The sequence below is a fragment of the Micromonospora sp. NPDC051227 genome (assembly GCF_044455385.1).
GTDB lineage: Bacteria > Actinomycetota > Actinomycetes > Mycobacteriales > Micromonosporaceae > Micromonospora.
On sequence record NZ_JBITET010000003.1, the window covers coordinates 291,416 to 348,632 of the forward strand.

General features: G+C 71.5%; 54 protein-coding genes and 3 tRNA genes (2 of these 57 cut by a window edge). 31 read left to right on the top strand and 26 right to left on the bottom strand.

The genetic code is table 11. From position 1 onward, the window contains the following. Positions 1-1,025, top strand: partial view of a serine hydrolase domain-containing protein gene (locus tag ACIA47_RS09335; protein ID WP_396706788.1) — the 3' portion only. The gene continues 52 nt to the left of window position 1, outside the view; 1,025 of the gene's 1,077 nt are visible here — the last part of the coding sequence; the start codon falls outside the window, past its left edge; the stop codon is at positions 1,023-1,025. Here ACIA47_RS09335 and ACIA47_RS09340 read toward each other — a convergent pair whose 3' ends face one another. Then, complete coding sequence (locus tag ACIA47_RS09340; protein WP_396706790.1) at positions 1,026-2,351, bottom strand: cryptochrome/photolyase family protein; 1,326 nt, start codon at positions 2,349-2,351, stop codon at positions 1,026-1,028. Next, positions 2,348-3,271, bottom strand: a complete 924-nt coding sequence (locus ACIA47_RS09345) for a phytoene/squalene synthase family protein (protein WP_203121971.1) — start codon at positions 3,269-3,271, stop codon at positions 2,348-2,350. The genes ACIA47_RS09340 and ACIA47_RS09345 overlap by 4 nt, the downstream gene beginning before the upstream one ends. 65 nt (positions 3,272-3,336) lie before the next feature. Between ACIA47_RS09345 and ACIA47_RS09350 the strand changes: the two genes are divergently transcribed. The 8 genes from ACIA47_RS09350 (at position 3,337) to ACIA47_RS09385 (ending at position 8,935) form a co-directional block, all read left to right on the top strand. Continuing rightward, complete coding sequence (locus ACIA47_RS09350; protein ID WP_396706792.1) at positions 3,337-4,479, top strand: polyprenyl synthetase family protein; 1,143 nt, start codon at positions 3,337-3,339, stop codon at positions 4,477-4,479. A 28-nt stretch (positions 4,480-4,507) separates the two neighbouring features. Continuing rightward, entirely contained in the window at positions 4,508-5,989 is a 1,482-nt protein-coding gene (gene crtI, locus ACIA47_RS09355) for a phytoene desaturase family protein (RefSeq protein WP_396706794.1), read from the top strand. After that, positions 5,986-6,606 carry an isopentenyl-diphosphate Delta-isomerase gene (idi, locus tag ACIA47_RS09360; protein WP_203121973.1) on the top strand — a complete coding sequence of 207 codons (621 nt, stop codon included), beginning with the start codon at positions 5,986-5,988 and terminating at the stop codon, positions 6,604-6,606. Before crtI ends, idi begins: the two co-directional genes overlap by 4 nt. Next, the gene (locus ACIA47_RS09365) at positions 6,596-7,546 is read left to right on the top strand and encodes a MerR family transcriptional regulator (protein ID WP_203121977.1); all 951 of its coding nucleotides are present in this window, start codon (positions 6,596-6,598) and stop codon (positions 7,544-7,546) included. Before idi ends, ACIA47_RS09365 begins: the two co-directional genes overlap by 11 nt. A gap of 75 nt (positions 7,547-7,621) precedes the next feature. Then, complete coding sequence (locus ACIA47_RS09370; protein WP_203121975.1) at positions 7,622-8,404, top strand: polysaccharide deacetylase family protein; 783 nt, start codon at positions 7,622-7,624, stop codon at positions 8,402-8,404. Between the two features lie 154 nt (positions 8,405-8,558). Then, a tRNA-Glu gene (locus ACIA47_RS09375) sits at positions 8,559-8,631 on the top strand. Between the two features lie 57 nt (positions 8,632-8,688). Then, positions 8,689-8,762 (top strand) — tRNA-Asp (locus ACIA47_RS09380). 99 nt (positions 8,763-8,861) lie between these two features. After that, positions 8,862-8,935: transfer RNA gene (locus tag ACIA47_RS09385), tRNA-Phe, on the top strand. A gap of 252 nt (positions 8,936-9,187) precedes the next feature. Here ACIA47_RS09385 and ACIA47_RS09390 read toward each other — a convergent pair. Beyond that, positions 9,188-10,444 carry a hypothetical protein gene (locus ACIA47_RS09390; RefSeq protein WP_396706797.1) on the bottom strand — a complete coding sequence of 419 codons (1,257 nt, stop codon included), beginning with the start codon at positions 10,442-10,444 and terminating at the stop codon, positions 9,188-9,190. 165 nt (positions 10,445-10,609) lie between these two features. On the opposite strand from ACIA47_RS09390, the gene ACIA47_RS09395 reads away from it, so the two are divergent. After that, entirely contained in the window at positions 10,610-11,137 is a 528-nt protein-coding gene (locus ACIA47_RS09395) for an SRPBCC family protein (protein WP_396706799.1), read from the top strand. Between the two features lie 12 nt (positions 11,138-11,149). On the opposite strand, the gene ACIA47_RS09400 is transcribed toward ACIA47_RS09395, so the two are convergent. After that, positions 11,150-11,854, bottom strand: coding sequence for a DUF2786 domain-containing protein (locus ACIA47_RS09400; RefSeq protein ID WP_396706801.1), 705 nt, complete (start codon positions 11,852-11,854; stop codon positions 11,150-11,152). A 131-nt stretch (positions 11,855-11,985) separates the two neighbouring features. On the opposite strand from ACIA47_RS09400, the gene ACIA47_RS09405 reads away from it, so the two are divergent. Continuing rightward, the gene (locus ACIA47_RS09405) at positions 11,986-12,426 is read left to right on the top strand and encodes a hypothetical protein (RefSeq protein WP_396706803.1); all 441 of its coding nucleotides are present in this window, start codon (positions 11,986-11,988) and stop codon (positions 12,424-12,426) included. Between the two features lie 57 nt (positions 12,427-12,483). Here the strand turns inward: ACIA47_RS09405 and ACIA47_RS09410 are convergent, their stop codons facing one another. Continuing rightward, positions 12,484-12,873, bottom strand: coding sequence for a hypothetical protein (locus tag ACIA47_RS09410; RefSeq protein WP_396706805.1), 390 nt, complete (start codon positions 12,871-12,873; stop codon positions 12,484-12,486). Between the two features lie 155 nt (positions 12,874-13,028). On the opposite strand from ACIA47_RS09410, the gene ACIA47_RS09415 reads away from it, so the two are divergent. Further along, positions 13,029-14,372, top strand: coding sequence for an ABC transporter substrate-binding protein (locus tag ACIA47_RS09415; RefSeq protein ID WP_396706807.1), 1,344 nt, complete (start codon positions 13,029-13,031; stop codon positions 14,370-14,372). A gap of 67 nt (positions 14,373-14,439) precedes the next feature. Here ACIA47_RS09415 and ACIA47_RS09420 read toward each other — a convergent pair whose 3' ends face one another. Then, the gene (locus ACIA47_RS09420; protein ID WP_396706809.1) at positions 14,440-15,183 is read right to left on the bottom strand and encodes an enoyl-CoA hydratase/isomerase family protein; all 744 of its coding nucleotides are present in this window, start codon (positions 15,181-15,183) and stop codon (positions 14,440-14,442) included. Next, on the bottom strand, positions 15,180-16,037 hold the full coding sequence (locus ACIA47_RS09425) for a 3-hydroxyacyl-CoA dehydrogenase family protein (protein WP_203123387.1): 858 nt from the start codon (positions 16,035-16,037) through the stop codon (positions 15,180-15,182). The genes ACIA47_RS09420 and ACIA47_RS09425 overlap by 4 nt, the downstream gene beginning before the upstream one ends. 177 nt (positions 16,038-16,214) lie before the next feature. Between ACIA47_RS09425 and ACIA47_RS09430 the strand changes: the two genes are divergently transcribed. Beyond that, positions 16,215-16,502: a hypothetical protein gene (locus tag ACIA47_RS09430; RefSeq protein WP_091396025.1), complete on the top strand. Its 288-nt coding sequence runs from the start codon at positions 16,215-16,217 to the stop codon at positions 16,500-16,502. 52 nt (positions 16,503-16,554) lie between these two features. Here ACIA47_RS09430 and ACIA47_RS09435 read toward each other — a convergent pair whose 3' ends face one another. Further along, on the bottom strand, positions 16,555-17,334 hold the full coding sequence (locus tag ACIA47_RS09435; protein ID WP_396706811.1) for a class I SAM-dependent methyltransferase: 780 nt from the start codon (positions 17,332-17,334) through the stop codon (positions 16,555-16,557). Positions 17,335-17,388: 54 nt separating this feature from the next. Here ACIA47_RS09435 and ACIA47_RS09440 point away from each other — a divergent pair, with 54 nt between their 5' ends. Next, complete coding sequence (locus ACIA47_RS09440; RefSeq protein WP_396706813.1) at positions 17,389-17,778, top strand: PPOX class F420-dependent oxidoreductase; 390 nt, start codon at positions 17,389-17,391, stop codon at positions 17,776-17,778. Positions 17,779-17,848: 70 nt separating this feature from the next. Here the strand turns inward: ACIA47_RS09440 and ACIA47_RS09445 are convergent, their stop codons facing one another. Together ACIA47_RS09445 and ACIA47_RS09450 are read right to left on the bottom strand one after the other, a co-directional pair. Further along, entirely contained in the window at positions 17,849-18,058 is a 210-nt protein-coding gene (locus ACIA47_RS09445; RefSeq protein WP_007073996.1) for a BldC family transcriptional regulator, read from the bottom strand. A 250-nt stretch (positions 18,059-18,308) separates the two neighbouring features. Beyond that, entirely contained in the window at positions 18,309-19,148 is an 840-nt protein-coding gene (locus tag ACIA47_RS09450) for a hypothetical protein (RefSeq protein ID WP_396707341.1), read from the bottom strand. 192 nt (positions 19,149-19,340) lie between these two features. Between ACIA47_RS09450 and ACIA47_RS09455 the strand changes: the two genes are divergently transcribed. Together ACIA47_RS09455 and ACIA47_RS09460 are read left to right on the top strand one after the other, a co-directional pair. Further along, complete coding sequence (locus ACIA47_RS09455; RefSeq protein WP_203123394.1) at positions 19,341-20,423, top strand: Glu/Leu/Phe/Val dehydrogenase; 1,083 nt, start codon at positions 19,341-19,343, stop codon at positions 20,421-20,423. A 301-nt stretch (positions 20,424-20,724) separates the two neighbouring features. Beyond that, a complete protein-coding gene (locus ACIA47_RS09460) occupies positions 20,725-20,940 on the top strand; it encodes a DUF3073 domain-containing protein (RefSeq protein WP_030332207.1) in 216 nt (71 codons plus the stop codon). Between the two features lie 135 nt (positions 20,941-21,075). Here the strand turns inward: ACIA47_RS09460 and amcA are convergent, their stop codons facing one another. The 5 genes from amcA to ACIA47_RS09485 all read right to left on the bottom strand — a co-directional run bounded on the left by amcA (position 21,076) and on the right by ACIA47_RS09485 (position 25,778). Continuing rightward, positions 21,076-21,303: a multiple cyclophane-containing RiPP AmcA gene (amcA, locus tag ACIA47_RS09465; protein ID WP_124853502.1), complete on the bottom strand. Its 228-nt coding sequence runs from the start codon at positions 21,301-21,303 to the stop codon at positions 21,076-21,078. Then, complete coding sequence (gene amcB / locus ACIA47_RS09470; protein ID WP_396707343.1) at positions 21,272-22,375, bottom strand: cyclophane-forming radical SAM peptide maturase AmcB; 1,104 nt, start codon at positions 22,373-22,375, stop codon at positions 21,272-21,274. The genes amcA and amcB overlap by 32 nt, the downstream gene beginning before the upstream one ends. 130 nt (positions 22,376-22,505) lie before the next feature. After that, a complete protein-coding gene (gene purM, locus ACIA47_RS09475; RefSeq protein WP_091396042.1) occupies positions 22,506-23,660 on the bottom strand; it encodes a phosphoribosylformylglycinamidine cyclo-ligase in 1,155 nt (384 codons plus the stop codon). A 57-nt stretch (positions 23,661-23,717) separates the two neighbouring features. Then, positions 23,718-25,256, bottom strand: coding sequence for an amidophosphoribosyltransferase (gene purF / locus ACIA47_RS09480; protein WP_203123406.1), 1,539 nt, complete (start codon positions 25,254-25,256; stop codon positions 23,718-23,720). 168 nt (positions 25,257-25,424) lie between these two features. After that, positions 25,425-25,778, bottom strand: coding sequence for a sterol carrier family protein (locus tag ACIA47_RS09485; RefSeq protein WP_030332202.1), 354 nt, complete (start codon positions 25,776-25,778; stop codon positions 25,425-25,427). A 161-nt stretch (positions 25,779-25,939) separates the two neighbouring features. Here ACIA47_RS09485 and ACIA47_RS09490 point away from each other — a divergent pair, with 161 nt between their 5' ends. After that, positions 25,940-27,940, top strand: a complete 2,001-nt coding sequence (locus ACIA47_RS09490; RefSeq protein ID WP_396706817.1) for a hypothetical protein — start codon at positions 25,940-25,942, stop codon at positions 27,938-27,940. Positions 27,941-28,154: 214 nt separating this feature from the next. Here ACIA47_RS09490 and ACIA47_RS09495 read toward each other — a convergent pair whose 3' ends face one another. From ACIA47_RS09495 to purS, 4 genes are all read right to left on the bottom strand, one after another. Continuing rightward, on the bottom strand, positions 28,155-28,910 hold the full coding sequence (locus tag ACIA47_RS09495; protein WP_396707345.1) for a 2-phosphosulfolactate phosphatase: 756 nt from the start codon (positions 28,908-28,910) through the stop codon (positions 28,155-28,157). Between the two features lie 4 nt (positions 28,911-28,914). After that, the gene (gene purL / locus ACIA47_RS09500; protein WP_396706819.1) at positions 28,915-31,584 is read right to left on the bottom strand and encodes a phosphoribosylformylglycinamidine synthase subunit PurL; all 2,670 of its coding nucleotides are present in this window, start codon (positions 31,582-31,584) and stop codon (positions 28,915-28,917) included. A gap of 67 nt (positions 31,585-31,651) precedes the next feature. Further along, positions 31,652-32,335, bottom strand: a complete 684-nt coding sequence (purQ, locus tag ACIA47_RS09505; protein WP_396706821.1) for a phosphoribosylformylglycinamidine synthase subunit PurQ — start codon at positions 32,333-32,335, stop codon at positions 31,652-31,654. Beyond that, positions 32,332-32,595 (bottom strand): phosphoribosylformylglycinamidine synthase subunit PurS, encoded by a 264-nt coding sequence (gene purS / locus ACIA47_RS09510; protein WP_030491392.1) that lies wholly within the window; start codon positions 32,593-32,595, stop codon positions 32,332-32,334. Before purS ends, purQ begins: the two co-directional genes overlap by 4 nt. Positions 32,596-32,954: 359 nt before the next feature. Between purS and ACIA47_RS09515 the strand changes: the two genes are divergently transcribed. After that, on the top strand, positions 32,955-33,647 hold the full coding sequence (locus ACIA47_RS09515; protein WP_203126307.1) for a trypsin-like serine protease: 693 nt from the start codon (positions 32,955-32,957) through the stop codon (positions 33,645-33,647). A 128-nt stretch (positions 33,648-33,775) separates the two neighbouring features. Next, complete coding sequence (locus tag ACIA47_RS09520) at positions 33,776-34,234, top strand: YbjQ family protein (RefSeq protein ID WP_396706824.1); 459 nt, start codon at positions 33,776-33,778, stop codon at positions 34,232-34,234. A gap of 101 nt (positions 34,235-34,335) precedes the next feature. On the opposite strand, the gene purB is transcribed toward ACIA47_RS09520, so the two are convergent. Then, the gene (gene purB / locus ACIA47_RS09525) at positions 34,336-35,760 is read right to left on the bottom strand and encodes an adenylosuccinate lyase (RefSeq protein ID WP_396706826.1); all 1,425 of its coding nucleotides are present in this window, start codon (positions 35,758-35,760) and stop codon (positions 34,336-34,338) included. Positions 35,761-35,935: 175 nt separating this feature from the next. On the opposite strand from purB, the gene ACIA47_RS09530 reads away from it, so the two are divergent. Further along, a complete protein-coding gene (locus tag ACIA47_RS09530; protein WP_396706828.1) occupies positions 35,936-38,254 on the top strand; it encodes a right-handed parallel beta-helix repeat-containing protein in 2,319 nt (772 codons plus the stop codon). Between the two features lie 67 nt (positions 38,255-38,321). On the opposite strand, the gene ACIA47_RS09535 is transcribed toward ACIA47_RS09530, so the two are convergent. Then, positions 38,322-40,664, bottom strand: a complete 2,343-nt coding sequence (locus ACIA47_RS09535) for a hypothetical protein (RefSeq protein ID WP_396706830.1) — start codon at positions 40,662-40,664, stop codon at positions 38,322-38,324. Next, a complete protein-coding gene (locus tag ACIA47_RS09540; RefSeq protein ID WP_396706832.1) occupies positions 40,657-41,634 on the bottom strand; it encodes a glycosyltransferase family 2 protein in 978 nt (325 codons plus the stop codon). The genes ACIA47_RS09535 and ACIA47_RS09540 overlap by 8 nt, the downstream gene beginning before the upstream one ends. Before the next feature lie 274 nt (positions 41,635-41,908). Between ACIA47_RS09540 and ACIA47_RS09545 the strand changes: the two genes are divergently transcribed. Then, positions 41,909-44,233, top strand: a complete 2,325-nt coding sequence (locus ACIA47_RS09545) for a PKD domain-containing protein (RefSeq protein WP_396706834.1) — start codon at positions 41,909-41,911, stop codon at positions 44,231-44,233. 67 nt (positions 44,234-44,300) lie between these two features. Here ACIA47_RS09545 and ACIA47_RS09550 read toward each other — a convergent pair whose 3' ends face one another. Beyond that, positions 44,301-45,593, bottom strand: a complete 1,293-nt coding sequence (locus ACIA47_RS09550) for an acetyl-CoA C-acetyltransferase (RefSeq protein WP_396706836.1) — start codon at positions 45,591-45,593, stop codon at positions 44,301-44,303. Between the two features lie 55 nt (positions 45,594-45,648). Between ACIA47_RS09550 and ACIA47_RS09555 the strand changes: the two genes are divergently transcribed. From ACIA47_RS09555 to ACIA47_RS09585, 7 genes are all read left to right on the top strand, one after another. After that, the gene (locus tag ACIA47_RS09555) at positions 45,649-47,019 is read left to right on the top strand and encodes a 3-oxoacyl-ACP reductase (RefSeq protein ID WP_396706838.1); all 1,371 of its coding nucleotides are present in this window, start codon (positions 45,649-45,651) and stop codon (positions 47,017-47,019) included. After that, a complete protein-coding gene (locus ACIA47_RS09560; protein WP_396707347.1) occupies positions 47,019-47,885 on the top strand; it encodes a MaoC/PaaZ C-terminal domain-containing protein in 867 nt (288 codons plus the stop codon). Before ACIA47_RS09555 ends, ACIA47_RS09560 begins: the two co-directional genes overlap by 1 nt. A gap of 182 nt (positions 47,886-48,067) precedes the next feature. Continuing rightward, positions 48,068-48,820: an NUDIX hydrolase gene (locus tag ACIA47_RS09565; RefSeq protein WP_396706840.1), complete on the top strand. Its 753-nt coding sequence runs from the start codon at positions 48,068-48,070 to the stop codon at positions 48,818-48,820. Further along, positions 48,817-49,785: a serine/threonine protein kinase gene (locus ACIA47_RS09570; protein WP_203125851.1), complete on the top strand. Its 969-nt coding sequence runs from the start codon at positions 48,817-48,819 to the stop codon at positions 49,783-49,785. The genes ACIA47_RS09565 and ACIA47_RS09570 overlap by 4 nt, the downstream gene beginning before the upstream one ends. A 9-nt stretch (positions 49,786-49,794) precedes the next feature. After that, positions 49,795-50,754: a hypothetical protein gene (locus ACIA47_RS09575; protein ID WP_396706842.1), complete on the top strand. Its 960-nt coding sequence runs from the start codon at positions 49,795-49,797 to the stop codon at positions 50,752-50,754. Next, positions 50,751-52,013, top strand: coding sequence for an adenylosuccinate synthetase (locus tag ACIA47_RS09580; protein WP_396706844.1), 1,263 nt, complete (start codon positions 50,751-50,753; stop codon positions 52,011-52,013). Before ACIA47_RS09575 ends, ACIA47_RS09580 begins: the two co-directional genes overlap by 4 nt. A gap of 166 nt (positions 52,014-52,179) precedes the next feature. Next, a complete protein-coding gene (locus tag ACIA47_RS09585; protein WP_396706846.1) occupies positions 52,180-52,812 on the top strand; it encodes a DedA family protein in 633 nt (210 codons plus the stop codon). A gap of 6 nt (positions 52,813-52,818) precedes the next feature. On the opposite strand, the gene ACIA47_RS09590 is transcribed toward ACIA47_RS09585, so the two are convergent. Both ACIA47_RS09590 and ACIA47_RS09595 read right to left on the bottom strand, forming a co-directional pair. After that, a complete protein-coding gene (locus tag ACIA47_RS09590; RefSeq protein ID WP_396706848.1) occupies positions 52,819-53,460 on the bottom strand; it encodes a response regulator in 642 nt (213 codons plus the stop codon). Continuing rightward, the gene (locus ACIA47_RS09595) at positions 53,457-54,608 is read right to left on the bottom strand and encodes a sensor histidine kinase (protein ID WP_396706850.1); all 1,152 of its coding nucleotides are present in this window, start codon (positions 54,606-54,608) and stop codon (positions 53,457-53,459) included. The genes ACIA47_RS09590 and ACIA47_RS09595 overlap by 4 nt, the downstream gene beginning before the upstream one ends. Before the next feature lie 170 nt (positions 54,609-54,778). Between ACIA47_RS09595 and ACIA47_RS09600 the strand changes: the two genes are divergently transcribed. Then, the gene (locus tag ACIA47_RS09600; RefSeq protein ID WP_396706852.1) at positions 54,779-55,444 is read left to right on the top strand and encodes a DedA family protein; all 666 of its coding nucleotides are present in this window, start codon (positions 54,779-54,781) and stop codon (positions 55,442-55,444) included. Here the strand turns inward: ACIA47_RS09600 and ACIA47_RS09605 are convergent. After that, the gene (locus ACIA47_RS09605; protein WP_396706854.1) at positions 55,419-56,057 is read right to left on the bottom strand and encodes a TetR/AcrR family transcriptional regulator; all 639 of its coding nucleotides are present in this window, start codon (positions 56,055-56,057) and stop codon (positions 55,419-55,421) included. The genes ACIA47_RS09600 and ACIA47_RS09605 overlap by 26 nt on opposite strands. 67 nt (positions 56,058-56,124) lie before the next feature. Here ACIA47_RS09605 and ACIA47_RS09610 point away from each other — a divergent pair, with 67 nt between their 5' ends. Together ACIA47_RS09610 and ACIA47_RS09615 are read left to right on the top strand one after the other, a co-directional pair. Then, positions 56,125-56,577: an SCP2 sterol-binding domain-containing protein gene (locus ACIA47_RS09610; protein WP_196920508.1), complete on the top strand. Its 453-nt coding sequence runs from the start codon at positions 56,125-56,127 to the stop codon at positions 56,575-56,577. 1 nt (position 56,578) lies between these two features. Next, positions 56,579-57,217 carry the 5' portion of an acyl-CoA dehydrogenase family protein gene (locus ACIA47_RS09615; protein WP_396706857.1) on the top strand. The gene runs 576 nt beyond the window's last position, so the window shows 639 of its 1,215 coding nt (coding positions 1-639); it begins with the start codon at positions 56,579-56,581; its stop codon lies beyond the right edge, outside the window.

Below are 57,217 nucleotides of genomic sequence, written 5' to 3' on the forward strand. Positions count from 1 at the left end.
CCGGCCGGGAAACCGGCGCAGCCCTGACCATCTGGTACGACGGGCAGCCGGTCGTCGACCTGGTCGGCGGCTCCCGGACCGGTGACGGGCCGGGCGGTGAGCCGTGGGGGCCGGACACGCTGGTCAACGTCTACTCGGTCGGCAAGCCGGTGGCCGCGCTCTGCCTGCTGATGCTCGTCGACCGGGACAAGGTCGATCTCGACGCGCCGGTGGACCGGTACTGGCCGGAGTTCCGCACTTCCGCCACCGTGCGTCAGGTGTTGTCGCACACCGCCGGGCTTCCCGCTTTCCCGGTGCCCCGGCCGGCCACCGCGGTCGCCGACTGGGCGCTGCTCACCGGCGACCTGGCCGCCGCCGACCCCGAGTGGTCGCCGGGCTCGGTCGCCGGGGAACACGCCTGGACGTACGGGCATCTGGTGGGCGAGCTGGTCCGCCGCGTCGACGGACGGTCGGTGGGTCGGTTCCTGGCCGAAGAGATCGCCGACCGGTGGCAGCTCGACCTCGGCTTTGGGTTGACCGAGGCGGACCAGTTGCGCTGCGCAGACCTGCGCTACGGCGACCCGCAGTGGCCGAGTCGGAAGCTCGGCGAGCCGGGCTCGCTGCGGGCGCGCGCGATGGGCAACCCGGCCGGCGGGCTGGACCTGGCCGTGCTGAACAGCCCACTGTGGCGGGGCGCCGAGATGCCCGCCGTCAACCTGCACGCCACCGCGTCCAGCCTGGCCCGGCTCTACGCCGGTCTGCTGGCCGGTGGTGTCCTGGACGGCGTCCGGCTGGTCAGCCCGGACCTGGTCGCGGAGGCGACCGGGGTCCAGTACGACGGGCCCGACCTGGTGCTGGACCGCCCGGTCCAGTGGACGCTGGGCATGCAACGGGAGCCGGATGGCAGCTGGGGCATGGGCGGCATCGGCGGCAGCAGCGCGTGGGCCGACCCCGAGCGCGGCTACGCCTTCGCGTACGCCACGGCGCACCTCGCCGAGCACGACCGGGTGGACGAGCTGGTCGAGGCGTTGCACTCGGTGCTCTGATCAGCGCAGCCAGACGGGGTCGGTGCCCGGTACCGAGAGGGGCGGCGGGTAGTTGAGCGTCTGGCGCAGGGCCTCGGGCAGCCGCCACGGTTGGTGGATGGCCTTGCCCTGCACTGTCGCCAGCTCCGGAACCCACCGGCGCACGTAGTCGCCGGCCGGGTCGTACCGTTCGGCCTGCCGGACCGGGTTGAACCCCCGGTAGGGCTTCGTGTCGTTGCCGGTGCCGGCGACCCACTGCCAGTTGCCGGAGTTGTTCGCCACGTCCCCGTCGAGCAGCCAGCGGAAGAACACCGCCACCCCGGACCGCCAGTCCTGCCCGAGGTGCTTGGTCAGGTAGCCGGCGGTGATCAGCCGGGCCCGGTTGTGCATCCAGCCCTGTGCCAGCATCTGCCGCATTCCGGCGTCGACGATCGGCGTCCCGGTGCGCCCCTCGGTCCAGGCCGCCAACGCGTCGTCGTCGTAGCGCCACTGCTCGGTGGCACCCCGCCGGTACGCCGCTGTCGAGATCTCCGGGAAGGCGGCGGTGACCTGGTAGTAGAAGTCCCGCCAGCAGAGCTGCCGGACGAACGGGCCGGGTCGGTCGCCGGCGCGGTTCGCCACCGCCAGCGGCGACACGCAGCCGAAGCGCAGGTACGGGCTGAGCCGGGAGGTGTCGTCGCCGGCCATGTCGTCGTGCTGATCGCCGTACCGGGTCAGGTCGGGCAGCCAGTCGGCGAGCCGCGCCTGGGCGATCCGCTCGCCGCCGATGGCCGCTTCCGGCGAGTCACCGGGCGGCAGCGCCGGTAGCCGGCCCACACTCACCCCGTCGGGCAGCGCGATCCGGCGCGGCGCGGCCAACTCCTCGCGCCACCGGTTGGCGGCCCAGGCCCGGTGGTACGGGCTGAACACCCGGTAGTGGTCGCCGCCGCCACCGGGCCGCAACGCGCCCGGCTCGACCACTGTCAACCCGGGAAACAGTCGCAGGTGCAACCGGTGCCGCTCGCACTCGGCGCGTAGTCGCCGCTCCCGGCGGCCGGCGTAGTGGCTGACGTCGGCCGAGAGCGCGACGGCGGCTGCCCCGACCTCGTCGGCCAGCCGGATCGTCTCGGCCACCGGGTCGCCGTGCCGGACCACCAGGTCGCCACCACGCTCACGGAGTTGGTCGCGCAGGTCGGCGAGGGCCTGGTGCAGGAAGCGGGTGCGGTTGGCGGAGAGGTCGGCCAGCGCCGGGTCGAGCACGTACAGCGGCACCACCTGGTCGAAGGCCGCACAGGTGGTGGCCAGCGCCGGGTGGTCGTGCACCCGCAGGTCGCGGGTGAGGAGCACGATCGCCGTGCTCGCGGTCACCGGCTCTCCGGCTCGATCGTCGGCCCGGGGATGACGACCGGCGTACCGGTCGAGCTGAGCAGTGCCCGCGCGGCCACCGCCATCCGTCGCCGCTGCGGCACCACGGCCCGCCGGACGAAGACGTCGTAGTCCTGCGCGGCCACCTCGTCGAGGATGCCGCCGTAGAGGGCGTACGCGGTGCGCATGCACGCCTGCGAGGCGGGCGCCAGCATGGTGATGCCCGGCGCGGCTGCGGCGTAGTGGGCCTGGGCGCGGGTCACCTCGTACTCGATCAACTCGCGGATCCGAGGGGTGACGCGGCCCCGGGCGCGGGCCTCGGCCAACTCCTCGCGGGTGACCCCGAACTTCGTCATGTCCTCGTCCGGCAGATAGGTGCGGCCCCGGTCGAGGTCCTCGGCGACGTCCCGGATGAAGTTGGTGAGCTGAAAGGCGAAGCCGAGCTGCCGGGCCGGCTCCCGGGCCGCCGCCGGGTCGGAGCTGCCCAGGATCGGCAGCATCATCGTGCCGATGACCGCCGCCGAGCCCTCCATGTAGTCGAGCAGGTGGTCGTAGGTCGGGTACGCGGTGACGGTCAGGTCCATCGCCATGCTCTTCAGAAACGACGCAAAGTCGTCCCGGTCCAGATCGAAGACGGCGATGGTGTGCAGCACGGCCGGCAACAGTGGGTCGTCGACCGGCGCGCCGTGCAGACCGGCCACGAACTGGCTGGCCCAGCGGTCCAGCAGGGCAGCTCGCTCGGCCGGCGGCAGGTCCTCGGTGCGGTCGACGATCTCGTCCGCGTACCGCGTGAACCCGTAGAGGGCGTGCACATGTCGTCGTTTCCAAGCGGGGAGCAGGCGGGTGGCGAGATAGTAGGTGCGGCCGTGGCGTTTGTGCAGCTCACGACATTGGTCATAGGCAGCGGTGAGATCGGTTTCCACCGGCCCTCCTCCATTTATCGACGCACCAATCGACGCAACTCGTAGCCTAGGGTACGCTCAGCCGCATGGCCAACGACGCAGTTACGGGCAACGTGACCCGCGTGGCGCCGACAGGGCCGGGTGACGGGGACGATCCGGTCCGCGCCGTTCTGGCCGCGTACACCCACGAATTGGTCACGGCGGTTGACCAGACCCTGTCCACTTTCCTCACCGACGAGGTCGAAACCCTCAACGACATCGACCCATCGATGGGCGCCTTCGCCGCCACCGCGCGGGAAATCGTCCTCACCGGCGGCAAGCGGATCCGGTCCACGTTCGCCTACTGGGGGTGGCGCGGGGCCGTCGGAGGCACCGCGGCGCTGCCACCCGTGCTGCCCGCGCTGGCCGCGCTGGAACTGCTGCACACCTTCGCGCTGGTGCACGACGACGTGATGGACGCGTCCACCACCCGCCGCGGCCGGCCCACCGCGCACGTCGCGCTCGCCGAACAGCACGTCGCCGCCGGTTACCGAGGTGATCCCGGCCGGTTCGGTGAGGCCGTCGCCGTGCTCATCGGCGACCTCTGCATGGTCTGGGCCGACCAACTGCTGGCCCACGCCTCGGTGCCGTCGACGCGCCTCTTCGAGGTGCGCCGCTGTTACGACCAGATGCGGGTCGAGACGGTCGCCGGGCAGTATCTGGACGTGCTCGGCGAGAACGACCCGGCCAGCTGGTCGGTCGACCGGGCACTACGGGTGGCCCGCTACAAGACCGCCAGCTACACCGTCCAGCGACCGCTGCTCTTCGGTGCCTGCCTGGCCGGGGTGCCCGCCGACGACCCACTGGTCTCCGCATACACCCGCTATGGCCTGGCTGTCGGCGAAGCGTTCCAGCTCCGCGACGACCTGCTCGGCGTCTACGGCGACCCGGCGGCCACCGGCAAGCCGGCCGGGGACGACCTCCGCACCGGCAAGCCGACCACGCTGCTCATGCTGGCCCGTGAGCTGGCCACGCCGGCCCAGCTCGCGGCGTTGGAGCGGGCCTCCGACGGATCGGTCGACACGCTCGCCGAGCTGGTCGTCGAGACCGGCGCGGTGACCCGGGTGGAGCAGATGATCGCCGAGCGGGTCAGCGACGCGCTGGCCGCGCTCGACGCCGCACCCGTGGACCAGACGGCGCGGACCGGGTTGACCGGTCTGGCCACCGCCGCTGCCAACCGGCGGGCCTGATGAGCGACTTGAGCAAGGAGGTGGTCACGTGCGGACGGTGACAGGACGGACGGACCGGGTGGTGGTCGTCGGGGCCGGGCTGGGCGGGCTCGCCTGCGCACTGCACCTGGCCGGCAGCGGTCGACAGGTGACGGTGCTGGAGCGCGAGCCGGTGCCCGGCGGGCGAGCCGGACGCCTCGGCGTGGACGGCTACGAGTTCGACACCGGCCCGACCGTGCTCACCATGCCCGACCTGATCGCCGAGGCGCTCGGCGCGGTCGGCGAGGAGCTGCACGACTGGCTGGACCTCACCCCGCTCGACCCCGCCTACCGGGCGTACTACCCGGACGGCTCGACCCTCGACGTGCTCACCGACACCACCCGGATGGCGGCCGAGATCTCCCGGGTCTGCGGTCCCCGGGAGGCCGACGGCTACCTGCGGTTCGTCGAGTACGCGCGAGAGCTGTGGCGGTTGGAGCGCACCGACTTCATCGAGCGCAACCTGGACGCGCCGACCGACCTGATCACCGGCAACCTACTCAAGCTGCTCAGCGGCGGGGCCTTCCGGCGCCTCCAGACGAAGATCAACCAGTTCTTCCGGGACCCGCGTACCCAGCGGATCTTCTCCTTCCAGGCGATGTACGCCGGCCTCGCGCCACACGACGCGCTGGCCATCTACGCGGTCATCGCGTACCTCGACTCGGTCGCCGGGGTCTACTTCCCGCGCGGCGGCATCCACGCGGTCTCCAGGGCGATGGCCGGCGCGGCCGAGAAGCACGGCGTGCAGATCCGGTACGACACCACGGTGACCCGGGTGGAGACCGTGAACGGCCGTGCCACCGGCGTGCTCACCGCCGACGGCGACCTGGTGCCGGCGGACGTGGTGGTGCTCAACCCCGACCTGCCGGTCGCCTACCGGGACCTGCTCCCCGCCGCGCCGCAGCGCCGGCTCACCTACTCGCCGTCCTGCGTCGTTCTGCACGTCGGCTCCCGACAGGCCTATGCGAAGATCGCCCATCACAACATCCATTTCGGACGCGCGTGGAAGGGCACCTTCGATGAGGTCATCCGACGGGGTGAGCTGATGACCGATCCGTCGCTGCTGGTGACCAACCCGAGCCGGACCGACCCCGCGGTGGCCCCGCCGGACCGACACACCTACTACGTGCTCGCCCCGGTGCCCAACCTGCACCGGGCGCCCTTCGAGTGGCGCGGCGACCTGACCCAGCGCTACACCGACCAGCTGATCGGCACCCTGGAGGAGCGCGGCTACGTCGGCTTCGGCGCCGGGGTTGAGGTGCTCCAGGCGATCACCCCCGCCGAGTGGGAGGAGCAGGGGATGGCCGCCGGCACCCCGTTCGCGGCCGCGCACACCCTCTTCCAGACCGGGCCGTTCCGCCCGTCCAACCTGCACCGCGACCTGTCGAACGTGGTCTTCGTCGGGTCCGGGACCCAACCCGGCGTCGGCGTACCGATGGTGCTCATCTCCGGCAAGCTCGCCGCCGGCCGGATCACCGGGGAAGGCCGATGAGCAGTCGTGAGAAGCACCTCGTCGAGCTCGTCGACGAGACCGGAAAGGCCCACGGCGAGACGACCGTCGCGGCGGCGCACCAACCACCGGGGCAGCTGCACCGGGCCTTCTCTGTGTTGCTGGTGGACCCGGACGGCCAGGTGCTGCTCCAGCGCCGGGCCGCCGTCAAGACCCGGTTCCCGCTGCGCTGGGCCAACTCCTGCTGCGGCCACCCCCAGCCTGGAGAGTCGCTCGCCGAGGCGGCCAACCGACGGCTGAGCGAGGAGTTGGGCGCGGGCCCGGTCGAGCTGACCGAGGTCGGCATCTACGTCTACTACGCCGAGGACCCGGCGACCGGTCGAATCGAGTTCGAGTACGACCACGTACTGCGAGGCGAGTTCCTGCCCGGCGCTCCGCTACTGCCCGACCCGGACGAGGTGGCCGAGCTGCGGTGGGCCGACCCCGCCGCGCTGGAGGCCGAGTTGAAGCGCGACCCCCGGTCGTACGCGCCCTGGCTGGGCGGGGTGGTGAACCGGCTGCTACGCCCCGCGGAGTCCCGGTCGGGCGCAACCGGCCCGGCCATGACGCCGCCCGGATCGTTGGCGGATGACACGGCGGAGCGGTCGGGTGGTCGATGAGGCGCTGAGCGCGGGCGCTGTCGCACGTCGGTTGGGGGTCGCGGTGACGACCCTCCGCACCTGGCACCAGCGCTACGGGCTCGGGCCCAGCGAACACATCCCCGGTCACCACCGCCGGTACACACCCAGCGATCTGGCCCGTCTCGAGATCATGCGACGGCTCACCGCCGAGGGGGTGAGCCCCGCCGAGGCGGCCCGCTGGGCCCGCCAGGCACCGGAGCCGATGCCCAACGGCAGCGGCACCGTCGCCCCCGCCCGGATCCACCCGACCGGCCGTGACGGTGGGGGCTCCATCCCGGTCGGTCGTGCCGGCCCAGCGGCCCGTGGCTTGGCCCGGGCCGCCATACGACTGGACGCGGCGGCGATCAGCGAGACGATCGCGCACGCCCTGGCCGCCAGCGGGGTCGTCGCCACCTGGGAGGGTCTGCTGCGCCCGGTGCTCGCCGGCATCGGCGAACGGCACGCCGCCACCGCCGGCCTGATCGAGGTGGAACACCTGATGTCCCGCTGCGTCTCGGAGGCGCTCGCGGCGGCCAGTCGGGCCAACGTGCCCACCGGGCCCGCCCGGATCCTGCTCTCCTGCGCCGACGAGGAACAGCACACCCTGCCGCTGGAGGCGTTGGCCGCGGCGCTCGCGGAGGCCGGGGTCAGCTACCGGATGCTCGGCGCCCGGGTGCCGGTGGCCGCTCTCGTCGAGGCGGTCAACCGGACCGGACCGGCCGCCGTGGTGCTCTGGTCGCACACCCGGGCCACCGCCGACCCGACCCAACTCAGCGCGCTGCTCGCCGCGCCCCGACGCCCGTTGCTGGTACTCGCCGCCGGCCCCGGCTGGCGAGCCGACACGCTGCCCGCCGGGGTGGTGCGGCCGGTCGACCTGGCCGAGGCGGTCTCGCTCTCCGCCGCCGTCCGCGACTCCCTGGGCCAGTCGAAGCGTGATTGAACGCACTGTCGCCGGATCGCGGCGTGAACTACCGTCGGGCGGGTCCGCCTACCCCGACCCTCCGGGAGCGAGCAGATGCAAGCCCGCGCCATCATGGCGTCCGTCCTCGCCGTGGCGCTGGTCCTTTCCGGCTGTGCGCAGCCGGAGCGCACCATCGCACCCGCCGGCGCTCCACGGCCGGTGGAATCGACCACGCCGCCCACCCCGACACCGCACCCCAGTGTCACCAAACCGGCCAAGCCGCCACTGCGCCCGCTGCCGGCCAAGCTCCCCTCCGGTCTGGGACGCAACACCGGGGTACGCCCGGTGGCCCTGACGTTCGACGACGGGCCCAGCCCGGCCTGGACACCCAAGGTGCTCGACCAGCTGAAGGCTGCCAAGGTGACGGCGACCTTCTGCGTCGTCGGTCGCGAGGTGCAGCGTCACCCGGAGTTGGTCCGGCGGATCGTCCGGGAGGGACACCAGCTCTGCAACCACAGCTGGCGTCACGACCTCGATCTTGCCCGTCGACCTGTCGGCGAGATCCGGGCCGACCTGGACCGCACCAACAAGGCCATCCACAAGGCCGCTCCCGGGGCGAAGGTGTCGTTCTACCGGCAGCCCGGCGGCCGGTGGACGTCGGAGGTGCTCGGGGTGGCCAAGGACCTCGGCATGCGTCCGCTGCACTGGTCCGTCGACCCGCAGGACTGGGACAAGCCGACCGCAGCCACTATCGGCAAGCGAGTCCACGCCGCCACGCGGCCCGGTGGGATCGTGCTTCTGCACGACGGGGGCGGTAATCGGTCCGCGACACTCGCCGCATGCCCGAAGTTGATCGCCGACCTGAAGAAGCGCTTCGGCATCACCCGACTCCGCTAGAACCGCTCTGACCTGCGGTTATGACCCGTCCCAAGCCCTTGCCGATACCGATTTTGTCGACCGACGGAGCATCACGTATGCTTTCGAAGCCTCCGGCGGGGCCGGATGGGAGCAAGTCCGCTTGAAGTTGCGAATGTGCAATGATGGCGGGGCCGCCCTCATCGTCTAGCGGCCCAGGACGCCGCCCTTTCAAGGCGGTAGCACGGGTTCGAATCCCGTTGGGGGCACGACCGGCGCAAGCCGGAGCAAGGTAAGGCCGGCGCAAGCCGGAGCAACACAAGCTAGGTCCTGTGGAGCAGTTGGAGTGCTCGCCGCCCTGTCAAGGCGGAGGTCGCGGGTTCAAGTCCCGTCAGGACCGCAGCGCCGACGCCGCGCCCCGCGCGGCGTTCTGCGTATCGGAGCAGGTCGCCTTGCCGCCGGTTCGTCCGGTTGCCGGGTAACATGAGCCGAGCGACACGGCCAGGTAGCTCAGTTGGTACGAGCGTCCGACTGAAAATCGGAAGGTCGGCGGTTCGACCCCGCCCCTGGCCACATAGCCTTTCGCCGGGCTACAGAGGTCCCCACCAGCGGAAACGCAGGTGGGGATCTTGCTTTGGCGGTCGCTTTCGACCCGGCCAGCCTGCGTGATCAACACGACTTTCTTGAAGTCGCGGTGTCCCAGCAGGCGCGATACCGCGACTTCAAGGAAACCGAGTCGATCATGCCCGGGGTCGCCTCCGCATCGGGGCAGCACGCCGGACGTGACGCACGACCGCGCGGCGGACGCGACGCACGACCGCGGCGTCAGTGGTCGCGGCGACCTTGCGGGCGATGCTGGGCCACACTGCCCTGGATTGCCTCCCACACGCTACGTCCGGCCTCTCGCAGCGTCTCCCCCGCCTGCTCGGCGAACTGGGCTGCGCTCTGCGCCGCGGTCTGCGCAGCGCCCGGCAGACCACCGCCGCCATCCCCGGACGGGCTCGGACCGGACGCAGCCGACTGGCCGGACTTGTTGCCGGTCTCCCCGGCCGCCGGCCCCGCCGATCCCTCGGGGCGCTGCTGATCCCGGCCCGCCGCCGAGCGCTCTCCGTCACCCGAGCCTTCGGGCCGCTCTCCAGCGGCGTGACGTGACCCCTCGGGCCGCCGGCCTTCCGGGCGGTTGCCACCTGGCGCGCCGCCCTCCGGCTCACGGCCCTCCGGCCGCCGTCCATCTGGCTGCCGTCCCTGAGGATGCTGGCCCTGCGCATGCGGCCCCTCAGGACGCTGGCCCTGAGGATGCTGACCCTGCCCGTGCGGATCCTCCGGACGCCGACCCTGCGGCTGCTGGCCCCGCGGCTGCTGGCCCTCCGGATGCTGGCCCTGCGTATGCGCCTGATCGGCCGGCCCTGGGCCGCCGGCTCGCGGCCCAGGGCCGCCGGCACCCGGTCCCGAGCCGACCGGCCCCGCCCCGGACCCACCCGCATCCGACCCACCCGCATCCGGCCGATCAGAACCCAGACGACCAGGGCCGAGCTGATCGGGACCCGGCCGGCCAGAACCCGATGGCCGACCCGGACCCGGCCGGTCGGAACCCAGTCGGTCGCGGTCGGCCACCGGGCTGGCAGCGCCGACCTGCTGGCCCGGCTCGTCGCGTACGTCGTCCGAGCGTCGACTCGACGCCTTGATCTCCGCTGCGCCCGCGGCCAACTGCTGGGCGCTGCGGTTCACGTCGTCGACGGCGGTGCCGGCCGTGCGCGCGAGCGCCTCGATGATGTGTGGGTTGTGGTCGAGCGTGTCGAGCGCGCGGCCCAGGATTCTGGTCAGCTGCTCCAGCCGCACCCGCAGCTGCGCCTCGGCGTTGACCCCGTCGATGTTCAACTCGCCGCCGTTGAGGTGCACCCGTACGCCGGCGTCGACCTGGAGCAGGTTGGCCACCCGGGCCCGCAGCGACAAATCGGCCTCGAGACCGTCGACCGCCAGTCGGATGGAGTCGACGGAGATCTTCGGAATGTCGAGCAGGACGTCCGGGTTCGCGCTGTCGACGTTCCGGTCCGGCTCCCGCTGCTGCCCGCTCTCGCTCATGCTCTCCCGCCCACCTGCACACCGGCCCGGTCGTCCGAGCCGTTGGGCGCGGTTACCCGCTTTCCGGCGGGCCATCCCGTCCGTGACGACTCGACGACCGTCTGTCTGGAACCGGGCACCGCGTGAAGCTGCACACCGAGGCATCAGCCGGTATGGTCCGGGCCTATGGGACAGGAATTGACTGATCCGGCCGACATCCGGCAGGACGCCGGCCAGTTCTCTCTCCGGTGCAGCCTTCTCGTCCCGGGCTCCGCCGAGCACGCGTTCACGGTCTTCACCGACGAGCTGACCGACTGGTGGGTCACCGAATACACCTGGTCCGGCCCGGACGCGCTGGCCGAGCTGGGCATGGAGCCTCGGGGCGGCGGCATGCTCTACGAGATCGGCCCGTACGGTTTTCGCGCCGACTGGGGCCGTGTGCTCACCTGGGATCCGCCTCGCCGGCTGGTCTTCGTCTGGCAGATCGGCCCCGACCGGGCGCCGGTGCCGGACCCGGCCCGCGCGAGCGAGGTCGAGGTGCTGTTCCAAGCCGAGGGACCGGAGCGCACCCGGGTCGAGCTGGAGCACCGGCACTTCGACCGGCACGGCGAGGCTGCCGAGGGTTACCGCAAGGCGCTCACGGCCGGTTGGCACGAGCTGCTCACCCGCTACGTCGCCACGGTGTCGCGCCACCGCCCCAGCACGACGGCCTGACGACCCACCGGGTCACCGGCCGAGCCGCCGACCGGCAGCGGCGCCGCCGAGGTCCCGACCGCCAAGGTTCGCGCGTTGGCCGGCCTCCGCCCCCGAACCGAAGCCGGTGCCGCCCAACCGACGTGGCGGTGCGGTGCGCAGCCGTGGGTACTCCTCAATGAGCCGGCGCTGCACCCGGTCGGACCGGTCGGCCAGCACCAGCGCCACCGACGGGGTGCCCGACTCGCTGGCCGCCGCCGACTCCGCCGCCCAGAGTCGACCTCCGACCACCTCCGCGAAGCCGGCCAGCCAGGAGCGGCGGAAGGCGGCGGGGTGGTCGTCCGCGGGCACCTCGGTGGCGGCCAGGCCGTGCGCCGCCTGCACGAGCAGTGAGGTGAAGAGCAGGTCGACCCGTTCCAGGTCACTGGCGAAGCCGAAGAGGTGCAGGGCGAAGCCGTTGTCCTGCCGACGGCGTACGCAGCGGCAGCGCAGCGGCTCGGCCACCGCGGCGAGCAGGCCGACCTTGTCGCGGGCGTACGGGGCGACGACGTCCAGCACTCGATCGCCGACCGGGTCGGTGGTCGGGTCCCGGGCGGCGAGCAGCGCCCTGTCGACGCCGTAGCGGGCGATCAGCTCGGTCGCCTTGGCGGTGAACGCGGCGGACTCGGCCGGCGTGCAGGCCGGGTCCTCGGCCTGGGCCAGCAGCTTGCGCACCTTGCTGAGCATGGCCTCGGACATGCCTACAGAGCTACCACACGGACCGGACATCGTCGGGGCCACGGGGAAATCAATCGATACGTATCATCGTCACGGTCAGATGATCAGTCCTATACGGACGGTCAGTTAACTGTCTCCGGAGGGACGAACGAATGCCATCCCCGACCGCTCGCCTGCTCGCCGTCGCCACGGCCACCGCACTACTCTCCGCCGGCACACCAGCGCGGGCGGAGCCGACATCACCGACCACACCGGTCAGTTCCGGGCCGAACGCGTTCGCCCCGCTCGCCACCTGTTACGGCGGGGCGGTCCGGTCGTACTTCGAGACCGGCCGCTACGGCGGCTCCGCCGGCCAGTACCGCACCACGACGCGCTGTCGCGACATCAACGTCCGCAACGCGAGCGTGTACGCCACCGAAGCGTGCGTGATCTTCGTCGACAAGACGAGCGCCTGTAACTACTGGACCTACCTGCCGGCCAACTCGGGCTGGATCACGGTGGCGACCAACGTCAAGGACGGCGTCAACTTCCGGGTCCGCTTCGAGAACCTGCGGTACGAGTACGAACCGCTGATCGCGTACCACGCGTTCTGACCGACCCGCACGGTCGCGGCGTCCGCCCCCCGACGGACGCCGCGACCCGGCGGCGCGTCACCCGGCGCGGCTGCGCAGGGTGGCGATCGTCGAGCCGGCGAGTGTGAGCAGGCAGTCGGGGAGCAGCCCGTCGGCGGCCGCCGCGCCGAACAGCGCCTCCCCGGTCGGCTCGTCCCGATTCGCGTACGCACTGACGAAGCGGGCCACCCAGCGGGTGTCGTACCCGGCCTGATCGATTCCCGGAAAGTCGAGCGCCGCCCCGCTGGCCGTCGGCGCGTCACCGAGCATGGTCGCGGCCAGGCACCACGCGACGCCGTACGCGCCGTCCAGGCCGGCCCGGTCGACGACCGCGTCGAACGCTCCCACCACCGCGTCTCCATCGCCGGTGAGCGCCGAACGGAGCACGGCGGCCGCGTCATCGAACGTCTGCTGTGGTAGGTCGGTCACGCAGCGCACAGTAGGACGGGTGGTCAAGCCTCCCCGCAACCGTCACTGTCCGTGTTCAATGCGAGCTACCTGCGCATTACGCCACCTCCACGGTCCCGCCGCCGGCCTCGGCACGCTAATGTGCGCAGCGGACCTTCGCCGGAGGAAGGACGACCATGTTCGAATCACGCCGCTCGTGGGTAGCCACACTGGCTGCCTGCGCGACGATCCTGCTCGCCACAAGCGCTTGCGGGGATGACAAGCCCGAGGAGGCAAGCGCCCAACAGGTGCGCCTCTACGGCACGGACGGCAACATGCTCAACTCCTATCCCGCGGAGTTGAAGGAACGGGCGAGTCTCGTCGACGGGATGAAGGGCACCACGCCACTCACCCCGCTGCCAGACGACTTCAAGGGCCGACTGCGAGCCGTCAATCCGGCGCTGACGGACTACCTCTACTCCGCCGAGACGTACGACGCGGTGGTGATCGCCGTACTCGCCGCCCAGTTGGCCGGCAACACCAACCCCGCCGACATCGCGAAGCAGATCGTCGGTGTGACAAACGACGGGCAGCGCTGCGAGGACCCCGCCAGCTGTCTCGCGCTGGCCCGCAACGGGCAGGACATCGAGTACCGCAGCGTGTCGCTGACCCGGGCCGGCTTCACCGACAAGGGTGAGCCGGCCACCGCGAGCTACGCCACGCTGACCTTCGACGGGCAGCAGATCAACGACGGCAAGACCGAGTTCGTCGGCGCGGGCATCGAGTCGGCGGCGAGCACCAAGACGCCACCGAAGCCGAAGAAGCAGCGCCCCGGTTCGAACTCCGACCAGGAACCGCTGATCCTCGGCGGTCTGCTGCCGAAGACCGGTGACCTCGCGATCGCCTACCCGCCGATGGCCGCCGGCGCGGCGCTGGCGATCAGGGAGATCAACGCCGCTGGCGGCGCGCTGGGCAAGCCGGTGACGTGGCTGGACGGCGACGACGGCACCAGCCCGACGGTGGCCAAGGCGACGGTGGCCAAGCATGTCACCGACGGCGTCAGCGTGATCATCGGCGCCGGCGGTTCGGGCATCTCCCGAGAGGTACTGCCGGACGTGGTGCAGGCCGGGAAGATTCTCTTCTCCCCGTCCAACACCGACAGCAGCCTGACCGACGTGGAGGACAAGGGCCTCTACTTCCGCACCGCCCCGCCGGACAGTCTCCAGGGCCGAGCGCTGGCCGACGTGATCCTCCGCGACGGGTCACAGAAGATCGTCATCGTCGCCCGCAAGGACTCCTACGGTGAGGGCCTTCAGGGCACGGTCCGCGACGAGCTGGAGAAGGCCGGTATCGCCAACGACCGGCTCAAGCTGATGACGTACGAGCCGCCGGCCGACGCGAAGGCACCGCCGGTCGACTTCAGCGGCGGCGCGAAGGAGATCAAGGCGTTCGGCGCGGACGCCGTACTGATCATCGGTTTCGGTGAGTCCGCCCAGGTGATCCGCGGCCTGGCCGACGCCGGGGTGCAGATCCGGCAATAAGCAGGACCCGAGGCCCACGACGGCCGCACCGGCTTCCCGCCGGTGCGGCCGTTTCTGGTACGCGGGATCAGCGCGGCCGGCGGCGTTCCAGGAACTCGGTCATCCGGCGGTGCTTCTCGTCGTCCTCGAAGAGCACCGCCTGGCTGACCAGGTCGAGATGCGGGTGCGCGGCGGCGGGCGCGTCCACCGCCAGCTTGGTCAGCCGCACCGCCAACGGTGAGCCCAGGGCGATCTCGTCCAGCAACGCGTGCGCCACCGTCAGCAGCTCGCCGGGCTCGTCCACCACCCGGTTCACCAGGCCGATCCGCAGCGCCTCGGTGGCGTCCACCCGCCGGCCGGTGAAGAGTAGCTCCTTGGCCCGGCCCTCGCCGATCAACGCGGGCAGTCGGTGGGTCGCGCCGGCGCCGGCCAGGATGCCCAACCGCACCTCCGGCTGACCGAAGACCGCCCGCGCCGTGCACACCCGCAGATCGCAGGCGTACGCCAGCTCCGCGCCACCGCCCAACGCCGGGCCGTCGACGGCCGCCACGGTCGGCATCGGCAGCGCCCGGATGCGGGCGAAGGCGGCCGAGTTGATCGCGGCGAGGGCGTCCGTGCGACCCCGTTCGCGCAGCTGGCCGATGTCGGCGCCACCGGCGAAGATGCCCGACGCGCCGCCGGTGAGCAGCAGCAGGCGCGGGCGCGCCTCCAACTCGGCGCAGACCTGGTGCAGCTCGGCGATCAGGTCAGCGTCGATGGCGTTGCGCTTCTCCGGCCGGTCCAGGGTGACCACCAGCCGGTCCGGCCGCTCCTCGATCCGCAACCCGCTCACTGCTTGACACCGCCTTCCCAGCGGTAGAAGCCCTGCCCGGATTTCTTACCCAGCCGCCCCGCGGCCACCATCTCCACCAGCAGCGGGGGCGGCGCGAAGCGGTCCCCGTACGCGGCCTGGAGGGTGCGGGCGATGTCCAGCCGCACGTCGAGGCCGACCAGGTCGGTGAGTTCCAACGGCCCGATCGGGTGCCGGTAGCCGAGCACCATGGCCTTGTCGATGTCCGCCGGGCTGGCCACCTCGTCGGCGACCATCCGGATCGCCTCCAGCCCGAGGGTGACCCCGAGCCGTGAGGTGGCGAAGCCGGGCATGTCGCGTACGACGACGGGGTCCTTGCCGAGCCGGCCGGCGAGCGCGACGGCGGCGGCGGTGGTCTCCTCGGCGGTGGCCGGGCCGACCACGATCTCCAGCAGCGCCATCGCCCAGACCGGGTTGAAGAAGTGCAGGCCGAGGAAGCGCTCGGGCGCGTCCAGCTCGGCGGCCAGCGCCCCGATGGCGATGCTGGAGGTGTTGCTGCCCAGCAGTGCCGGGCGCAGCGCGACGGCGTCCCGGAGCACCGCACGCTTCTCCTCGAGGCGCTCCGGCACCGCCTCCACGATCACCTGGGGGGCGGGCGCGACCTCGGCGAGGGTCGGGCGCAGCGTCACCCGCTGCCGGTTCGTGGCGGCTTCGTCGGCGCTCAGCTTCCCGCGCTGCACCGCCCGCTCCCACAGCTCGGCGAGCCGGTTCAGGGCGGCCGCACCCCGCTCGGGGTCCACCTCGACCAACTCGACGGCGTGCCCGGCACCGGCCGCCACGTACGCGATGCCAAGCCCCATCGTGCCGGCACCGACGACCACGAAACGATCGCTCATCACGCCTCCCTGTCCCGCCCGCCGACGCGCGGGGTCCCCGCTGCACCGGCCCGGGTGTCCCGCCCGCTCCGCTCGCTCATGGTGCGACAGTAGACAGCGCGACGGCCCGGCCCATGCTTGGGGGACAGCCGGATCGGGTAATGACGGCCCGTCAACCGAGGGAAGGACCGCATCGACATGAGCCAGGCACCGGAGAGCGTCACCGACGGGGAGATCGTGGAGACCCGAGGCGACGAGCGGGTCGAACTGCTGCGCGCCGACACCAACAACGACGGCAAGACCGACGTGTGGGTGGTGGACACCGACGGCGACGGCAAGGCGGACCTGTTCCAGTTCGACACCGACGGTGACGGCAAGGTGGACATCACCATGGTCGACATCGACGAGGACGGCCAACCGGACGAGGTGGTCGACGGCGACGGCGGCCTTCCGCCCGAGCAGCTCCCCCCGACCGTCCAGGTCTGAGACGTACGACGGCCCCCGCTCTCCGCCGGGCGGAGAGCGGGGGCCGTCCTGCTCAGTCGCCGAGGCGCAGGGTGGCCAGGTAGTAGGGGGCGTCGCGGTCGTCCACATCGGTGAGCCGCCAACCGGTGCCGTGGATCAGGCTGGCGAACTCGTCCGCCGAGCAGACCAGGTAGTCGAACCATTCGGTGCTCAACTCGCGGTAGCGCAGCCTCAGCCGTAGCTGGCCACCGAGCCGGCCGCGCCGACGGTTGCGTTCGTGGTAGCCGGTGTGCAGCGGGTCGCGGGTGCCGTACGGGTCGGTGCCCTGCGCGATGATCTGCGCCCCCGGTCGGGCCAGCGCGGCGAGCGCGGCCAGCAACTCGGGAGCGCGCTCCCGCCCCTCGAACAGCCCGAGGTTGTTGCCGAGCAGCAGGAACGTGTCGTACCGCGACCCGTCGGCGACGTGCGTGTCGACGGTGCCGTGCACCAGCCGCCGGACGCCGCGACGCCGGCTCACCTCCAGCGCGCCCGCGGAGGTGTCCAGCCCGGTGACCGGTACGCCGCGCTCCTGGAGCAGCAGCGCGATCCGGCCGGCTCCGGTGCCGATGTCCAGCGTCTCGCCGTGCGCCCGGTCCACCGCGCGGTGGTCGTACGGCTGCCACTCCGCCGGCCCGTCCAGGTAGTGCGCGGACGGGGCGCCGTTGATCAGACCGTCGTCCCGTTCGATGATCTCGATGACCGGTCGCGGCAGTCGACCACCGACCAGGGGTCGGGGGCCTACCCCGGTGGCCACGGCGAGCGTGTCTCGCAGCAGTTCGCCGATCACGTCACCGATTAGAGGCTCAACCGTCACGACGTTCACGCTATCCGGCCACTCAGTGGCCCGCGCCGGCCGTATCCTGGCGGCGTGACCATGCTGGACCGGCTGTCGGCCGAGAAATACATCCTGCTCACGACCTTCCGCAAGGACGGTCGGGCGGTGCCGACCCCGGTCTGGGCGGTACGCGACGGGGAGGCGTTGGCGGTCTGGACGCGGGCCGACTCGGGCAAGGTGAAGCGGATCCGCCGCAACGGCGAGGTGACCGTCGCACCGTGCGACGTGCGGGGTCGACCACACGGGGCGGAGGTGCAAGCTCACGCGACGATCTACGGGAGCGGTGACACCGGTCGGGTCCGCGACCTGCTCAAGCACAAGTACCGCCTGATCGGTCGACTGAGCCTGCTGGGCAGCCGGTTGCGTCGTGGCGAGGGCGGCACGGTCGGCATCCGGGTGACGTTGGCCGAGCGACGGCGCTGACCCGCGGCCGGGCATATGAAAGGGGCGGCGGATCGAGATCCACCGCCCCTGACGAAGAACTGTTGCCTGCTCAGTCGCCCTGCCGCTGCTGCGGGATCTGGCCCTGCAGCAGCGCCCTGACCTCCGACTCACGGTACCGACGGTGGCCACCCAGGGTGCGGATGGCACTGAGCTTGCCAGCCTTGGCCCATCGGGTCACCGTCTTCGGGTCGACCCGGAACATCGACGCCACCTCGGCCGGCGTGAGTAGCGGCTCTGGTTCGTGCGTTCGCGATGCCATCGGTCACTCCTCCACATGTATAGACATCGGCCGGGGTCCCGCCGGCCGACGCGTCTCCCATGGTCCGGCTAGTCCCCGATGTCCGACATGGGCCGAACGGATGAAGGTCCCTAGACGGACGGATGAACCATGCCCGATTTTTACGACTTTTACATGGCAGAAAGTACCTTATTCGGACTCATGATCACGGTTCGTGATGCGTCAACTACGAGCACAACTCACCTTGGGAGCGCTCCTAGGGTGATATGCCCTAGTTGCACCGCTCCAACAGCTGCACCGCGCGCCACCGCGCGACCAACTTGTCGTAGGCGGCCGACGCCTCCTCGGCCTCACCGCGCGACAGCCCCGCGAGGCCGCCGGCAACCAGCTCGGGCGAGTCGTCCGCGGCGAGCGTCTCGTCGGAGAGCAGGTCGACCAGACCGCCGTAGTCCAGCTCGACCACGGCCCGCGGATGGAACTCCTCCAGCCAGCGGGCCGCCTCCTCCACCGCCTCGGTGATCGGCGCCTCGCCCACCGACTTGCGCAGCACCGACAGCGCCCGCGACGAGCGGCGTCGAGCCTTGGAGATCTCGGTGCGGTAGCGCAACGCCCGCCGGCCCGGCTGGGTGACCAGGTCCCGCTCCGCCGGGTCGAAGAGCACGAACCACCGCAGGGGTACGCCCCAGGTGGCGATCTGCTCGTGCACCCGGGGCACCCCGTGCTCCAGCACCCGGGCGCCACTGCGCCAGTCGTCCACCACCGCCCTGGCCTGCCCGGCGAGCACCGGCGGCACGAAGGCGTCGGCGAGCACCGAGGGCACCCCGTCCCGGGCGCTGAGCGCCGCCTCAGCGACCCGGATGCGCAGGTTCCACGGGCAGACCAGCAGGCCGTCGTCCGTCTCCAGGACGTACGCCTCCTCCGGCAGGTCCGGCAGCCGGGTCCAGCCAGCACCCAGCGCCTCGATCACCGCCGTCCGCTGCCGACCGGGCCCCTCGACCGGGGCTATCGCGCGCCCCTCCGAGACATAGCGGCGCCAGTAGCTCTGCCGGTCTCGATCGAAGGCGGCCAGCGGTTCGTACACGCGCAGGTAAGAAGCGAAGAGCGACGGCACCGCGCGATCCTCCCACGAACCACGCCCGTACGCGGTCAGCGGCCGGAGCACGCGCGCCGCACCGTGGGACGGCGGCGGCGCGTCGAGCGCCCGTCCGGCGGCCGATACTAGGCTCGATCACACCGGCAGCATCCCCGCCGGGTCCACCAGGTCCGCGTCCCACAAGGACGCACACCACAGTAGGAGCCAACCATGGGCGTTTTCGCGAGCACCGACGACCCGATATCGACCGGTCACGAACAGGTCGTGTTCTGCCAGGACAAGCAGAGCGGCCTGAAGGCGATCATCGGGATCTACTCCACCGCGCTGGGCCCGGCGCTCGGCGGCACCCGCTTCTACCCGTACGCGAGCGAGGACGACGCCCTCGCCGACGTGCTGGACCTGTCCCGTGGGATGGCGTACAAGAACGCGCTCGCCGGGCTGGACCTGGGCGGCGGCAAGGCCGTCATCTGGGGCGACCCGGAGCAGATCAAGAGCGAGGCGCTGCTGCGCGCGTACGGCCGCTTCGTGGAGTCGCTGGGCGGCCGCTACTACACCGCCTGTGACGTCGGCACGTACGTCGCGGACATGGACGTCGTGGCCCGGGAGACCCGCTACGTGACCGGGCGCAGCGTGGAGCACGGCGGCGCCGGGGACTCGTCGATCCTCACCGCCTGGGGTGTCTTCCAGGGCATGCGGGCCGCGGCCGAGCACGTCTGGGGCACCCCGAGCCTGCGCGGCCGGCGGATCGGCGTGGCCGGGCTGGGCAAGGTCGGCAAGTACCTCACCGGGCACCTGCTGGAGGATGGCGCCGAGGTGGTCGCCACCGACGTCAACCCGAAGGCGCTGGCGTGGGTGCGCAGCAACCACCCGCAGGTCACCCTCGTCGACGACGCCAGCGCGCTGGTCGCCGCGGACATCGACGTGTACGCGCCGTGCGCGCTGGGCGGCGCCCTGAACGACGACACCGTGCCGGCGTTGCGCGCCAAGGTGGTCACCGGGGCGGCGAACAATCAGCTCGCCCACCCGGGCATCGAGAAGCTGCTGGCCGACCGGGGCATCCTCTACACCCCGGACTACGTGGTCAACGCGGGCGGCGTGATCCAGGTGGCCGACGAGATCGAGGGCTTCAACTTCGACCGGGCGAAGCTGCGGGCGACCCGGATCTACGACACCACCCGCGAGATCCTGCACCTGGCCGACGCGGAGGGCGTGCCGCCGGCGGTGGCCGCCGACCGGCTGGCGGAGCGGCGGATGGCGGACGTCGGCCGGCTGCGCGCGATCCACCTGCGCTGAGCGTTTCCCGGAGGCGGATCGACGAGATCCGCCTCCGGGCCCCCGTGCCGGGCGTCGCTGGGTAAGCTGAGCCGGGGTCAAGTTTGATGCGGTTTGTCCGGTGTCACGGGTGCTAACCGTTCCGCTCCTTACCCGGTACACTGGGTGACGGCCGGATCGACGCGACGCGCAGAGCCGGCTGACGGTAACCCGAGGTGCCGAACGATGGCATCCCCATGTACCGTAAGAGCCACGAGAGATGCCTGACGTCATCGGGGCCCGCCTTCGGGCTGCCCCGCATTCTGTGCGAGGGGGTCGAGCCATGGGGCGCGGCCGTGCTAAGGCCAAGCAGACTAAGGTGGCGCGGGAGTTGAAGTACCACTCCCCGAACACCGACCTCACCGCTTTGCAGCGCGAACTGGCGGGTGCTGGTAAGTCTGAGCACCACTTCGACGACGACTCTAAAGAGTTCGTCGACGACGATGATGAGGATCACGCGGACGACGATCCGGATCCCTGGGTCCGTCCGACCCGCTGACCTCTCGACGCAGCTGAGCACGCGGTAACCCCCGCGTGCTCACGCGCGTCCCGTGCGGGTGCAGTCGCCGACGATCAGGGGCCTGGCCCGACCGGATCACTCCGGCCGCTCGACAGGCCCCTGACAACGGCTTCCTCAGCGCGGGCGATTGTTCCAGTTGTAGAACGTCGGGATGTTCTCGAAGTGGTTCCAGGCGCAGACCGCGCTGGAGCCCTCTCCGCCCGACACCTCCGAACGCAGCCGCCGCGCGTCCTCGGCCTCCTGGAGCAGTGCGACGAGCGCGGGAGCCGCGTCCCGCACCCGTTCGGTGACTCCGTCGTCCGCTTCGCGCTCAGGCCGCCGGTGACTGGTGGTCTCGGGCATGCTCCAACACTCCCTCCAATAGGCGGATCTTGCTGTTGCGGCAGTGCTCGGTCTCCGTACCGTCAAAACGCCCCAGTTCGAAGTAACGGTTGGCGGCATGGCCACCACCGCAGAAGCCGAAGTACGGGCAGGACGCCCGACACGCCTCCACCCCGGCCAGGAACTCCTTGACCCACGGCGTCGTCGCCGCGTTGCCGAGGATCTGCGCCAACGGGGTGGTCAGCACGTTGCCGCTGCTGAAGTCGCCGTAGCGGGGGTCGGTGAAGCCGGCCAGCTCCGGGGAGAGCACGATCACCGAGCCGTCGTGACCGATCGTCGGGATCGGGTCCAGGTGGCGGGGCAGCACCCCGTCCGCCGAGTTGTCGAGCACCGCGGCGGCGTAGCGCAACGACCACTCGATCTCGCGGAGGTGGATCCGCGGCTCCCGGCGCCACGCCCCGACCAACTCCGCCCAGAACGCGGACACCGCCGCCGGGTCGTGGCGGTTGTCGCGGGTGTTGACGCCCTCGGTCTCCTCGATGTTGATGCCCAGCACGTCGCAGCCCAGCTCGAGGAAGTAGTCGTACAACTCGGTGGCGAGCCCCGGTTCGGGCCGGGACACCACGGCCAGCGCGGAGAAGGGCAGACCGCGCCGGCGCAGCACCGAGATCCCGTGCAGGATCCGGTCGTACGCCGGCTGACCGCCCCGGTTGACCCGGTCGCCGTTGCGCGCCCGGGGCCCGTCGACGCTCACGCTCACCCGCATCTCGTGCCGGGCGAAAAAATCGCACCAGTCGTCGTCGATGAGGGTGGCGTTGGTCTGCACATGGTGCTCGACCTCTGGCCCGAACGGGGCGATGAGATCGGCCAGGTGCTCTCGACCGGCGGCCAGAGGCTCGCCGCCATGCCACACCACGGAGAACCGACCGTTCGCCGCCCAGGAATTGACCGCAGCCGCGACCGCCTCGGCCACCCCCACCGGCATCCGGCGGTCGGCGGCGCGAAACGGCAGATAGCAGTACGCGCAGTCGAGGTTGCAGAGGGTGCTGGGCTGCATCACGACGTACGACGGGACGGCGGCCAGACCGCGCATCCCGCTGAACGACTGTCCCCGAGCAGCCATCGCCCTCCTCCGCCTAGCCTGAGGGTGCCCTTCAGGCTAGGCGGCATTGGCCACTCGGGTGAAGCCCTGATCAGGTGCCCGTACGATCACCAGAAAGTGATCATCCTCGGGTGTGCTGACCGACCATCTGCACGTTGCCGGTGCCCTCGATGATCTCGCCGGCCTGCCACGCCTCGACGCCACGGCCGGTCAGGGTGGCCAGCGCCCGGTCGGCGTCCTCGGCCGAGACGATCGCGAACATGCCGACGCCCATGTTGAAGGTCGACTCCATGTCGTGGTCGTCGATCCGACCCTTCGTCTGGATCAGGTCGAAGATCGGCTGCGGCTTCCAGGTGGACCGGTTGACCACCGCGTCGACGTGCTCGGGCAGCACCCGGACCAGGTTGCCGGGGATGCCGCCACCGGTGATGTGGGACAACGCCCGCACCTCGGCCTCGGCGATCAGCTTGAGGCAGTCCTTGGCGTAGATCTTGGTCGGCGTGAGCAGCTCCTCGCCGAGGGTCCGCTGCCGACCGAAGTCGTCGATCACGATGTCCAGACGCATCCGGGCCGCGCCCAGCAGCACGTGCCGGACCAGCGAGTACCCGTTGGAGTGCAGGCCGGAGGAGCGCATGGCGATCACCACGTCGCCCACCTCGACCCGGTCGGGGCTCAGAATGTCGGCTTCCTCGACCACGCCCACGCCGGTCGCGGAGATGTCGTACTCGTCCGGACGCAGCACGCCGGGGTGCTCGGCAGTCTCCCCGCCCAGCAGCGCGCAGCCGGCGTAGCGGCAGCCGTCGGCGATGCCCGCGCCGATCTCGGCGACCTTGTCCGGCACGACCTCGCCGGTGGCGATGTAGTCGAGCAGGAACAGCGGCTCGGCGCCGCAGGCCACCAGGTCGTCGACGACCATGGCGACCAGGTCGATGCCGACCGTGTCATGAATGTCCATCTGCTGGGCGATCACCAGCTTGGTGCCCACCCCGTCGGTCGAGGACGCCAGGATCGGGCTCTTGTACTTCTTCGTGTCCAGCCGGAACAGGCCGGCGAAGCCACCGAGGTCACCGAGCACCTCGGGACGGCGGGTCTGCCGCACCTTCGACTTGAGCAGCTCCACCGCGCGGTCACCCGCGTCGATGGAGACACCGGCGTCGGCGTACGAGACCGAGCGTTTGCGCGCCTGGCGGCCAGCACCGCCCGTCCACGGCTGGCGGTCGCCGCCGGCGCCGGTCGGGCTGCTTCCTGCGCCGCTGCGCTCGGACACGTGCGTCACGGTTCTCCCCTTTGGTTCTCGGTGCCGCCGGCGGTAGCCGGGCCGCGCCGGTTGGTGCTACGGGCGGTTTGCGGTAACGCCACCCGGAGTGGCGACGGACGAGCCGTTGGTGTGCGGGGCCTCCGGCGCCGAGTTGGCGACGCGTCGGCCCACCCCTTCGAGCACGTGCTTGCCGATCAGGTTGCCGGCTGGCAACTCGATCGGGTACTCCCCATCGAAACACGCCCGACACAGCCTGGTCTTCGGCTGCTCGGTCGCGGCGATCAGGCCGGGAAGGGAAACGAAGCCCAGCGTGTCGGCGCCGATGGAGCGCCGGATGCCGTCGGTGTCCAACCCGTTGGCCAGCAGCTCCGCCCGGGTGGCGAAGTCGATGCCGTAGAAGCACGGCCAGCTGACCGGCGGGGAGGAGATCCGGACGTGCACCTCCAGCGCCCCTGCCTCACGCAGCATCCGCACGATGGCGCGCTGGGTGTTGCCGCGCACGATCGAGTCGTCCACGACCACCAACCGCTTGCCGCGGACATTTTCCCGCAGCGGGTTGAGCTTGAGCCGGATGCCGAGCTGACGCAGGGTCTGCGACGGCTGGATGAAGGTGCGACCCACGTACGGGTTCTTCATCAGGCCGGCGCCGTACGTGATGCCGGACGCCTCCGCGTACCCGATGGCGGCCGGAGTGCCCGACTCGGGCACCGGGATCACCAGGTCGGCTTCGACCGGGTGCTCCTTGGCCAACTGCCGGCCGATCTGCACCCGCGCCGAGTGGACGTTGCGCCCGGCGATCGTGGCATCCGGGCGGGCGATGTAGACGTACTCGAAGAGGCAGCCCTTCGGCTCCGGCGCGGCGAACCGGGTGGAGCGCAGCCCGTTCTCGTCGATCGCGATCAGCTCGCCCGGCTCGACCTCGCGCACCACGCTGGCGCCGACGATGTCCAGGGCGGCCGTCTCGCTGGCCACGACCCAGCCGCGCTCCAGGCGGCCGAGCACCAGCGGGCGGACGCCGTGCGGATCGCGGGCCGCGTAGAGGGTCGACTCGTCCATGAAGACGAAGCTGAACGCACCGCGCAGCTGCGGCAGCACCTCCAGCGCGGCCGCCTCGACCGACAGGTCCGGTCGGCTGGCGAGCAGCATCGTCACCAGGGAGGTGTCGTTTGTCGAACCGTCCGCGATGAGGCCGCGCTCGGCGACCTCCTTCTCCAGCTCGGCCGTGTTGACCAGATTGCCGTTGTGGGCCAGCGCGATGGTCGTGCCGGACGTGGTAGACCGGATCGTCGGCTGGGCGTTCTCCCAGTTGGATGCGCCGGTGGTGGAGTATCGGGCGTGCCCGATCGCCAGGTGACCGCGCAGGCTCGCCAGGGTGGGCTCGTCGAAGACCTGCGCCACCAGGCCAAGGTCCTTGTAGACCACCACGCCGGAGCCATCGCTCACCGCGATGCCCGCCGCCTCCTGGCCGCGGTGCTGTAGGGCGTAGAGGCCGAAGTAGGTCAGATTGGCAACCTCTTCGCCGGGGGCCCAGACGCCGAAGACGCCGCAGGCATCCTGGGGGCCAGGTCGTTGGGGGTCAAGGTCGTGGCTCAGCCGGCCGTCGCCTCGGGGCACCTACCGCTCCCTCATGCTGGTCTGGACCGGCCGGGCGGGGATCACGGGCGGATCCACTCTCCTCTGCCGGGACCACTGTCGTCGCCTGACAGTGTACGCGAATCGACGTCAATACAGAAAGTCACGATTCCCATGCCCACCGTCACGCTGAGTGGGACAACGGGATGGCTAGAGGGGCAGATAGGCCGAGAGGTCCGCCCGGTTGCCACTCATCTGGACGCGACCGTCGGTGACCGCCTCGGCCCAGCCGACCCTGCCGGTTGCCAGCTCCAACCAGGTGTTCGGGGCCATCTCGACCACGTTTGGTGGATTTCCCCTGGTGTGTCGAGGCCCCGGTACGCACTGGATCGCCCCGTATGGTGGAACGCGCACCTCCACCGATCGGCCGGGGGCGCGCTCCGCGAGGACGGCCAACAGCGACCGGACCGCCTCTCGGAACACCGGCCGTTCGGGTGTACGCCCCTCGTCGAGCGCCGACAACGCGGCCGTAACGGCAGCGGACTTACTGTGCGGAGAGGACACGACGGGACGATACGACCCCCAGGCCAGACACGCGACGCTGGCCCTGGGTCGCGCTCATGCAGTCGGACAAGGCATAGTTGCCGACGGCGTATTCGTACCGTGATGATCCCCGGCCCGGCGCCCCGCCGGTCAGAGGGAAGTCAGCCCGGAAGGCGGTGGACGTGTCAACACACCGACGTGCCTGGAAGCAGCGGGCCGGTGTGGTCGTAGCGCTGGTTGCCGGCGCTCTGCTCGCCGTCCCCGCCACACCAGCCATGGCCGCTCCCAACGTTACAGACGTCTCGGCCTCGCCGAGCAGCGTCGAGGCCGGCAAGACCACGAAGATCAGCTACCGACTCGCCTTCGAAGACGACGCAGGGCCTGCTGACATCAGTTTCAGCTCGAGCAACTCGAAGTTGACCTGCGTTGACGGGTGTTCCCGCGGTCGGGTGACATCCGGCGGCACCTTCGACGCCACCTTCAAGGCTGCGGACGATGCAGCCAACGGCAGCGCCACGATCACCGTCAAGGCGACGGACTCCACCGGGGTCGTGAAGCAGAGCGAAGAGGCGTCGACGACTGTCACGTTGGTCGCCAAGGCAGCGCCGCCGCCGCAGAACCAGACCGTGCGGTCGGTCTCCGGCAAGGTGGTCTCGCAAGCCGACGGCAAGGCCGTGCCGAACGCGTTCGTGGTTCTCCAGGACACCGCCGGTCACCGCTACGACGCGACGAGCGACGGTAGCGGCAACTTCCGGTTCACCGGCACCACCCAGAACCCGATCGCGCCCGGACGGATCGACCTGGGCGCGTCGTTCGACAACATCAAGGCGTTCAAGACCCTGAACGCCAACGCCGGGCAGGCCATCACCGGGCAGCGGCTCAGCCTTGCCATCAAGGTCGAGGTGACGCCCAGCGCCACCCCGTCCGCCACCCCCGAGGCCACGCCCACCGACGAGGCCACCACCGAGGAGGGCACCGAGGAGGAGCCCACCGAGGAGGCCAGCCAGGGTGCGCCGGCGAACGCCGCGAACACCGAGGACAGCGGCGGCATCGGGTCGTACCTGATCATCCTGCTCGGTGGTCTTCTGGTCGCCGCCGGTGTCGGCACGATCGTGCTGCTCTGGATGAAGCGCAGGGAGAACGGCGACGACGACGACGCTCCGGCGGCTGCCGGCGGCGGCGGTGTGGTGCCGCCCTCGCGGGGCGGGTTCCGCGGTCCCGACGACCAGACCCGGGTGGTCGGCGGTCGTCCCGGCGGTGGCGCAGATCCGACCATGGTCGGCGGCGCGGCGCTGAGCGATGCACCGACGATGATGCACCGCCCGGTGGTCGACGACGTTCCGCCGGACCCGTACGGCGCGCCTGCGCAGGCGTACGGCGGCGCGGGTCAGCAGGGCTGGGGCGGCGCCGGATACGGCGAGGAGCCAGCGCCCGCTGGGTACGGTGCCGGCGGTTACGGCAACGCGCCCGCTTCGGGTGGCGGCTACGGCGCTCCGGCGGGCCCAGAGGGCGGCTACGACGCGGCCGGTGACGGCTACGGTGCCGCGCCTGGTTCCGGTGCCGGCTACGGCGGCGCGCCAGCGTCCGCTGGTGGCTACGGCAATGCTCCGGCCTCCGGTGGCGGCTACGGCAGCCGTGATTACGACGCCCCAGGCGGCACCGCCGCCTACCCGCCGGCTCCCGCTGGCGGCGCGGCCTACGGCGAGCGGTTCGACGAGCCGACCGGCCGGTACACCGGCGACAGCACCCAGTACCCGGCCCCGGCCGACCCCTACGCCACCGGCGTCTACCAGCCGGAGCAGGAGCAGGGGTACGGCCAGCCCGATGCCGCCCCGTACGGCGGTCGCGCTGCCGAGCCGACCGCAGGGTACGGCGGCCCGGAGGCTGGCGGGTACGACCAGGGCGGCTACGGTCAACCGGCCGGCGGATACGACCAGGGCGGCACCTACGGCCAAGAGCCTGCGCAGCAGCGCGGCGGCTACGACGACCGGGGCTACGACCAGGGCGGCTACGGCCAGCCGGCCGGCGGATACGACCAGGGCGGCACCTACGGCCAAGAGCCTCCGCAGCAGCGCGGCGGCTACGACCAGGGCGGCTACGGCCAGCCCGCCGGGCGGAACCGACCGGAGACCCCGCCGCCGACCGAGCGCGGCGGTCGGCGCCTCGACTGGCTGGACGACTGACCCCACCACAGCACATGGAAACGGCCACCCGGAGATCCGGGTGGCCGTTTCGCTGCAAGAACGACTCGGCTTTCAGGAAGTCGGACCATCCCGCAGCCCTGGACACCCCGACTTCCTGAAAGCCGAGTTGATCACGCGCTGCGGCCAGGCGGCCAGGCACGGTCGGGCGCGGTCGGGCGCGGACTTGGCGCGGCCGGGCGCGGGCCCGGCGCGGTCAGGCGGCGGAGAAGACGCCCTGGTGGAGCACCGGTACGACGTCGGACACGTCGATCCGAACGGCGACGTCCACGTCCGCGGCGAAGCCGTTCTCGGTCAACTCCCGCCCGGAGACGCTGCCGCGCACTGCGGCGGGCACATCCGGGGTGCTCGCCAGCGCGGCGAGCGCCATGGCCGCCTCCACCGAGAGCCCACCCGGCACGCCGGAGAGGGCATCCAGCACCGAGGCGGCGCCGAGTTGGTCCTCCACCGACGGTCGCAGCGACCCGTCCGGCCACCGCTCTCCCGAGGCGATCACGCCGATCGGGGAGTCCAGCGTGCCGTACCCCTGACGGCGCAGCCAATGCCCGACGGCGCGCGCGTTGCGCAGGCACGCCGCGACCACCGGCAGGCCGGTGGCGCTGGCGGCGGCGCTGATGGCCGAGCCGTTCGGGGAGGGCAGCACGAGGTCCGCCACCACGGGTGCGCTGCTCAGCGCGGCGGGCGAGAGGGACCACGGATATTCCGCCGTCGTCTGCCGCCGCCCGACCGCAGCGGTCGCACCGACCCGGACGGCGTACTCGGCGGCCTGCTCACCCCAGGGGAACGGGTGCACCCGCATGCCCCGGGCCACCGCCACCTCCACGGCGGTGGTGAACGAGAGGACGTCCACCACCACCAGCGCCGCGCAGACCCGGCCGAGTTCCGCCGCCCCGGTCAGCCCCCAGTCGAACCGGGCACCCGATCCGGGTTGGCCGTAGACGGCGGCCGTCAACGCCTCAGCGCTCGTCAGGCGACGGCTCGATGACACCGGAGTCAGACTCGGACGCCCCGCCGGGCTGCTCCGACCCGATCGGCTCGACCGCGCCGGTCTCGGGCGAAGGCCCCGAAGAGGCGATCGGCTCGGAGACCACCTCGGCCGGGTCGATCGGCTCGGCCGGCTCGCCCGGCAGCGGCACGGCCTCAACCGCACCCGCCACATCGGCGGCCGGAGCGGGCACCTCGACGGCCGCCGAGCCCCCGAAGAGGCGCGGCAACGTCTCGGTGTGCGCGGTGCGCAGCTCGTCCAGGCCGATCCGGAACTGGCCGTGCACCTCGAGCGCCCCGCCGGACGGGTCGGTGACGCCGATCAGCTCGAACGGCACACCCCGCTCGGCGCAGAGCGCCGCGAACGCCTTGTCGTGGCCGCGCGGCACCGAGACCAGCGCCCGCGTGGCGGACTCGCTGAACAGGTAGACGAACGGCATCGAGCCCTCGGTGAACTGCTCCGGCACCGCGACCCGGGCACCGACGCCGCGACGCAGGCAGGACTCGACCAGGCTCTGGGCGAGACCGCCGTCGGAGAGGTCGTGCGCGGAGGCCAGGTGGCCGACCCGGGCCGCCTCTGCCAGCAGCTCGGCCAGCGCCTTCTCGCGGAGAAGGTCGACCTGTGGCGGGATGCCACCAAGGTGCTCGTGCGTCACCCAGGCCCACTCCGAGCCGGACAGCTCCACGTTCGTCTCGCCGAGCAGGTAGAGCTGGTCGTGGTCGCCACCGGCGCGCGGCACGAAGCCCATCGGCACCCGGTCGGCGACGTTGTCCAGCACGCCCAGCACGCCGACCACCGGGGTCGGGTGGATGGCCGCCGCACCGGTCTGGTTGTAGAAGCTGACGTTGCCGCCGGTCACCGGGATGCCCAGCTCCAGGCAGCCGTCCGCCAGGCCGCGCACGGCCTCGGCGAACTGCCACATCACGCCCGGGTCCTCCGGGGAGCCGAAGTTGAGGCAGTTGGTCACGGCGATCGGCTTCGCGCCGGTCACCGCCACGTTCCGGTACGCCTCGGCCAGGGCCAGCTTGGTGCCGTTGTACGGGTCCAGTCGGGTGTACCGGCCGTTGCCGTCCACCGACAGCGCCACACCGAGGCCGGTCCGCTCGTCGATCCGGATCACACCGCCGTCCTCCGGCTGGGCGAGCACCGTGTTGCCCAGCACGTAGCGGTCGTACTGCTCGGTGACCCAGGTCTTGTCGGCCAGGTTGGGCGACGCGATCATGCGCAGCACGGTCTCCCGCAGCGCCTCCGGGTCGGCCGGGCGGGGCAGCGTCTCGGCCCGGTCGGCCTGGAGCAGGATCAGGTCGGCCGGCTCACGCATCGGCCGGGCGTAGACCGGGCCGTCGTCGACCAGCGAACCCGGCGGCACGTCGACGACCAGGTGGTCCTGCCAGGTGATCAGCAGTCGACCCGGGCGGCCGTCCGGCTCCGGTGCGGTGACCTCGCCGATCGCGGTGGCGAGGACGCCCCACTTCTCGCAGGTCTTGAGCACCGCGTCGAGCTTGTCCGGCTCGACGACCAGCAGCATCCGCTCCTGCGACTCGCTGGCCAGGATCTCGTGCGGGTCCATCGAGGGCTCGCGCAGTGGAACCCGCTCCAGCCAGACCCGCATGCCGGTGCCGGCGGCGGCTGCGGTCTCGGTGAGCGCGCAGGTCAGGCCGGCGCCGCCGAGATCCTGGATGCCGACCACCAGTTGGCCGTCGTACAGCTCGAGGCACGCCTCGATCAGCAGCTTCTCGGTGAACGGGTCGCCGACCTGCACGGCCGGTCGACGCGCTTCGCTGCCCTCGTCGAAGGTCGCGCTGGCCAGCACCGACACGCCGCCGATGCCGTCCCGGCCGGTCTTGGCGCCCATCAGCACGACAACGTTGCCCGGGCCGGCGGCGGCCTTGTTCTGCAGCCGGGTGACCGGCAGCACGCCCAGGCAGAGCGCGTTGAGCAGCGGGTTGCCCTGGTAGGAGGGGTCGAAGACCAGCTCGCCACCGATGTTGGGCAGGCCCAGGCAGTTGCCGTAGCCGCCCACTCCGGCGACCACGCCGGTGAGCACCCGGGCGGTGTCCGGGTGGTCCGCGGCACCGAAGCGCAGCGGGTCCATCACCGCGACCGGGCGGGCACCCATGGCGAGGATGTCCCGGACGATGCCGCCAACGCCGGTCGCCGCGCCCTGGTACGGCTCGACGAAGCTCGGGTGGTTGTGCGACTCGACCTTGAAGGTCACCGCCAGCTCGTCGGAGATCTGCACGACACCGGCGTTTTCACCGATGCCGGCGAGCAGCCGGTCGCTGTGCGGGGCCTTCTCGCCGAACTGGCGCAGGTGCACCTTGCTCGACTTGTACGAGCAGTGCTCGCTCCACATGATCGAATACATGGCCAGCTCGGACTGCGTGGGCCGGCGGCCGAGGATCTGCCGGATCCGGTCGTACTCGTCGTCACGCAGGCCCAGCTCGGTGTACGGCTGAAGCTCGCCCGGGGTGCCACCGGCGCGCGGCACGGTGTCCACGCCCTCGGTCCAGACGGCGGCGGCCGGCTGGGCGGGAGCGGTCGCCGGTGCGACCGGCTGCGCCGCGCTCGGCTCGACCGGCTGCGCCGGGGCGGAGTACGCCTCCGGTGTGTCCCGTACCGGGTCCGGATGGGTGGTCATGACCTCTCCTCGCTGCGCTCGTGCCCGCCAGGCCGGCGGTTGAGCTGACCGATGATCGTGCCGCCGGTCATGCCGGCGCCCCCACCAGGTGCTTGAGGACCGACGTGAAGAAGCCGAGGCCGTCCAGCGAAGGGCCGGTGAGCGCCTCCACCGCGTGCTCGGGGTGCGGCATGATGCCGACCACGTTGCCGGCGGTGTTGGTGATCGCGGCGATGTCGCGCTGGGACCCGTTGGGGTTGCCGCCGACGTAGCGGGCGACCACCCGACCCTCGGCTTCGAGCTGGTCCAGCGTCGCGGTGTCCGCGACGTAGCAGCCCTCGCCGTTCTTGACCGGGATGAGCACCTCCTGGCCGGGCTGGAACGCGTTGGTCCACGCCGTCCCGGCCGAATCGATGCGCAGGACCTGGTCCCGGTTGCGGAAGTGCAGGTGCTGGTTGCGGGTGAGCGCGCCGGGCAGCAGGTGCGCCTCGCAGAGGATCTGGAAGCCGTTGCAGATGCCGAGCACCGGCAGACCAGCCCGGGCGGCGTCCACGATCGTCTCCATCACCGGGGCGAACCGGGCGATGGCGCCGCACCGCAGGTAGTCACCGTAGGAGAAACCGCCGGGCAGGACGACCGCGTCGACACCGTGCAGCTCCGGGTCGCCGTGCCAGAGCCGGACCGGCTCAGCGCCGGCGATCCGGACGGCCCGGGCCGCGTCCCCGTCGTCGAGCGAGCCGGGGAAGGTGACCACACCGACCCGGGCGGTCACGAGCGGGCGTCCGCAGTCTCGTCGGCCTCGACCAGGCGGACGGTGAAGTCCTCGATGACCGGGTTGGCGAGCAGTTTGTCGGCAATCTCCCGAGCGCGGTCCAGGTCCGGTTCACCGGTGAACTCGATCTCGATCCGCCTGCCGATCCGAACCGAGGCGACGTCACCGACGCCGAGCCGGGGCAGCGCGTTTGCGACGGCCTGGCCCTGCGGATCAAGGATCTCGGGCTTGAGCATGACGTCGACGACGACGCGAGGCACTGGGCACTCCTGACTGTGTACGCAGTTGGGTGCCGACCCACAATGGGCGAGCGCAGCCAGCGTACCTGGCAGATATCGCCGCGGACGCACCGGCCGGGTGCAGTTCAGGCAGTGATCGACATTACTGACGCTCAGTCTGACCTGTCAGGCACGACAGGTGGCCCTAGCAGGACATATACGGCGCAGCGGGTGGCCGAATCGTTACATTGGGCAACGTCGATCAGCTCCTTGATAACGATCGCGTCGCGTCCTACTCTACATCGACGCAAGTCGATTTCGCCGGCTCCGGGAACCCCCCGCCGCCCGGCACCATCCGCACCCCGGCGACCCCGGGCCCGCCCCTCCAAGGAGTCCACCCGATGCGCATCCGCCCCCTGCTCGCCGTACTCAGCACCGCGCTGGTCGGCGCCCTCGGCGTCACGTCCGCCGCGTCCGCCGCCCCCGTTGCCCCCGCCGGCCCACAACCCATCATCGGCGGCGGCACCGTCTCGTCCGCGCCCTGGGCCGCCGCAGTGCTGAGCAACGGCTCGTTCACCTGCTCCGGCAGCGTCATCGCCGCGCAGTGGGTGCTCACCGCTCGGCACTGCATCAGCGGCACCATGTCGGTGCGCGTCGGAAGCGTGAACCGCACCTCCGGTGGGGTCACCCGCACGGTCAGCGCCACCTACACCCGCAACGACCTCGCCCTCATGCGGCTCTCCAGCGCCGTCAGCACCTCCGCGGTGAGCCTGGCCAGCAGCAACCCGCCGATCAACTCGACGAACTCGATCTACGGCTGGGGCATGACCTGCTACAGCGGCTGCTCGGCATCCACCCAGCTGAAGACCGCCACCGTCCGAGTGACCAGCAACAGCGCCACCGACGCGTACGGCGGCCAGGCGATCCGCAGCACCCGGATCAACGGCAACGCCTGGCGCGGTGACTCCGGCGGCCCGCAGTTCTACAACGGTCAGCAGGTCGGCGTCGCCTCCACCGCCGACGGGTCGAGCATCCAGAATTACGGCAGCGTTGCGTACAACCGGGCCTGGATCACCTCGGTGGCCGGTGTCTGACGGTTAGCGCCTCGCTCGGCGCGGATGGCCGGCCGCGTGCCGGTCGTCCGCGCCGCGTCGTTTTGCAGCATCCGATCAGGTGAACAATGCACACGATCGGGTCGCGCCACTCCTGACAGCATCGGAACGTGCTGGTCGTGACGACAGAGCAACTGCCCGGCTACGAGATCCGCCAGATTCTCGGTGAGGTGGTGTCATCGATGGCCAGGACGCGCAACCCGTACCGCGAGGGTGTGAAGAACCTGCGCGGTGGCGCGTACGACCCGATGGCCCCGGACAACCTGACCCGGTGGCGCACCGACTCGGTGGCCCGCCTCGGCGAGGAGGCCCTGCGGCTCGGCGCGAACGCGGTCATCGGCATGCGGTTCGACAGCCGAGACTGTGGCGAGATGTGGATGGAAATCTGCGCGTACGGGACGGCCGTGGTCGCCGTACCCAAGATGCCCGAGGTCATGCCGGCCGACCAGCCGGCGGTCGCCGCGGAGACCGCGGAGCCCGCGGGCTTCGCCGAGGCGCTTGGCGGCATCGCCGAACCGGCCAGCGCCCCCAACCTCAGAACCGCCGCCGAAACCCCAACCGGCGAATAACCCCACCGGGCCCGCCACCCCTGTTGATCAAGAGGTTTCGGTCATCAGGGAGATCGAAGATGACGCGAAGCTCTTGATCACCCGGAGGGGCGGGGTTAGAGCTAGAGGATGGGGGGTGGGCTGTAGGTGGCGGCGTGGGGGTGGGCTTCCACCACGGCCGTGATGCGGCTGGTTACCGCTGCCACCTGGGCTTGGGCGGCGCCCACGAAGGCGTTGCGGTCGGCGACCAGGGTGTCGATGTCGGCGCGGGACAGGCCGAGTCGGCCGTCCGCCGCCAGGCGGTCGAAGAGGTCGTTCTCCGGTGAGCCCTTCTCGCGCATCGCCAGGGCCACCGCCACCGCGTGCTCCTTGATCACCTCGTGGGCGACCTCCCGGCCGACGCCCCGCCGGACCGCCGCGACCAGGATCTTCGTGGTGGCCAGGAACGGCAGGAAACGCTCCAGCTCCCGGTTGATCACTGCCGGGTACGAGCCGAACTCGTCGAGCACTGTGAGGAACGTCTGGAACAGCCCGTCGGCGGCGAAGAACGCGTCCGGCAGTGCCACCCGGCGGACCACCGAGCAGGACACGTCCCCCTCGTTCCACTGGTCACCGGCCAGCTCGCCGACCATCGACAGGTAACCCCGGATGATCACGGCGAAGCCGTTCACCCGCTCCGAGGAGCGGGTGTTCATCTTGTGCGGCATCGCGCTGGAACCGACCTGACCCGGCTTGAAGCCCTCGGTCGCCAGCTCCTGACCCACCATCAACCGGATCGTGGTGGCCAGCGACGACGGCGCGGCGGCCGTCTGGGCCAGCGCGGCCAGCACGTCGAAGTCCAGCGAGCGCGGGTAGACCTGCCCGACGCTGTCCAGCACCCGGGAGAAGCCCAGGTGCTCGGCGACCCGTCGCTCCAGCTCGGCCACCTTGTCGGCGTCGCCGTCGAAGAGGTCGAGCTGGTCGGCGGCCGTGCCGACCGGTCCCTTGATCCCCCGCAGCGGGTAGCGGGCGATCAGCTCCTCCAGCCGCTCGTACGCGATCAGCAGCTCCTCCGCCGCCGACGCGAAGCGCTTGCCCAACGTGGTGGCCTGCGCCGCCACGTTGTGCGATCGGCCGGTCATGACCAGTTCGGAGTGCTCGTGGGCCAGCCAGGCCAACCGGGCCAGGGTGGCCACCACCCGGTCCCGGATCAGCTCCAGCGAGGCGCGCACCTGGAGCTGCTCGACGTTCTCGGTGAGGTCCCGGGAGGTCATCCCCTTGTGCACGTGCTCGTGCCCGGCGAGCGCGCTGAACTCCTCGATCCGGGCCTTCACGTCGTGCCGGGTGACCCGCTCCCGCTCGGCGATCGAGGCGAGGTCGACCTGGTCGAGCACCCGCTCGTACGCCTCGACCACGCCGTCCGGCACCGGCACGCCCAGATCGCGCTGAGCGCGGAGAACGGCGAGCCAGAGCCGCCGCTCCATTCGGACCTTCTCCTCCGGGGACCAGAGGGCGACCAGTTCGGGCGAGGCGTACCGGTTGGCCAGCACGTTGGGGATCGTCGTCACGTGCCTCATTCTCTCCTACCCGGCGGCCGGTGCGGCCGGCAGGCCAGGGCGGGTGCCGGTGGGGCCAGTGGCCGTTTTGTCGCCCGGGGCGGCACAGCTACCAGCCGGTATCGGATCATAATCTCCATCTGATCTCCGGCGAAGCCGAATCTCTTTTTCACGACAAAGGGCATGCATGCGTAGAAGATCCCTCGCCGGCCTCACCGCGATCGCGGTGACCGGCGGCAGTCTGCTGGCCACCGGCGCACCCGCCCAGGCAGACGACCCTGTGATGATGCTGTACGTCAAGCAGGCCGACGCGAACTGCTCCGACCAGGGGCCCGGCTCCGACGACACGCCGTTCTGCACGATCGGTGCCGCAGCCGCCGTGGTGACCGCCCCCGGGGCGGTCCTTATCGAAGGCGGCACCTACGCCGAGCGCGTCACCGTCACCAGCTCTGGCGTACCAGAGGCGCGGATCGCCTTCACGGCCTGGAACGCCCGCACACCGGTGACGCTTGTCGGCCCGAACGCGGGCCTGGTCATCGACGGCCAGCACGACATCCAGATTGAGAACATCAATGTCAGCGGGTCAACCGACGTACCCGCCCTCGATCTGCGTAACGCCTCGAACATCATGATCGCGGGCGGCACATTCACGATGGCGAACGTCGCGACCGCGCCCGCCATCCGACTCGCCAATGTGAGGGTGGCGGCGCTGGAACAGCTCACCGTCAGCGGGACGGCGCTGGCCGGCGGCCTGACCATGGATGCGTCCACCAGCGAGGTGCTCGTCGAGGACGCACTGGTGGCGACCGACCCGAAACACGTCGCGGCCGATGGCGGCGTGGGCATTCGAGTCGACGGGCCACAGAACACGATCATCGACGGCGACGTCGCCGGCTTCTCCGGAGCTGCCATCTCGGTGGGCCCTGCCGCCGCCGGGACGGTGATCGCCAACAACCGGATCGGGGGCGGGATCGGGTACGGCATCCACAACCGTGGAGCCGTGGGCACGGCCATCGCCAACAACGAGATCCAGGACCGCTGCCTGGGCGGCATCCGGGTCGACGGGGCGTCGTCCCAGGTTTCGGTGCAGAACAACGTGCTCCGCAACAACGCCGCCTTCACCCAGGGCTATTGCGACCCGCAGGCGCCCGAGGGCGCTGAGATCGCGGTCCACGACGCCGCGCTGAGCGGCACGGTGATCGATTACAACAACACCTGGCACCAGTCCGCGTCCGCGACCGGCTACTCGTGGAACGGAACCAGGATGGGTCTCACCCAGTTCCGCACCGTCTCCGGGCAGGCCGCACACGACCGGTACACGTCGGATGTCCGGGAGAATGTCGACTCGGCGAACTCGACGGCACCCGGCTACCAGGAGCTTGACACCAACGGCAAGCCACGCCGGGACGATCCGGCCGTGCCGAACACCGGCGCCGGCCCGATCGCGTACGCCGACCGTGGCACCACGGAGTCCATCAAACACCCGGTGTCGTCCTTCGACGCCACAGTGGACCTCGCCACGAGCACGGTCAGGGTGGACGCCTCCGCCTCGACACCGGGCTTCGTCCCGATCCGTGATTACGACGTCAGCTGGGGCGACGGAACCTCCACCCGCCACTCCAGTCCGATCGCCACGCACAAGTACGCCAAGCCGGCCACCTACAACGTCACCGTCAGCCCCATCGGAACCGACGGCCTGAGCGGCAGCAGCACCGAGCAGGTCAGCGTGCTGCGGCGGACCGCTTCCGTGGGCCTGCTCGCGATGTCGAACCGTCGCTACGTGGCCACGTCCGCGTCGGTTCTCCTGCCGAACCAGGCCGGGTTGACCGCTGCCGCGCAGTACGACCTGGGGGACGCCGGCAACGGCCAGGTGGCCCTCGTCGCGCGGTCGAACGGCCGCTACGTCACGCAGTCGGCCAACGAGTCCCTGAACGCCGCGGGCCAGGTGGTCGGCACGCCGGAGAAGTTCACTGTCGTCCGCAACAGTGACGGCACCGTCAGCCTCAAGGCGAGCAACAACCTGTACGTCACCGCCGACGCCAGCGGCACCGTCTCGATGAGCGCCAGCCGGTCCACCATCAGCGCCTCGGAGAAGTTCGCCCAGGTTCCGGTCGCCGACGCGAACAGGTCGCTGAAGGCCAGCGTGAACGGCCGCTTCGTGATGGCCGACGGTGCCGGTGTGAAGCCGCTGATCGCGAGCGCGGCGACCGTCGGCAGCTGGGAGCGGTTCGACATCGCCGACCTCGGTAGCGGTCAGATCGCCCTCTTCGCCCGCGTCAACAGCCGCTTCGTTTCCGCCGACGGCGCGGGCACCAAGCCGCTGATCGCCAACGGCCCGGCCGTCAGCACCTGGGAACGGTTCACCATGGTCCGCAACAGCGACGGCACTGTCAGCTTCAAGGCCGGCATCAACAGCAAGTACGTCAGCGCCGACGGCGCGGGTAGCAAGCCGCTGATCGCCAACGGCCCAGCCGTCAGCACCTGGGAGAAGTTCACCCTCGGCTGAGCCGGCCCGACCGATCGACGCCCGCCGGAACCTCAGGGTCCGGCGGGCGTCGTCGTGCGAGGGCCGGTCAGCGCAGCTCGTAGACCGTCACGCTGCCGGAGACGAGGCGTACCTGGGCCAGCCCGGCCAACGCGGGCGACACCTCGCCGGCCCGGGTGTCGGCGAACAGCCACCGGACCCGGTAGTCGGCGCGCAGCCGGTCCAGGTCGGCCGTGGTGGGTGCCCGGAACACCCTCTCGTTCAGCGCGAACCGGGCCGGGTCCGGCGGATCCTGCCGTACGTATCCGAGACCCCGCCGTCCGTTGGCGGCCAGGGCGGCATCGGTGTAGCCCCAGCTCTCCACCACCGTCCGGTGCCCACCCAGCCCGGTCACCCAGTAGGCGCGGGCGTCGCAGTGCGCGGTGGTCGGCACCGGGCGGCAGTGCACGTTGGTGGCCACCACGTCGTCGGCCGCCGCGTGCTCGTCCAGCCACAGCGCGGCCCGCATCTCCGCCGCCGTCACCGTGGACGGCTGCGCGACAGACGCGGGCAGCCCCGGTGCGACCTGGACGTACCGGACGGCTCCGTCGACGCCCCGGGCGACGCTCGCGCCCAGCAGCGCCGCCGTGACGCCGGCCAACGCCACCGCCACGGTCCGCCGCCGCCCGCCGCCGTCGGGGCCACCCAGCAGCGCACGGACTCCGATCGCGACGAGCGCGGCCAGTAGGAGAAGGACCGCGAGCCGCAGGTACGACCGGCCGAGGACGCCCATCCAACCGGCCATGGTCGCGGCCGGCCGGGGCATCATGGGCACAAGGAGGTACGACGCCACGCCGAGCACCGCGGCGGACACCGCCACCGGCCAGGGCGGCCGGACGAGGGTGAGCAGCCACACGGTCAGCACGGCGCCGAACGGGAGCACGTCCAACCAGAAGTAGACCTGGCTCAACGACGGATGGTGCAGGGTCCAGATGCCGCCCGCGCCGGCGAGCACCGCCCCCGACAGCAGCCAGGGTGCCGGATCGGCACGGCGTGGCCCGGCGAGGACCAGCATGCCGATCAGCCGGGGCAACTGCACCAGCAGCCACCAGCCGAGCAGGACGAATGTCAGCAGCCAACCGGACGCCCCCGCCCTGCTCAGACCGAACGGCAGCAGCCCGCCGCCGCGCACCCCGTCGCCCGCGCCGATGGTCTCCCGGTACTGCGGCATCGCGTGCAGGAACGCGAACGCCTGTGGGGCGAGGGTGCCCGCTCCGCCGCCGGCGAAGAGGAGATAGCCGACGCCCATCGGCACCACCAGACAGAGCAGGGTTGCGAGCGCCGGCCAGGGCACCCGCCCGCGCTGCTGCCACCAGGTGGCGGCGACGGCCACGGCGACGCCGGCGATCAGCGGCGGCAGCGCACTGGACTTGGCGCCGGCGCAGGCCAGCCCGAGTGCCGGCAGCAACGCCCAGGCCACGCCCAGCGGTCGCCCGCGTACGGCGTCGACGCAGATGCCGGCGAGCAGCACCAGCAGTGGCAGGACGTACGTCTGTGACGGGCTGGAGAAGGAGAATGCGAAGGCGCCGTCCGCGATGGCCGAGTTGACGGCCACCGGCATGCCGAGGCCAGCCGCCGCGCCCGCCACCGGGCCCGCCCACCAGCGGCCGGTCAGGTCCCGGGCCAGGCCGGCGGTGACCAGCACGCTGACAACGGCGACCGGCGCCAGCCACAGCCGTAGCAGGACCGTCGCGGGTGGAATACCGGTGATCATGCTGCCGGCGGCCATGTGCGCGTCGGACAGGTAGTGGTAGCGCAGCGGCTCGCCGGCCAGCTGCGGCAGTTGGAAGGGTAGGTCCCGGGTCAGCTCTTGGACCAGCGACAGGTGGTAGAGCAGATCCTGGTAGTAGCTGTGGTTCACCGGCGGGAGCGGCACCAGACGCCACTGCGCGACGGCCCACAGCAACACGAGTAGCAGCACAGCGACGACAGACCAGTGCCAGGCGAGAGGGAGCGGCCGGCGGGCCCCGACCCGCCAGTGCCGACGTAGCCGGGGAACGGCCAGGAAGGCGAGTACGAGGGGCACCGGCCACCATCGCAGCAGGTGCTGCTGACCGGTGGCCGCGGCGGCGACCCAGGCACCGAGTTCGAGGAGCAGGCCGGTGGCCGCGCCGAAGCCCAGGTCCTCCGGCAGGTTGCCGCGGCCACCGCGTACCGCCCGGTGCACCAGGGTGCCGGGTAACACCAGGGCCAACGACCAGTACGCCACGTAGCGGAGCACGTCGACGGCGGGAACGTCGGTGTACGACCAGGCGGCCGGCATCGCGGCGAGGAGCACCGCCCAGGGCAGGGCCGCGACCACGGCGGACCGGAGTGACCGGGCGAGTCGTCGGTCCGGCTGCGGCGCGGGCGCTGAGGCGGGTCGGTCCACCAACCCGAGCGAGTCAGGCACCGGCGCTACCCACCGGTGCGGCGGGAAACGGGGAGGCCAGCTCGGTGTCCGCCGAGTCGGCCCCGACGTGGTACGTCGGTCGACCCTGCACTGTCGCGTAGATCCGCCCGACGTACTCGCCGAGCAGGCCGAGACAGACCAGTTGCACGCCACCGAGGAGCAGGACCGCCACGAAGGTCGACGTCCAGCCCGGGATGGTCAGACCGCGCACGTACGCCACGACGCCGAAGCCGATGAGGCCGAGACAGGCCAGGAAGCTGATCGCTCCCAGCCAGGTGGCGAGACGCAGCGGCGCTGCGGAGAAGTTGGCGATGCTGTCCCAGGCGAGCGCGATCATCCGGGGCAGTGGATATTTCGTCTCGCCCGCCGCCCGAACCTCTCGGGAGTAGCGCACCTCCGCGCTGGCGAAGCCGAGCGCGGGTACCAGCAGCCGGTAGACCGGGGTGCGTTCGGGCAGCTGACGCAGGGTCTCGATCACCTCCCGGCTCACCAGCCGGAAGTCGCCGGCCTGGGCGGGCACCTCGGCGCCGACGAGCCGCCGCATCAGTTGGTAGTAGAGCTGCGCGCTGCGCCGTTTGAACACGGTGTCCGAGCTGCGGTCGGCGCGTACGCCGTACACCACGTCGACGCCCTGCTCACGGGCCACCCTCAGCATCTCGGCGACCGTCTCCGGCGGGTCCTGCAGGTCGGCGTCCAGGCTGACCACCCACTGCCCACGGGCGCGGTACAGCCCGGCGGTCAACGCCGCTTGGTGTCCACTGTTGCGGCGCAACTGGAGCAGGCGCAGTTGCGGCCAGCTCCGCGCATGGGTGAAGAGCACTGAGACGGTGTCGTCCCGGCTGCCGTCGTCGACGGCCACCACCTCGTACTCGACGCTGAGCGCGTCGAGGGCCGGACGCAGCCGGTCGATCAGGGCCGGGATGACCGCGGCCTCGTTGTACATCGGAATGACGACAGACAGCACCAACACTTACCGGCCCCGTTCCGGACGCAGGTGGCATCGAACGCACCTCGTTCGGGGGTGCGGACGGTCACCGTTACCCGACAACCTCACGGGCGGTCAGCCACCCGTTGAACAGGACGTGAACGTCTACCTGTCGGCCGCTTCGATCCGCTGCGACCAGGGCGGTCACGAGGCGGCTGGCCGTTTTGTCACCCGGGTCAGCGCCTCGCCTGCCGATCATGCAAGATCACCTGTATCTGACTCCCGGCGTCGCCGGTTCCTCCTCATCTTCGAGGCCAGCATGCGTAAATCCCTCTTCGCCGATTTCGCGACCGTCGTACTGACCGGCGGCACCCTGGTGGGCACCGCGCTGCCCGCCCAGGCGGACGCTCCGACGACGCTCTACGTCCGGCAGAACCCCACCACCGGCTGCTCCGACCAGTTCCCGGGCACGTTGACGCAACCGTTCTGCACCATCGGCGCGGCGGCCGCGGTGGTCACGGCCGGTCAGTCGGTGGACGTCGGCGGCGGCAACTACCGGGAGCGCGTCGCGATCCCCACGTCCGGCACGCCGGAGCAGCCAATCACCTTCCTGACCAGTGGCGTGGCGACTCTGATCGGCGCGACCGCCGGCTTCGTGATCGACGGCCAGCATGATGTCGTACTCAAGAATCTGCGCACCAACGGGTCGACAAGCGTGCTGCCCGGCCTCGACCTGCGCAACTCCTCGCGAATCACCATCCAGGGCGGCAACTTCGCGATGGACACCTCCTCGACCGCGCCCGCGGTCCGGTTGGCCGGTGTCACCGAGTCGACGCTGAAGCAGATCAACGCCAGCGGACCGGCCCTGAACGCCGGGATCATCATCGACGCCGCTAGCAGCGACGTGCTGGTCAAATCCGTGAACGTGTTGAGCACCGCCGGGTACCGGACACCCTCCGACGGCGTCGGCGTTCGGGTCGACGGCCCGAGAGTCAGCATCCTCGACAGCAAGGTCAGCGGTTTCACCGGAGCGGCAGTCGCCATCGGGGCGGGCGCGGTCGACACTGTGGTGGCCAACAACCAGATCGACGGTGGCCCCGGCCACGGGGTGCACAACAACGGTGGCACCGGCACGGCGATCACCAACAACACCATCAAGGACCGTTGCCGCGACGGGATCCGGGTCGACGGTGCTTCGTCCGGCGTTTCAGTGCAGAACAACGTGCTGATCACGAACGGCTTCTTCAACCAGAGCTACTGCGATGCGGCGTTCCTCGACGGCGTCGAGATCGGCGTCTACGGCGGGGCCGTCGGAAAGACGGTGGTCGACTACAACAACGCCCACCACTACAACAACGACTCCCCGCAGATCTACGCCTGGAACACCCGGATGGGCCTCGCCGCGTTCCGGGCCGCCTCCGGCCAGGCCGCGCACGACCGCGAGACGGGACAGGCCCGGGACAACATCGACTCGGCGAACTCGGCCGCCCCCGGTTACCCGACCCTCGACCGCGCCGGCTCGCCGCGCGTCGACGACCCGGCCATACCCGACACCGGTGCCGGCCCGGTTCCCTACGCCGACCGTGGCGCCGTGGAGGCCATCCGCGCCCCGGTGGTGTCGTTCGACGTCGCCCTGAATCTCCAGGCGCAGTCGGTGACTGTGGACGCGTCCGCCTCCACCCCCGGCCTCAACCAGATCGCGTCCTACCAGTTCTCGTTCGGCGACGGCAGCGCCGTCACCCAGACGAGCCCGATCGCCTCGCACACCTACGCGAACCCGGGCAACTATCTCGTCATCGTCACGGTCACCGGGACCGATGGTCGGTCGGCGGCTCACAACAGGCAGATCAGCATGCTGCGGCGGACCGGAACGGTGGGTCTGCGCGCCCTGTCCAACCGCCGCTACGTGAGCTACGAGAAAAGCCACGGGCTTCGACCGAACCAGGCTGAACCGACCGCCATTGCGCAGTTCGACCTGGCGGACGCCGGCAACGGCAAGGTCGCCCTCTTCTCCCGGGCGGTCGGTCGCTACGTCGCCGTCGCCCAGTCCGACCTCGCCACGTTGACCGCGGACAGCGTCGTCGTGGACGTACGCGAGATGTTCACGCTGGTGCGCAACGCCGACGGCACCATCAGCCTCCAGACCCCCATCACCAGCCAGTACGTGACCGCGGACGTCGGCGGCGCCATTCCGCTGAGCGCCAGCCGACCCTCCATCGGCGCCTGGGAGAAGTTCCTCCAGGTCGTCGTCCCGGACGCGAACCGGTCCCTGAAGGCCCGGGTCAACGGTCGCTTCGTCAGCGCCGACGGCGCGGGGACCAAGCCGTTGATCGCGAGCGCGGCGACCGCTAGCAGTTGGGAGCGGTTCGACGTGGTGGATCTCGGCAACGGGCAGGTCGGCCTCCTCGCCCGCGTCAACAACCGCTTCGTGTCCGCCGACGGCGCAGGATCCAAGCCGCTGATCGCGAACGCACCGACGGCCAGCACCTGGGAGCGGTTCACCCTGGTCCGCAGCAGCGACGGCACTGTCAGCTTCAAGGCCAGCATCAACAACAAGTACGTCAGCGCCGACGGCGCGGGCAGCAAGCCACTGATCGCCAGCGGCCCGGTCATCAGCTCCTGGGAGCGGTTCACCCTCGGCTGAGCCCCTACCGCACTGTCGACGCCCGCCAGACCCTCGGGTCGGGCGGGCGTCGCCGTGCACAGTCCGTTCAGCGTTCCAGGATGGCGGTCACGCCCTGACCACCGGCGGCGCAGATGGAGATCAGCCCGCGCCCGCTGCCCCGCTCGGCCAGCAGCTTGGCCAGGGTCGCCACGATGCGTCCACCGGTGGCGGCGAACGGATGCCCGGCGGCCAGCGACGAACCGTTGACGTTGAGGCGGTCGGTGTCGACCGCGCCCAGCGGGGCGTCCAAGCCGAGCCGGTCCTTGGCGAACTCCGGCGACTCCCAGGCGGCGAGGGTGGCCAGCACCTGCGACGCGAACGCCTCGTGGATCTCGTAGTAGTCGAAGTCCTGCAACGTCAGCCCGGCACGGGCCAGCATCCGGGGCACCGCGTACACGGGTGCCATCAGCAGCCCTTCATCGCCGTGCACGAAGTCCACGGCCGCCGTCTCCGACCAGCTGAACCAGGCCAGCACGGGCAGGTGGTGCGCCGCCGCCCACTCCTCGCTGGCCAGCAGCACCGTGGACGCCCCGTCGGTGAGGGGTGACGAGTTGCCGGCCGTCATGGTGGCGTGCTCGGCGTCCGGGCCACGGGTGCCGAAGACCGGCTTCAGCGAGGCGAGCTTCTCCAGGCTGCTGTCCGGGCGCAGGTTCGCATCCCGGGTGAGCCCCAGGTACGGCGTCATCAGGTCGTCGAAGAAACCCCTGTCGTACGCGGCGGCGAGGCGCTGGTGTGAGCGCAGCGCCAACTCGTCCTGGGAGCGCCGGTCGATCTGCCAGCGCACTGCGGTCCGGGCGGCGTGGTCGCCCATGGACAGCCCGGTACGCGGCTCGGCGTTGCGTGGGATCTCCGGCTTGAACGGCTGGGACGGGCGCAGCTTCGCCGCGATCTTGAGCCGTTCGCCCAGCGTACGGGCCGAGTTGAGCTTGAGCAGCGTGCGGCGCATCTCCTCGTTGACGGCGAGCGGGGCGTCGGAGGTGGTGTCGACACCGCCGGCGATGCCCACGTCGAGCTGACCGAGGGCGATCTTGTTGGCGACCAGAATTGTCGCCTCCAGGCCGGTGCCGCAGGCCTGCTGAATGTCGTACGCCGGGGTGTGTGGGTCGAGCCGGGAGCCGAGGACCACCTCGCGGGTGAGGTTGAAGTCGCGGGAGTGCTTGAGCACCGCCCCGGTGACCACCTCGCCGATGCGCTGCCCGGCCAGCCCGTAGCGGGCGATCAGCCCGTCGAGCGCCGCGCCGAGCAGGTCCGCGTTCGACGCGTCCGCGTAGCGGGCGTTGGAACGGGCGAAGGGGATGCGGTTGCCCCCGATGACCGCGACCCGCCGGATGTTCTGCACGATCCGCCTCCTCGACATGTGTTGCTCGAACCCTACTCGCCAGTAGGCTACGCCCATGACCGACAGGTACGCGAGCTTCGTCCAATCGGCCGCCGGCCGCGCGCTGGTCAAGCGCCTCGGGCTGCCCGACCCGCCCCGACTGCGCCGGCACCACCCCGGCGACCCGCTGCTGGCCGGCCCGGCCCTGCTCGGCGCGGCCACCGGCGGCCGGCTCGCCGAGCCGGTTGCCAAGATCCTCGCCAGCGCCGGGGTCGAGCTGGCCGACCCTGCCGGGGCCAACCCGCAGCGGTACGGGGCACTGCTCTTCGACGCCACCGGGATCATCGACTCGACCGACCTGCGCCAGCTCTACGACTTCTTTCACCCGCAGGCCCGGGCCGTGCTGTCCAGCGGTCGGGTGATCGTGCTGGGCACCTCGCCACAGGAGTGCCCGACACCCCGCGAGGCGACCGCCCAACGCGCCCTCGAAGGGCTGGTCCGCAGCATCGGCAAGGAGTTCGGCCGGGGTACCACCGCGCAACTCGTCTACGTGAGCGGTGACGCGTCGGTCGACCCGGCCCACTCGGCTGGCACCATCACGAGCCTCGAGTCGACGGTCCGGTTCCTGCTGTCCGGCCGGTCCGCGTACGTGTCGGGGCAGGTCATCCGGGTCGGCCCCGGCGCGGCGAGCGTCCCCGCCGACTGGGACCGCCCGCTGGACGGGCAGGTCGTGCTGGTCACCGGCGCCGCACGGGGCATCGGCGCGGCGCTGGCGAAGGTGCTCTCCCGCGACGGCGCGAAGGTGGTGGCCCTGGACATCCCGGCCGCCGGTGACGCGCTCGCCGCGGTGGCCAACGACATCGGCGGCACCGCCGTCCAACTCGACCTGACCGCGCCGGACGCGCCGACCCGACTCGCCGAGCACCTGGCCGGCCGGCACGGCCGGGTCGACGTGGTGGTGCACAACGCCGGCATCACCCGGGACAAGACGCTCGGCAGGATGGACGCCGACCGGTGGGACCAGGTGATCGACGTCAACCTCTCCAGCCAGGAGCGGATCAACGACGTACTGCTGGCGCGGGAGCTGATCCCGGCCGGCGGGCGGATCATCTCGGTCTCGTCGATCGCCGGGATCGCCGGCAACCGGGGGCAGACGAACTACGCCACCAGCAAGGCCGGCGTGATCGGGCTGGTCGACTCACTCGCGCCGGCCCTGCGGCAGCACGGGATCAGCGTCAACGCGGTGGCCCCGGGCTTCATCGAGACCCGGCTGACCGCGCGCATCCCGCTGGTGGTCCGCGAGGCGGGGCGGCGGATGAACAGCCTGGCCCAGGGCGGGTTGCCGGTGGACGTGGCCGAGACGATCGGCTGGCTGGCCTGGCCGGCCAGCGGTGCGGTCAGCGGAAACGTGGTCCGGGTCTGCGGCCAGAGTTTGCTGGGGGCGTGATGGGCGCGGTGTCGGAGTGGGGCGGCCGTACCCGGGTCGAGTTGCCCCGCATGCCGGCGGTCGGGGCGCTGCACCGACGGGCGTTGCTCGGCGCGCTGCCGGGCCTCGGCAAGGGGCGGCGCGGGCCCGACCTGCCGGCGGTCGAGTTGGCAGTGGGCGGGGTCAGCGTCGACCGAGCGCAGTTGGCCGACTACGACCGGGTCTGCGGGTTCCGGCTCACCGATCGGCTGCCCGCGACGTTCCCGCACGTCATGGGCTTTCCGCTGGCCCTGCGCCTGATGACCGCGCCGGACTTTCCCCTCCCGCTGATCGGCCTGGTGCACGTCGGCAACCGGATCACCACGCACCGCCCGATCACCGCCGACGAGACCCTCGACTTCACCACGTACGCGCAGGACCTGCGCCCACACGACCGGGGGCGGCAGGTGGACGTGGTGCTGGTCGGCTCGGTCGACGGGGAGGAGGTGTGGCGCGGCGTCTCGACGTACCTCGGTCGGGAGCGCAAGCCGGGCGGGCGCGAGGCCGGCGAACGTCCCGCGGCGCCGACGGCCACCGCCCGCTGGCGGGTGGAACCGCGCATCGGTACGGAGTACGCGCGGGTCTCCGGCGACCACAACCCGATCCACACCTCCCGGCCCGGGGCGCGGCTGTTCGGCTTCCGCCGGCCGATCGCGCACGGCATGTGGAGCAAGGCGCGCTGCCTGGCGGCGCTGGAGGCCCGGCTGCCGGACGCCTACACCGTCGAGGTCGCCTTCAAGCTGCCCGTGCCGCTGCCGAGCACCGTCAGCTTCGCGCTCCTGCCCGACGGCGGGTTCGCAGTGCACGACTCCCGTGGCCGACCCCACCTGACCGGTTCCGTGCGCTGAGCGCACCGCGCTGGCTCCGTGCGCTGAGCGCACCGCGCTGGCTCCGTGCGCTGAGCGCACCGCGCTGGCTCCGTGCGCTGAGCGCACCAGGCGGGTTCGTGCGCTGAGTTGCCCTTGGCAGGCGCGCACTTCTGCGCTAAGTTGTTCTCACAGAGAGATGTTCTCAGGATGAGAGAGACGTGATGAACGAGCAGGAGTTCCTGGCCGCGTACGACCCCCGGGCCTACCCGTCGGTCGCCGTGACCGTCGACGTGGTGGCGCTGACCATCCGCGACAGCGCACTGCACCTGCTGCTGATCCGGCGCGGCGAGGCACCCTTCACGGGGCACTGGGCGCTGCCCGGGGGCTTCGTCCGCCCCGACGAGGACCTGACCGCCGGCGCCCGACGGGAGCTGGCCGAGGAGACCGGGCTCGGCGGCGAGGCGCTGCGCCGCGTACACCTGGAGCAGTTGGGCAGCTATGGCGCTCCCGACCGTGACCCGCGCATGCGGATCGTCTCGATCGCCCACCTCGCGTTCGCCCCCGACCTGCCGGACCCGGCCGCCGGCAGCGACGCCGACGAGGCGCTCTGGCTGCCGGTGACCGCGCTGACCAGCCGACAGCTCGCCTTCGACCACGGCCGGATCATCGACGACGCATTGGAACGGGCCCGCTCCAAGCTGGAGTACACCCCACTCGCCACCCGCTTCCTCGCCGCCGAGTTCACCATCAGCGAACTGCGCGCCGTCTACGAGACGGTCTGGGGGCACCCGCTGCACGCCGGCAACTTCCACCGCAAGGTGCTCTCCGTGCCGGGCTTCGTGGAGAGCACCGGCGCCAGCACGGAGCGCGGTGGTGCCCGAGGCGGCCCGCGCGCCCGGCTCTACCGGGCCGGCGACGCCCGCCTGCTGCACCCGGCGCTGCTGCGCCCCGCCGGCGAGGAGACGGTGCGGTGAGGGCCGCGGAGGCCATTCGCCTGGTCGCGGCCGCCCGCACCGACGCGGACCTGTTCGGCGCCGACCAGCCCGCCCGCCGCTACCGCGAGCTGGTCGCGGCCCTGCACCCCGACCGCCTGCCGACCGACCCGGCGGTACGCGCCGAAGCCATCGACGCGTTCATCCAGGTCACCACCCGGTGGCAGGCACGGCAGACCACGGTCCTCGGCGACTACCAGCTCGGCGCGCCAGCCCACTCGGGTGACCTGGCCGACCTCTACGACGTCGGCGACGACCGGCTGCTCAAGCTTCCTCGACGGCCCACCGACAACGACCTGATGGCCCGCGAGGCGCACGCCCTGCGCACCATCGCCGAGCGCGGCGACCCGCGCTACCTGCCGTACGTGCCCCGACTCGTCGACGAGTTCCGGCACCGGGACGCCGCCACCGGCGCGGAGCGGCGGATCAACGTCCTCGCCGCCGCACCCGGCCTGCACGACCTCGAGGAGGTGCGGCGCGCGTACCCCGACGGGCTGGACGCCCGGGATGTGGCCTGGATGTGGCGGCGGCTGCTGGTGGTGCTCGGCCTGGCCCACCGGGCGGGCGTGGTGCATGGCGCTGTCCTGCCCCGGCACGTGCTGATCGAGCCGGACGCCCACGGCGTGGTGCTGATCGACTGGTGCTTCTCCGCGGCCGTCGGAGGCACGGTCCCGGCGGTCGTACCCGGGCACGGCTGGGACCCGGAGGAGGTCCTCAAGAAGCAGCAGTGCGGCCCGGGCACCGACATCGCGATGGCCAGCCACTGCATGAGCTGGCTGATGGGGCCGCGCGCACCCCGCGAGCTGCACACCTTCGCGCAGGGCTGCCGGCAACGATCCCTGGACGCCCGACCCGACGACGCCTGGCGTCTGCTGCGCGAGCTCGACCAGGTGCTGGACCGGCTCTACGGGCCACGCACCTTCCGACCCTTCACCCTCACCCCCTAAGGAGCTGTCATGGGCAGTGGAATCTGGTCCACCGACGTGTACGACGCCGCCGACCGCTACCGCCGGTCCACCGGCAAGAGCGCCTTCTCCTACAGCGACAGCGGGGCGCGCACGGTGCACCCCGCGCTCGACCCCAGGGACGCGACCCGCGAGAGCCGCGACTCCGAAGAGCACCCCCGGTCGACGCCCGTCGCGGTGCTCTTCGACGTGACCGGCTCGATGCGCACTGTGCCGCGGGTCCTGCAGACCAAGCTGCCGCAGCTGCTCGGGCTGCTGCAACGGCAGGGCTACGCCAGCGACCCGCAGATCATGTTCGGCGCCATCGGCGACGCCACCTGCGACCGGGTGCCGTTGCAGGTGGGCCAGTTCGAGTCGGACAACCGGATGGACGACGACCTCGGCCGGATCGTGCTGGAGGGCGGTGGCGGCGGACAGATGAGCGAGTCGTACGAGCTGGCGATGTACTTCATGGCCCGGCACACCGTCACCGACAACTGGGAGAAGCGTGGCCGGCGCGGCTACCTGTTCATCATCGGCGACGAGCTGGCGTACCAGCGGGTGAAGGCCCGGGAGGTGGCCGGCCTGATCGGGGACGACCTCTCCGAGGACGTGCCGCTGCGGCAGGTCGTCGACGAGGTGACCCGCCGTTGGGACACCTACTACCTGCTCCCCGCCGGCAGCCACTACGCCGGCAACGCCAAGGTGCTCGACTTCTGGCGGGACCTGCTCGGGCAGAACGCCGTAGTGCTCGACGACCTCGACGCGGTCTGCGAGACCATCGCGCTCACCATCGGCCTCGGCGAACAGGCCATCGACCTGGCCGAGGGCCTGCGCGACCTGGACCGCGCCGGCTCCGGCGCCACCGGGACCGTGTCGAAGGCGCTGGCCCGCCTCGGCCGGAACCGGCGGGCCGAGGTGTCGACGCTGCCGGCGTTCCGCGACACCGCCAGCGGGGTGACCCGGCTGTGAACCACGTGGCGGTGGTCGACCTCGGCTACGGCGATGCCGGCAAGGGCACTGTGGTGGACTGGCTCTGCGCCACCCGTCCCGTGCACACGGTGGTCCGCTTCAACGGGGGCGCGCAGGCGGCACACAACGTCGTGCTGCGCGACGGGCGGCACCACACGTTCGCGCAGTTCGGGGCCGGCACGTTCCATCCCGGTGTGCGTACGCACCTGTCCCGGCACGTGGTGGTCGACCCGTTGGCGCTGGCCGCCGAGGCCGACCACCTCGCCACCCTCGGGGTGTCCGACGCGCTCGACCGGCTGACCGTCGACGGGGACGCACTGCTCGCCACCCCGTACCACCGGGCCGCCAACCGGGCCCGCGAGATCGCCCGGGGAGCCGACCGGCACGGCTCCTGCGGGCTGGGGGTGGGCGAGGCCGTCGCGTACGGTCTCGCCCACCCCGACGACGCGCCCCGGGTCGCCGACTGCCACAGCCCAGCACTGCTGCGCCGCAGGCTGACCACAGTGCGGGACCGGCTGACCGCCGAGCTGGGCCCGCTGGACGCGCCACCGGTCGAGGACTGCCTGCCCGCGTTCACGGGGTTCGCCGGGCGGGTCGCCGTCGTCGACGACAGTTGGCTCGCCGGGGCGCTGCGCACCGGGACGTGCGTCTTCGAGGGCGCGCAGGGGGTGTTGCTCGACGAGTGGCACGGCTTCCACCCGTACACCACCTGGAGCACCACCACGTTCGCCAACGTGGACAGCCTGCTCGCCGAGGCGGGCCGGTCCGGCGACGTGACCCGGGTCGGGGTGCTCCGCGTGGTCACCACCCGGCACGGACACGGTCCGCTGGTGACTGAGGACCCGAGCCTGCCGTTCACCGACCGACACAACGCCACGAACCCGTGGCAGGGCCGGTTCCGGTTCGGCCACTTCGACGCGGTCGCCCACCGGTACGCCCTCGCCGCGGCCGGCGGCGTCGACGGCCTGGCCCTGACCCACCTCGACCTGGCCGGCCCCGACCTGCTGATCTGCCGCCGCTACGACACCACCGACCGGCTCACCCCGGGCCCGCCCGGTGACCTGGACCGGCAGGCCGCGCTCACCGTCCGCCTGCTGCGCTCCCGTCCGGTGTACGACGAACCGCCGCAGGACTGGCCGGCAGCGGTACGCGCGGAGCTGGACACCCCGGTGGTACTGACCTCGCACGGCCCCACCGCCGACGACAAGACCCCACACGGCTCGCTGCTCGCCCCACCGGCCCTGGTCCGCACGGCCTGACCCCTGCCCGCCCGCCCCAACCCGTCGATCTTGCACTTTCCGTCGTTGTTCTGCGGCTTTTGCGGGAGATGGTCCCGACACAACGTGCAAGATCGGCGCGGGGAGAGGTGAGGGTTATCCAGCGGCTTCGGCCACCGGGCGGGTCGCACCCGGCGAGCATGGGGGCATGGACTCGGCGCTCGACCTGCTCCGACAGCTGGTCACCTCACCGTGGGTGTACCTGCTGATCTTCGGGCTCACGGCGGTCGACGCGTTCTTTCCGGCCGTACCCGGCGAGGCGGCCGTCATCACCGCCGCCGTGCTCTCCACCAGCGGAAGTCCCAAGCTGGCGGCGGTGATCGTCGCCGCCGCGCTGGGCGCCTGCGCCGGTGACCACGTCTCGTACGCCATCGGGCGCGGTGGCGGCGCGAGACGCCTCGCCGGGTTTCCCGATGGCAGCCGCCGACGAGCCAGCTCGGAGTGGGCCCGGCGCGCGCTGAACCGGCGCGGCGGGCTGATCCTGACCACCTCCCGGTATCTGCCGGGCGGGCGGACCGCCGTCACCCTCACCATGGGCGCGGTGCGCTATCCCCGCCGGTCGTTCCTGCTGTACGACGCGATCGCGACAGTCACCTGGGCCCTGTACTGCGGGCTGCTCGGCTACTTCGGTGGGCTGGCCTTCGAACGGCACCCCGTCAAGGGCGTCCTCGCCGGGATCGGCCTGTCGGTGATCGTCACGCTGGCCATCGAGGGCATCCGTTGGCTGCGCCACCGGGCGCGCCGCCGCGCCGCCACCATCGACCGGGCCGGATCGACCTGACACCCGTCACAGCAGGTCGGCGTCGTACACCAGGATGGCCAGCTGCACCCGATTGCCCGCGTGGAGTTTCGCCAGCGCCCGGCTGACGTGTGCCTTGACGGTGGCCTCGCTCATCGTCAGCCGCCGGGCGATCTCCGCGTTGCCGTGCCCGCGCGCCACCTCCCGGACAACCGCCAACTCCCGCTCGGTCAGCGGTGCGAGCCGCTCCCGGGCCGCGTCCCGGCGGGCCGGACCACGCTCGGCGAACGAGCTGATCAGGCGTCGGGTCACCGTCGGGGCGAGCATGGCGTTACCGGCGGCCACCGTACGAACGGCGGCGGCCAACTCGCGGGGCGGGGTGTCCTTGAGCAGGAAGCCGACAGCGCCGGCCCGCAGCGCGCGGTGCACGTACTCGTCGAGGTCGAAGGTGGTCAACATGATCACCTTTGGGCCGACGGCGACCACGTCGGGCGCTACGGTCAGCCCGTCGAGGCCCGGCATCCGCACGTCGAGCAGCACCACGTCGGGGCGTAACCGCTGGGCCTGCTCCAGCGCGCCGACGCCGTCCGCTGCCTCACCGACGACAGTGATGTCCTCCGCCGCCTCAAGGATCAGCCGCAGCCCGGCCCGAACCAGCTGCTCGTCGTCGACCACCACGACCCGGATCACGCCACACCCGCCAGCGGGATCAGGGCCCTGACCAGGAAGCCGCCGTCCACGGGAGCTGCCTCCAACCGGCCGCCGAGCAGCTCCACCCGCTCACGCAGCCCGAGGAGCCCCTGCCCGGCACCCGGCAACGTCGACCCGCCCTCGGACGGGCCGTTGCGGACCAGCACCTCCAGCCCGTCGGGCAGGTAGCGCAGGCAGACCGTCGTCTCGGCGTCGGCCGCGTGCTTGCGCACGTTGGTCAACGCCTCACGGACCACCCGGTACGCGGTACGCCCCAGCGTCGCCGGAAGGGCCGCCGGCGCACCCTCGTCCTGTCGGGACACCCGCAGCCCGGCGGCACGGGACTCCCCGATCAACTCGTCCAACGCGTCGAGCCCCCGCTCCGGTGTCACGGCCGGGCCGGCCTGGCGCAGCACACCCAGCACCTCGCGCAGGTCGGTGAGTGCCTGCCGGCCGGTCGTCCGGATCAGCGCGGCGGCCTCGACGGTCGCCGGTTCCACGGCGGTCACCTCCAGCGCCCCGGCATGCACCACCATCAACGAGACCCGATGTGCCACCACGTCGTGCATCTCCCGGGCGATCCGGGTCCGCTCCTCGGCACGGACCCGGTCGGCGCGGGCCTCCTGCTCGCGTTCCAGCCGCTCGGCCCGGTCCCGTAGAGCGGTGAGCGTGTCCTGACGGGCCCGCACCCAGAGGCCGAAGACCAACGGAAGCCCCACCAGACAGGCGGCGAGCAGCAGCACGTTGCCGGTGCTGGCGGTGGTGATCCGGCGTACGCCACCCACCGCCAGCCCGACCAGCACCCCACCGGTCAGCACCACTGCCGCCCCGGCGAGGTAGCTGGCGAGTTGGCGACCTCGTAACCGCAGACCCGCCTGGTACGAGGCCAGCACCCCGGCGGCCGCCGCGGCGAGCACCAACCAGCCGACCGCCGCAGCCAGGAACAACGGCCAGCGGCGGATCCGGACCGTGCCGGCGGCCCACGCCGAGCCCAGTGCGATCAGCAGCACGACCTCGCTCGGCAGCGGCGAGCGGACCCCGATGTCACCGGTCGTGCTGGCCCACACGGCCACGGCGACCAGGACGGCGAGCAGCGGCGGGGCGTACCGATGGACGACCCGCCGGAGGGCGACGGCGCTGGAGGCCACGCAGCGAGCCTAGGGCTCAGCCGACGCATCGGGCCGCCCCGCAGCGCCGTACCCGGGTGAGGTGGGGGATGACCCCGATGCACAGTCCGGGCCGGCCGCTACCTAAGTAGTGCCGCCGACCTGACCACTGGCCGATGTCGGGAGCCGCCACCCCGACCAGCATCGGGATCATGGATCTGCTCGACCTGCTGCACGACACGATGTCCTCACCCTGGGTGTACCTGGCGATCTTCGCGATCGCGGTGCTCGACGGCTTCTTCCCGGTGGTGCCGAGCGAGACGGCGGTGATCACCGCAGGGGTGTTCGCGGCCTCCGGAGCGCCGTACCTGCCTGCGGTGATCCTGGTGGCCGCCGCCGGGGCGCTGGTCGGCGACCACGTCTCGTACGCCATCGGTCGGGGTGGCGGCACCCGGCTGCTCGACCGGCTGCCGCCCGACGGTCGACGCCGAGCCGCCATCGACCGGGCCCGCCGGGGGATCGCCACCCGGGGCGGTCTGATCCTCACCGTGGCCCGCTACATTCCGGGCGGCCGGACCGCGGTCACCCTCACCATGGGGGCGGTGCGCTATCCACGGCGACGGTTCCTGGCCTTCGACGCGCTGGCCGCCGGCTCGTGGGGGCTCTACTCGGCGCTGGTCGGCTACCTCGGCGGGCTGGCCTTCGAGCAGGACCCGCTGCGTGGTCTCCTGCTCGGTCTGGGCCTCGCCCTGACGGTGACGGTGGTCGTCGAGGTGGTCCGTTGGCTCCGCAACCGCCGCCGTACGACGCGGGCCGGCGAGCCGGGCACCGACGCTCTTCCCGCCGGGGCCGTCAGTCGGTCGGCGGACGCCAGGTGACGCCGTGCAGCAGTTGGGCGGCACCGAGCCAGGCCACGTTCATCATCCGGGTGGCCGTCCTCTCCGGGTCGGCGTCCGGGTGGTCAGCGAGCCAGTCGGCCAACGACTCGGTGGCGCCGACCAGGGCGTACGCGACGACCTCCAGGTCGATGGCGGCGATCTCGCGGCCCTCGGCGCGCAGCGCGTGGTCGAGCATCCCGGCGACCACCTCGACCAGTCGGGCCCGCATGGTGGCCAACTCGCCGGCGAACGGCTGCTCGCCCCGGGCCTGCCGGTAGAGCACCGCCCAACCGTCGCGGTGCGCGCCCACGAAGCCGAAGAACGCCCTCAGCCCGCGCCAGAGCCGCTCGTCGGCCGGCAGGTCGGGGGCCGCCGCCCCGGCGATGGCCTGCATCATCCGGGTGCCCTCCCGGTGCAGACAGGCGACGAAGAGCTCCTCCTTGGTGCCGAGGTACGCGTACACCATGGGTTTGGAAATGCCGGCGTCCTCCGCGATCTCGTCCATGCTGGCGGCGTGGAAGCCACGTCGGGAGAAGACCTTGACGGCCGCGTCGAGCATCTGCTGCTCGCGGACGGCGCGAGGCAGGCGCTTGAAGGCGGGGACGCTGGACACCTTGCGAGCATACCTACTCGTGCGTAGGGTTACGCGCGAGTAGCCAATCTTCCGGAAGGCGCACCTGATGACTGACTTCGACCCGGCCACCTTCGCCAACGTCGGCCCCAAGGAGTTCGCCCAGCTGGTCAAGTCCACCCCGGACGACAAGATCGCCCAGGTGATGTCCGGCGACCTGCGCGACAAGGTCCTGGGCGAGGTGTTCGGCCGGATGCCGTCGCTGTTCCGCGCGGACCGGGCCGGTTCCACCAACGCGGTCATCCACTGGATCATCACCGGTCGCCCCGACGGCGGCAGCGACACCTACGAGGTGGTCATCGCCGACGGCACCTGCGTCGTGAACGAGACCCCGCAGCACGACCCGAAGCTGAGCCTCACCATGGGCCCGGTCGAGTTCCTGAAGATCGTCTCCGGTGGCGCCAACCCGGTGATGATGTTCATGACCGGCAAGTTGAAGGCGAAGGGCGACCTCGGCCTCGCCGCCAACATCGCCAACCTGTTCGACATCCCCAAGGCCTGACATGGCTGAGTTCTCGCTCGACCTGAACGAGGAACAGCGGGATCTACGCGACTGGGTGCACGGCTTCGCCGCCGAGGTCGTGCGCCCAGCCGCCGCCGAGTGGGACGAGCGCGAGGACACCCCGTGGCCGGTGATCCAGGAAGCCGCCAAGGTCGGCCTCTACGGCTTCGAGTTCCTCGCCACCTGCTGGGCCGACCCGACCGGGCTCTCCCTGCCGATCGCCAGCGAGGAACTCTTCTGGGGTGACGCCGGCATCGGCCTGAGCATCTTCGGCACCTCGCTCGCCGTCGCCGCCATCTACGGCGCCGGCACCCCCGACCAGATGATCGAATGGGTCCCACAGTGCTTCGGCGACGTCGACTCGCCGGCTGTCGCCGCCTTCTGCACCAGCGAGCCGGAGGCCGGCTCCGACGTCGGCGCGATGCGCACCCGGGCCGTCTACGACGAGGCCACCGACGAGTGGGTGCTCACCGGCCAGAAGGCGTACGCCACCAACGGCGGAATCGCCGGAGTGCACGTGGTCACCGCCTCCGTCGACCCCGCGCTCGGCTCCCGGGGTCAGGCGGCGTTCGTCGTGCCGCCGGGCACCGCCGGCCTGGCCGCCACCCGCAAGCTACGCAAACTCGGCCTCCGCGCGTCA

Bases quoted from the DNA above. Each gene is read 5' to 3' on its own strand.
- ACIA47_RS09390 (WP_396706797.1), bottom strand. From the start codon at position 10,444: ATGAGCGAGAGCGGGCAGCAGCGGGAGCCGGACCGGAACGTCGACAGC.
- ACIA47_RS09530 (WP_396706828.1), top strand. From the start codon at position 35,936: ATGCGTAGAAGATCCCTCGCCGGCCTCACCGCGATCGCGGTGACCGGC.
- ACIA47_RS09405 (WP_396706803.1), top strand. From the start codon at position 11,986: ATGCCATCCCCGACCGCTCGCCTGCTCGCCGTCGCCACGGCCACCGCA.
- ACIA47_RS09555 (WP_396706838.1), top strand. From the start codon at position 45,649: ATGACCGACAGGTACGCGAGCTTCGTCCAATCGGCCGCCGGCCGCGCG.
- ACIA47_RS09350 (WP_396706792.1), top strand. From the start codon at position 3,337: ATGGCCAACGACGCAGTTACGGGCAACGTGACCCGCGTGGCGCCGACA.
- ACIA47_RS09545 (WP_396706834.1), top strand. From the start codon at position 41,909: ATGCGTAAATCCCTCTTCGCCGATTTCGCGACCGTCGTACTGACCGGC.
- ACIA47_RS09600 (WP_396706852.1), top strand. From the start codon at position 54,779: ATGGATCTGCTCGACCTGCTGCACGACACGATGTCCTCACCCTGGGTG.
- idi (WP_203121973.1), top strand. From the start codon at position 5,986: ATGAGCAGTCGTGAGAAGCACCTCGTCGAGCTCGTCGACGAGACCGGA.
- ACIA47_RS09430 (WP_091396025.1), top strand. From the start codon at position 16,215: ATGAGCCAGGCACCGGAGAGCGTCACCGACGGGGAGATCGTGGAGACC.
- ACIA47_RS09560 (WP_396707347.1), top strand. From the start codon at position 47,019: ATGGGCGCGGTGTCGGAGTGGGGCGGCCGTACCCGGGTCGAGTTGCCC.
- ACIA47_RS09610 (WP_196920508.1), top strand. From the start codon at position 56,125: ATGACTGACTTCGACCCGGCCACCTTCGCCAACGTCGGCCCCAAGGAG.
- ACIA47_RS09585 (WP_396706846.1), top strand. From the start codon at position 52,180: ATGGACTCGGCGCTCGACCTGCTCCGACAGCTGGTCACCTCACCGTGG.
- ACIA47_RS09395 (WP_396706799.1), top strand. From the start codon at position 10,610: ATGGGACAGGAATTGACTGATCCGGCCGACATCCGGCAGGACGCCGGC.
- ACIA47_RS09370 (WP_203121975.1), top strand. From the start codon at position 7,622: ATGCAAGCCCGCGCCATCATGGCGTCCGTCCTCGCCGTGGCGCTGGTC.
- ACIA47_RS09565 (WP_396706840.1), top strand. From the start codon at position 48,068: ATGAACGAGCAGGAGTTCCTGGCCGCGTACGACCCCCGGGCCTACCCG.
- ACIA47_RS09455 (WP_203123394.1), top strand. From the start codon at position 19,341: ATGGGCGTTTTCGCGAGCACCGACGACCCGATATCGACCGGTCACGAA.
- purL (WP_396706819.1), bottom strand. From the start codon at position 31,584: ATGACCACCCATCCGGACCCGGTACGGGACACACCGGAGGCGTACTCC.
- amcA (WP_124853502.1), bottom strand. From the start codon at position 21,303: ATGCCCGAGACCACCAGTCACCGGCGGCCTGAGCGCGAAGCGGACGAC.
- ACIA47_RS09415 (WP_396706807.1), top strand. From the start codon at position 13,029: ATGTTCGAATCACGCCGCTCGTGGGTAGCCACACTGGCTGCCTGCGCG.
- ACIA47_RS09515 (WP_203126307.1), top strand. From the start codon at position 32,955: ATGCGCATCCGCCCCCTGCTCGCCGTACTCAGCACCGCGCTGGTCGGC.
- ACIA47_RS09460 (WP_030332207.1), top strand. From the start codon at position 20,725: ATGGGGCGCGGCCGTGCTAAGGCCAAGCAGACTAAGGTGGCGCGGGAG.
- ACIA47_RS09425 (WP_203123387.1), bottom strand. From the start codon at position 16,037: ATGAGCGATCGTTTCGTGGTCGTCGGTGCCGGCACGATGGGGCTTGGC.
- ACIA47_RS09445 (WP_007073996.1), bottom strand. From the start codon at position 18,058: ATGGCATCGCGAACGCACGAACCAGAGCCGCTACTCACGCCGGCCGAG.
- amcB (WP_396707343.1), bottom strand. From the start codon at position 22,375: ATGCGCGGTCTGGCCGCCGTCCCGTCGTACGTCGTGATGCAGCCCAGC.
- ACIA47_RS09400 (WP_396706801.1), bottom strand. From the start codon at position 11,854: ATGTCCGAGGCCATGCTCAGCAAGGTGCGCAAGCTGCTGGCCCAGGCC.
- ACIA47_RS09575 (WP_396706842.1), top strand. From the start codon at position 49,795: ATGGGCAGTGGAATCTGGTCCACCGACGTGTACGACGCCGCCGACCGC.